The 56,003-nt window shown below is 69.8% G+C and carries 59 protein-coding genes (1 of these 59 running past the window's edge); 18 read left to right on the top strand and 41 right to left on the bottom strand.

Going from position 1 to position 56,003, the window contains the following annotated elements:
- Positions 1-405: 405 nt before the first annotated feature.
- On the bottom strand, positions 406-750 hold the full coding sequence (locus DNK54_RS15475; protein WP_338036280.1) for an MGMT family protein: 345 nt from the start codon (positions 748-750) through the stop codon (positions 406-408).
- Between the two features lie 66 nt (positions 751-816).
- Between DNK54_RS15475 and DNK54_RS15480 the strand changes: the two genes are divergently transcribed.
- Positions 817-2,352 carry a sulfatase family protein gene (locus tag DNK54_RS15480; protein ID WP_162602488.1) on the top strand — a complete coding sequence of 512 codons (1,536 nt, stop codon included), beginning with the start codon at positions 817-819 and terminating at the stop codon, positions 2,350-2,352.
- 16 nt (positions 2,353-2,368) lie between these two features.
- Here DNK54_RS15480 and DNK54_RS15485 read toward each other — a convergent pair whose 3' ends face one another.
- Positions 2,369-3,178 carry a formylglycine-generating enzyme family protein gene (locus DNK54_RS15485; RefSeq protein WP_476739117.1) on the bottom strand — a complete coding sequence of 270 codons (810 nt, stop codon included), beginning with the start codon at positions 3,176-3,178 and terminating at the stop codon, positions 2,369-2,371.
- 141 nt (positions 3,179-3,319) lie between these two features.
- Positions 3,320-4,537: an adenylyltransferase/sulfurtransferase MoeZ gene (gene moeZ, locus DNK54_RS15490; protein ID WP_110207919.1), complete on the bottom strand. Its 1,218-nt coding sequence runs from the start codon at positions 4,535-4,537 to the stop codon at positions 3,320-3,322.
- A gap of 181 nt (positions 4,538-4,718) precedes the next feature.
- Between moeZ and DNK54_RS15495 the strand changes: the two genes are divergently transcribed.
- From DNK54_RS15495 to DNK54_RS15505, 3 genes are read left to right on the top strand one after another with little or no spacing between them, the layout of a single operon-like run.
- Positions 4,719-5,348, top strand: coding sequence for a TetR/AcrR family transcriptional regulator (locus DNK54_RS15495; protein ID WP_239460128.1), 630 nt, complete (start codon positions 4,719-4,721; stop codon positions 5,346-5,348).
- Between the two features lie 42 nt (positions 5,349-5,390).
- Complete coding sequence (locus DNK54_RS15500) at positions 5,391-5,612, top strand: DUF3107 domain-containing protein (protein WP_110207921.1); 222 nt, start codon at positions 5,391-5,393, stop codon at positions 5,610-5,612.
- Positions 5,613-5,628: 16 nt separating this feature from the next.
- Positions 5,629-5,901 (top strand): hypothetical protein, encoded by a 273-nt coding sequence (locus DNK54_RS15505; protein WP_110207922.1) that lies wholly within the window; start codon positions 5,629-5,631, stop codon positions 5,899-5,901.
- Positions 5,902-5,930: 29 nt separating this feature from the next.
- Here the strand turns inward: DNK54_RS15505 and DNK54_RS15510 are convergent, their stop codons facing one another.
- From DNK54_RS15510 to DNK54_RS15520, 3 genes are all read right to left on the bottom strand, one after another.
- A complete protein-coding gene (locus DNK54_RS15510) occupies positions 5,931-7,505 on the bottom strand; it encodes an MDR family MFS transporter (protein ID WP_110207923.1) in 1,575 nt (524 codons plus the stop codon).
- Positions 7,502-7,975, bottom strand: coding sequence for a MarR family winged helix-turn-helix transcriptional regulator (locus tag DNK54_RS15515; protein ID WP_162602489.1), 474 nt, complete (start codon positions 7,973-7,975; stop codon positions 7,502-7,504). The genes DNK54_RS15510 and DNK54_RS15515 overlap by 4 nt, the downstream gene beginning before the upstream one ends.
- 89 nt (positions 7,976-8,064) lie before the next feature.
- Complete coding sequence (locus DNK54_RS15520) at positions 8,065-8,778, bottom strand: ferritin-like fold-containing protein (protein ID WP_110207925.1); 714 nt, start codon at positions 8,776-8,778, stop codon at positions 8,065-8,067.
- Between the two features lie 63 nt (positions 8,779-8,841).
- On the opposite strand from DNK54_RS15520, the gene DNK54_RS15525 reads away from it, so the two are divergent.
- On the top strand, positions 8,842-10,401 hold the full coding sequence (locus DNK54_RS15525) for a DEAD/DEAH box helicase (protein ID WP_420846385.1): 1,560 nt from the start codon (positions 8,842-8,844) through the stop codon (positions 10,399-10,401).
- 93 nt (positions 10,402-10,494) lie between these two features.
- Here the strand turns inward: DNK54_RS15525 and DNK54_RS15530 are convergent, their stop codons facing one another.
- Positions 10,495-11,121, bottom strand: a complete 627-nt coding sequence (locus DNK54_RS15530; protein WP_110207926.1) for a L,D-transpeptidase — start codon at positions 11,119-11,121, stop codon at positions 10,495-10,497.
- A 5-nt stretch (positions 11,122-11,126) separates the two neighbouring features.
- The gene (locus DNK54_RS15535) at positions 11,127-11,909 is read right to left on the bottom strand and encodes a ParA family protein (RefSeq protein ID WP_110207927.1); all 783 of its coding nucleotides are present in this window, start codon (positions 11,907-11,909) and stop codon (positions 11,127-11,129) included.
- A gap of 125 nt (positions 11,910-12,034) precedes the next feature.
- On the opposite strand from DNK54_RS15535, the gene DNK54_RS15540 reads away from it, so the two are divergent.
- Complete coding sequence (locus DNK54_RS15540; RefSeq protein WP_110207928.1) at positions 12,035-12,811, top strand: SDR family NAD(P)-dependent oxidoreductase; 777 nt, start codon at positions 12,035-12,037, stop codon at positions 12,809-12,811.
- 30 nt (positions 12,812-12,841) lie between these two features.
- On the opposite strand, the gene DNK54_RS15545 is transcribed toward DNK54_RS15540, so the two are convergent.
- The 3 genes from DNK54_RS15545 to DNK54_RS15555 are packed head-to-tail and all read right to left on the bottom strand — an operon-like array spanning position 12,842 to position 14,569.
- On the bottom strand, positions 12,842-13,459 hold the full coding sequence (locus DNK54_RS15545) for a MarC family protein (RefSeq protein WP_239460130.1): 618 nt from the start codon (positions 13,457-13,459) through the stop codon (positions 12,842-12,844).
- Positions 13,447-14,334, bottom strand: coding sequence for a PHP domain-containing protein (locus DNK54_RS15550; RefSeq protein WP_110207929.1), 888 nt, complete (start codon positions 14,332-14,334; stop codon positions 13,447-13,449). The genes DNK54_RS15545 and DNK54_RS15550 overlap by 13 nt, the downstream gene beginning before the upstream one ends.
- 52 nt (positions 14,335-14,386) lie before the next feature.
- Positions 14,387-14,569 (bottom strand): DUF5302 domain-containing protein, encoded by a 183-nt coding sequence (locus DNK54_RS15555; RefSeq protein ID WP_239460131.1) that lies wholly within the window; start codon positions 14,567-14,569, stop codon positions 14,387-14,389.
- 133 nt (positions 14,570-14,702) lie between these two features.
- On the opposite strand from DNK54_RS15555, the gene DNK54_RS15560 reads away from it, so the two are divergent.
- On the top strand, positions 14,703-15,356 hold the full coding sequence (locus tag DNK54_RS15560; protein WP_110207931.1) for a hypothetical protein: 654 nt from the start codon (positions 14,703-14,705) through the stop codon (positions 15,354-15,356).
- A 100-nt stretch (positions 15,357-15,456) separates the two neighbouring features.
- On the opposite strand, the gene DNK54_RS15565 is transcribed toward DNK54_RS15560, so the two are convergent.
- From DNK54_RS15565 to DNK54_RS15580, 4 genes are all read right to left on the bottom strand, one after another.
- Complete coding sequence (locus DNK54_RS15565; protein WP_110207932.1) at positions 15,457-16,656, bottom strand: acyl-CoA dehydrogenase family protein; 1,200 nt, start codon at positions 16,654-16,656, stop codon at positions 15,457-15,459.
- Positions 16,657-16,784: 128 nt separating this feature from the next.
- Positions 16,785-18,011: a phospholipase D-like domain-containing protein gene (locus tag DNK54_RS15570; RefSeq protein ID WP_110207933.1), complete on the bottom strand. Its 1,227-nt coding sequence runs from the start codon at positions 18,009-18,011 to the stop codon at positions 16,785-16,787.
- Positions 18,012-18,100: 89 nt separating this feature from the next.
- On the bottom strand, positions 18,101-19,219 hold the full coding sequence (locus tag DNK54_RS15575; RefSeq protein ID WP_110207934.1) for a hypothetical protein: 1,119 nt from the start codon (positions 19,217-19,219) through the stop codon (positions 18,101-18,103).
- A gap of 4 nt (positions 19,220-19,223) precedes the next feature.
- Entirely contained in the window at positions 19,224-20,330 is a 1,107-nt protein-coding gene (locus tag DNK54_RS15580) for a hypothetical protein (RefSeq protein WP_162602490.1), read from the bottom strand.
- A gap of 197 nt (positions 20,331-20,527) precedes the next feature.
- On the opposite strand from DNK54_RS15580, the gene DNK54_RS15585 reads away from it, so the two are divergent.
- Positions 20,528-22,456, top strand: coding sequence for an alkaline phosphatase family protein (locus DNK54_RS15585; RefSeq protein ID WP_110207936.1), 1,929 nt, complete (start codon positions 20,528-20,530; stop codon positions 22,454-22,456).
- 110 nt (positions 22,457-22,566) lie between these two features.
- On the opposite strand, the gene DNK54_RS15590 is transcribed toward DNK54_RS15585, so the two are convergent.
- Entirely contained in the window at positions 22,567-22,830 is a 264-nt protein-coding gene (locus DNK54_RS15590; RefSeq protein ID WP_239460132.1) for a DUF6752 domain-containing protein, read from the bottom strand.
- On the bottom strand, positions 22,821-24,419 hold the full coding sequence (locus DNK54_RS15595; RefSeq protein ID WP_110207937.1) for a class I SAM-dependent methyltransferase: 1,599 nt from the start codon (positions 24,417-24,419) through the stop codon (positions 22,821-22,823). The genes DNK54_RS15590 and DNK54_RS15595 overlap by 10 nt, the downstream gene beginning before the upstream one ends.
- 103 nt (positions 24,420-24,522) lie before the next feature.
- Here DNK54_RS15595 and DNK54_RS15600 point away from each other — a divergent pair, with 103 nt between their 5' ends.
- Genes DNK54_RS15600 through DNK54_RS15615 form a run of 4 tightly spaced genes read left to right on the top strand, consistent with a single transcriptional unit; the run spans position 24,523 to position 27,829 of the window.
- Positions 24,523-25,782, top strand: coding sequence for a magnesium transporter MgtE N-terminal domain-containing protein (locus DNK54_RS15600; protein WP_110207938.1), 1,260 nt, complete (start codon positions 24,523-24,525; stop codon positions 25,780-25,782).
- Positions 25,775-26,305 carry a DUF1003 domain-containing protein gene (locus tag DNK54_RS15605; RefSeq protein ID WP_110207939.1) on the top strand — a complete coding sequence of 177 codons (531 nt, stop codon included), beginning with the start codon at positions 25,775-25,777 and terminating at the stop codon, positions 26,303-26,305. Before DNK54_RS15600 ends, DNK54_RS15605 begins: the two co-directional genes overlap by 8 nt.
- Positions 26,306-26,316: 11 nt before the next feature.
- Positions 26,317-27,480, top strand: coding sequence for an Mrp/NBP35 family ATP-binding protein (locus DNK54_RS15610; protein WP_204164633.1), 1,164 nt, complete (start codon positions 26,317-26,319; stop codon positions 27,478-27,480).
- Between the two features lie 7 nt (positions 27,481-27,487).
- Positions 27,488-27,829 (top strand): sec-independent translocase, encoded by a 342-nt coding sequence (locus DNK54_RS15615; RefSeq protein ID WP_110207940.1) that lies wholly within the window; start codon positions 27,488-27,490, stop codon positions 27,827-27,829.
- Positions 27,830-27,848: 19 nt separating this feature from the next.
- On the opposite strand, the gene DNK54_RS15620 is transcribed toward DNK54_RS15615, so the two are convergent.
- Entirely contained in the window at positions 27,849-28,403 is a 555-nt protein-coding gene (locus DNK54_RS15620; RefSeq protein ID WP_110207941.1) for a hypothetical protein, read from the bottom strand.
- 195 nt (positions 28,404-28,598) lie between these two features.
- Here DNK54_RS15620 and DNK54_RS15625 point away from each other — a divergent pair, with 195 nt between their 5' ends.
- Both DNK54_RS15625 and DNK54_RS15630 read left to right on the top strand, forming a co-directional pair.
- Entirely contained in the window at positions 28,599-29,183 is a 585-nt protein-coding gene (locus DNK54_RS15625; protein ID WP_110207942.1) for a LysM peptidoglycan-binding domain-containing protein, read from the top strand.
- Positions 29,180-29,701 (top strand): Rv3235 family protein, encoded by a 522-nt coding sequence (locus DNK54_RS15630; RefSeq protein ID WP_110207943.1) that lies wholly within the window; start codon positions 29,180-29,182, stop codon positions 29,699-29,701. Before DNK54_RS15625 ends, DNK54_RS15630 begins: the two co-directional genes overlap by 4 nt.
- A gap of 72 nt (positions 29,702-29,773) precedes the next feature.
- Here the strand turns inward: DNK54_RS15630 and secA are convergent, their stop codons facing one another.
- From secA to DNK54_RS15705, 15 genes are all read right to left on the bottom strand, one after another.
- Positions 29,774-32,536, bottom strand: a complete 2,763-nt coding sequence (gene secA, locus DNK54_RS15635; protein WP_110208166.1) for a preprotein translocase subunit SecA — start codon at positions 32,534-32,536, stop codon at positions 29,774-29,776.
- A gap of 122 nt (positions 32,537-32,658) precedes the next feature.
- On the bottom strand, positions 32,659-33,915 hold the full coding sequence (locus DNK54_RS15640) for a DUF1214 domain-containing protein (RefSeq protein ID WP_110207944.1): 1,257 nt from the start codon (positions 33,913-33,915) through the stop codon (positions 32,659-32,661).
- A 113-nt stretch (positions 33,916-34,028) separates the two neighbouring features.
- Positions 34,029-35,276 carry a winged helix-turn-helix domain-containing protein gene (locus DNK54_RS15645; RefSeq protein ID WP_110207945.1) on the bottom strand — a complete coding sequence of 416 codons (1,248 nt, stop codon included), beginning with the start codon at positions 35,274-35,276 and terminating at the stop codon, positions 34,029-34,031.
- Positions 35,273-35,944: a response regulator gene (locus tag DNK54_RS15650; protein WP_239460133.1), complete on the bottom strand. Its 672-nt coding sequence runs from the start codon at positions 35,942-35,944 to the stop codon at positions 35,273-35,275. Before DNK54_RS15650 ends, DNK54_RS15645 begins: the two co-directional genes overlap by 4 nt.
- 73 nt (positions 35,945-36,017) lie before the next feature.
- Positions 36,018-36,632, bottom strand: a complete 615-nt coding sequence (gene hpf, locus DNK54_RS15655) for a ribosome hibernation-promoting factor, HPF/YfiA family (protein ID WP_110207947.1) — start codon at positions 36,630-36,632, stop codon at positions 36,018-36,020.
- A 380-nt stretch (positions 36,633-37,012) separates the two neighbouring features.
- Positions 37,013-37,825 carry a ComF family protein gene (locus DNK54_RS15660; protein WP_162602491.1) on the bottom strand — a complete coding sequence of 271 codons (813 nt, stop codon included), beginning with the start codon at positions 37,823-37,825 and terminating at the stop codon, positions 37,013-37,015.
- Positions 37,826-37,901: 76 nt separating this feature from the next.
- The gene (locus tag DNK54_RS15665; protein ID WP_110207949.1) at positions 37,902-39,638 is read right to left on the bottom strand and encodes an LpqB family beta-propeller domain-containing protein; all 1,737 of its coding nucleotides are present in this window, start codon (positions 39,636-39,638) and stop codon (positions 37,902-37,904) included.
- Positions 39,635-41,236 carry an MtrAB system histidine kinase MtrB gene (gene mtrB / locus DNK54_RS15670; protein WP_110207950.1) on the bottom strand — a complete coding sequence of 534 codons (1,602 nt, stop codon included), beginning with the start codon at positions 41,234-41,236 and terminating at the stop codon, positions 39,635-39,637. Before mtrB ends, DNK54_RS15665 begins: the two co-directional genes overlap by 4 nt.
- 4 nt (positions 41,237-41,240) lie before the next feature.
- Positions 41,241-41,948, bottom strand: coding sequence for an MtrAB system response regulator MtrA (gene mtrA, locus DNK54_RS15675; RefSeq protein ID WP_110207951.1), 708 nt, complete (start codon positions 41,946-41,948; stop codon positions 41,241-41,243).
- Positions 41,949-41,958: 10 nt separating this feature from the next.
- On the bottom strand, positions 41,959-43,398 hold the full coding sequence (gene ahcY, locus DNK54_RS15680; protein ID WP_239460134.1) for an adenosylhomocysteinase: 1,440 nt from the start codon (positions 43,396-43,398) through the stop codon (positions 41,959-41,961).
- A 129-nt stretch (positions 43,399-43,527) separates the two neighbouring features.
- On the bottom strand, positions 43,528-44,484 hold the full coding sequence (locus tag DNK54_RS15685; protein WP_110207952.1) for a DUF808 domain-containing protein: 957 nt from the start codon (positions 44,482-44,484) through the stop codon (positions 43,528-43,530).
- Between the two features lie 22 nt (positions 44,485-44,506).
- On the bottom strand, positions 44,507-45,541 hold the full coding sequence (locus DNK54_RS15690; protein ID WP_110207953.1) for an SIS domain-containing protein: 1,035 nt from the start codon (positions 45,539-45,541) through the stop codon (positions 44,507-44,509).
- Complete coding sequence (locus tag DNK54_RS15695) at positions 45,538-45,702, bottom strand: Trm112 family protein (protein ID WP_110207954.1); 165 nt, start codon at positions 45,700-45,702, stop codon at positions 45,538-45,540. Before DNK54_RS15695 ends, DNK54_RS15690 begins: the two co-directional genes overlap by 4 nt.
- 3 nt (positions 45,703-45,705) lie before the next feature.
- Complete coding sequence (locus tag DNK54_RS15700) at positions 45,706-47,064, bottom strand: phosphomannomutase/phosphoglucomutase (RefSeq protein WP_110207955.1); 1,359 nt, start codon at positions 47,062-47,064, stop codon at positions 45,706-45,708.
- Positions 47,065-47,090: 26 nt separating this feature from the next.
- Positions 47,091-47,450, bottom strand: coding sequence for a DUF3499 domain-containing protein (locus DNK54_RS15705; protein WP_110207956.1), 360 nt, complete (start codon positions 47,448-47,450; stop codon positions 47,091-47,093).
- Positions 47,451-47,499: 49 nt separating this feature from the next.
- Here DNK54_RS15705 and DNK54_RS15710 point away from each other — a divergent pair, with 49 nt between their 5' ends.
- Complete coding sequence (locus DNK54_RS15710) at positions 47,500-47,928, top strand: metallopeptidase family protein (protein ID WP_239460135.1); 429 nt, start codon at positions 47,500-47,502, stop codon at positions 47,926-47,928.
- 24 nt (positions 47,929-47,952) lie between these two features.
- Here DNK54_RS15710 and DNK54_RS15715 read toward each other — a convergent pair whose 3' ends face one another.
- The 3 genes from DNK54_RS15715 to sigE are packed head-to-tail and all read right to left on the bottom strand — an operon-like array spanning position 47,953 to position 50,371.
- Positions 47,953-49,266: a S1C family serine protease gene (locus tag DNK54_RS15715; protein WP_162602492.1), complete on the bottom strand. Its 1,314-nt coding sequence runs from the start codon at positions 49,264-49,266 to the stop codon at positions 47,953-47,955.
- Positions 49,263-49,793 (bottom strand): hypothetical protein, encoded by a 531-nt coding sequence (locus DNK54_RS15720; RefSeq protein WP_110207959.1) that lies wholly within the window; start codon positions 49,791-49,793, stop codon positions 49,263-49,265. Before DNK54_RS15720 ends, DNK54_RS15715 begins: the two co-directional genes overlap by 4 nt.
- The gene (gene sigE / locus DNK54_RS15725) at positions 49,793-50,371 is read right to left on the bottom strand and encodes an RNA polymerase sigma factor SigE (protein WP_239460136.1); all 579 of its coding nucleotides are present in this window, start codon (positions 50,369-50,371) and stop codon (positions 49,793-49,795) included. The genes DNK54_RS15720 and sigE overlap by 1 nt, the downstream gene beginning before the upstream one ends.
- Before the next feature lie 217 nt (positions 50,372-50,588).
- Here sigE and DNK54_RS15730 point away from each other — a divergent pair, with 217 nt between their 5' ends.
- Positions 50,589-51,263, top strand: a complete 675-nt coding sequence (locus DNK54_RS15730; protein WP_275426274.1) for an O-methyltransferase — start codon at positions 50,589-50,591, stop codon at positions 51,261-51,263.
- A 24-nt stretch (positions 51,264-51,287) separates the two neighbouring features.
- Here the strand turns inward: DNK54_RS15730 and DNK54_RS15735 are convergent, their stop codons facing one another.
- The 3 genes from DNK54_RS15735 to DNK54_RS15745 are packed head-to-tail and all read right to left on the bottom strand — an operon-like array spanning position 51,288 to position 53,301.
- Complete coding sequence (locus tag DNK54_RS15735) at positions 51,288-51,626, bottom strand: hypothetical protein (protein WP_110207961.1); 339 nt, start codon at positions 51,624-51,626, stop codon at positions 51,288-51,290.
- Positions 51,623-53,128: a leucyl aminopeptidase family protein gene (locus DNK54_RS15740; protein WP_239460137.1), complete on the bottom strand. Its 1,506-nt coding sequence runs from the start codon at positions 53,126-53,128 to the stop codon at positions 51,623-51,625. Before DNK54_RS15740 ends, DNK54_RS15735 begins: the two co-directional genes overlap by 4 nt.
- Before the next feature lie 5 nt (positions 53,129-53,133).
- Positions 53,134-53,301 carry a DUF3117 domain-containing protein gene (locus DNK54_RS15745; RefSeq protein WP_110207962.1) on the bottom strand — a complete coding sequence of 56 codons (168 nt, stop codon included), beginning with the start codon at positions 53,299-53,301 and terminating at the stop codon, positions 53,134-53,136.
- 151 nt (positions 53,302-53,452) lie between these two features.
- On the opposite strand from DNK54_RS15745, the gene DNK54_RS15750 reads away from it, so the two are divergent.
- Together DNK54_RS15750 and DNK54_RS15755 are read left to right on the top strand one after the other, a co-directional pair.
- The gene (locus DNK54_RS15750; protein WP_110207963.1) at positions 53,453-54,262 is read left to right on the top strand and encodes an enoyl-CoA hydratase/isomerase family protein; all 810 of its coding nucleotides are present in this window, start codon (positions 53,453-53,455) and stop codon (positions 54,260-54,262) included.
- Positions 54,263-54,370: 108 nt separating this feature from the next.
- Positions 54,371-55,309: a sensor domain-containing diguanylate cyclase gene (locus tag DNK54_RS15755; protein ID WP_162602493.1), complete on the top strand. Its 939-nt coding sequence runs from the start codon at positions 54,371-54,373 to the stop codon at positions 55,307-55,309.
- 52 nt (positions 55,310-55,361) lie between these two features.
- Here DNK54_RS15755 and DNK54_RS15760 read toward each other — a convergent pair whose 3' ends face one another.
- Positions 55,362-55,856 (bottom strand): hypothetical protein, encoded by a 495-nt coding sequence (locus DNK54_RS15760; protein ID WP_239460138.1) that lies wholly within the window; start codon positions 55,854-55,856, stop codon positions 55,362-55,364.
- A gap of 16 nt (positions 55,857-55,872) precedes the next feature.
- Positions 55,873-56,003, bottom strand: partial view of a DivIVA domain-containing protein gene (locus DNK54_RS15765; protein WP_239460139.1) — the 3' portion only. 175 nt of this gene lie beyond the right edge of the window; only the last 131 of its 306 coding nucleotides appear in the window; its start codon lies beyond the right edge, outside the window — the gene reads right to left on this strand; it ends in the stop codon at positions 55,873-55,875.

The following is a 56,003-nucleotide window of genomic DNA, read 5'->3' on the forward strand; positions in this document are numbered from 1 at the left end:
AAACAAACTAATTCGTCGACTATATATTGACACACTGTTGAGTTCTCAAGAATCACACACACCCACACCAACCAACCGCAAACCCGCGACCAGCGGCCCGTGAGGCAACCCGACCAAACTTACCCGAACCGATCAACCCAGTCAAACTGAGCCTCACGACCGACCAAGCCAGCCGAAACCTCCGCCAGATACCCGACCCACACAGGAGCCAGCCACCCAACAGAAGAAGAATGTCATCTAGAGCCGGGCGACCCGCCCTTCTGGGCGTTCCTCCCCGCCGCTCTCGGCGACAGGTGAAACATTAGGCGAACTTCGGGGAGAGTGCCAAATCGAACCGGCGTGACGGCGGCCACAGTGCTCGTCGCAGCCGCCTCCCTTGGCCTGCCTTCAGCACAAAGTGCCTGGTCAGAGGTGCTTTGAGGGTCTCTGGACGCTCGGCTCATGACCGGACTTCCGCAGGTCCACACGACCGCTGACGGTCAGCACCGTGCCTTCGTCGAGGTGGTGCAGGCGCGCCTCGTCCTCATGTCCGCGAGGAAGGCCGCCGTCCGCACGCACCACGCGCCACCAGGCGACCGCGGCGCCGTACTGCGCCATGACCCGTCCGACCTGGCGCGCTCCGCCGATGCCGGTCACCTCCCGCGCGACCGCCGCGAGGTCGCCGTACGTCGTCGCGTGGCCCGGAGGGATCGACTCGACAAGGGAGAGGACCGTCTCGACGTACTCCTCGTGGCTCGCCTTCACCGTCACCGTCGCAACCCCTCCGTATGCTGGCAAGTCCTAGTCAGTGTCCCCGATCGAACCAGAGGAACCCGCGTGCCGCAGCCCGTACTCCCCCGTCGTCGGTACCGGAGCCTCGGAGTGTGGGCGGTCAGCACCTTGATGCTCGCCGCGGGTCTCCAGGGATGCAGCGACGACCCACTGCCCGGCGACCTCGGAGAGCGTCCGTCCGCCACCGCCGAGCTGCCGACGCCCCGCGCGGGTGCCGCCAACGTCGTGCTCATCACCGCCGACGACATGGACGTCGACGACGTCGCGCACATGCCCCATCTCCAACGGCTCGTCGCCGACCAGGGAGTCACCCTCAGCGACGGCCTCGCGCCCACGCCGATCTGCGTACCGGCCCGGGCCTCACTGCTCTCCGGGCAGTACGCCCACAACCACGGCGCGCTCACCATCGAAGGACGCAACGGCGGATTCAAGTCCTTCCGCGACGACGAGACGCTGCCTGTCTGGCTGCAGAGCGCCGGTTACGACACCCTCTTCGTAGGCAAGTACCTCAACGGGTACGGCGTTAAGCGGAAGACCTACGTGCCTCCGGGCTGGTCGGACTTCCGGGCGAGCATCGACTTCACGACGTACAGCTTCACGGACACCGAGTTCAACGCGAACGGACGCGTCGTCAAGCCGGAGGGCTACAGCTCCGATCTCATCGGAGAGATGACCGGCGAGATGCTGGCCGAGCGTCCCGACAAGGAGCGGCCCTTCTACCTCTGGGCCAACTACGTAGCACCCCACACCGGCGGCCCCGACGAGTCCGACGACCCCAAGGTGGTCTTCGGCGACGATCCCGACGCGCAGCTGTCGACGACGTATCCAGCGGAGCGCCATCGCAACAGCTTCAGCGACGAGGAACTGCCCGACGTGCCGGAGATGTGGCAGGGGCCTGACGACAGCAGGTGGTCGAGCGAACCTCATTCGGAGAACTACCACGCGGCGATGCGCGAGGTGAACCAGCAGCGCATCGAGTCCCTGCAGGCTGTCGACGAGGCCATCCGGGACACCGTCCGGTCACTCCGCGAGGAGGGAGAGCTCGACGACACCTACATCATCGTCACCTCCGACAACGGCTTCATGACCGGGCACAACAACAAGATGGGCAAGCTGCTCCCCTTCGACAACTCACTGCGCATCCCCATCTTCATGCGCGGCCCCGGCCTTCCGAAGGGCGTGACGACCGACCTGGCCGTCACCAACCCCGACCTGGCCGTCACCATTGCCGCGATCGCAGGAGCGAAGCCCGCCCGGGCCGTCGACGGTGTCGACGTGCTCCCCTGGTTGGAGAAGGGTGAGACCGGACGGCGCGTGATCCCGATCGAAGGATGGCCGGTCGGCGGTGCCCGAGCCAAGGCCCGGATGTACTCGGGCATCCGCTACGGCGACCTCACCTATGTGAAGCCGCGCGGCGGCGACGCCGAGCTCTACGACCGACGGGTCGACCCGGGCGAGCTTCACAACGTCGCCGGCGACCCGGCGTACGCCGAGATCCTCGATCGGCTCGCCCAGTGGGACAAGCGCTACCGCGACTGTGCAGGCGACAGCTGCCCCCGGGAGCTCGAACCCGCAGAGTGAGGGGCCGCGGGGAACGTCAGGCGTCGGAGGCGCAGCGGAAGCCGATGTTGGCGGCCGAGGAGTCCGGGGTGTTGTGCGAGCGGGCAGCCACGCGGTAGCGGTGACAGTAGGAGTCGTGGCAGAGGAACGAGCCACCCCGCAGCACCCGGCTCTCGCCCGTCTCCGGTCCGATCGGGTCCGCCTCCGGCGACCGGGTGTAGTAGTCGGCCGCGAACCAGTCGCTGCACCACTCCCAGACGTTGCCCGCCATCTGGAAGAGCCCATAGCCGTTGGGCAGGAAGCTCTTCACCGGCGCGGTGGTGAGCCAGCCGTCGTCCTCGGTGTTGCGCGCCGGGAACTCGCCCTGCCAGATGTTGCACCGGTGCCGGCCGCCAGGCATCAGCTCGTCTCCCCACACGAAGCGGCTACCGACAAGACCACCGCGGGCGGCGTACTCCCACTCGGCCTCGGTAGGGAGCCTTCTCCCCGCCCAGGTGGCGTAGGCGGTCGCGTCCTCGTGGGAGAGGTGCACGACCGGGTGGTTGGAGCGAGCGCTCACGTCGCTGCTCGGCCCCTCGGGATGGCGCCAGTCGGCGCCGTCGACCATCAGCCACCACGGTGCGCCGGCCACAGCGCCGCGTACGGCACCGGGGTCGGCGAGCGCCAGGTGGAAGACCGCCGAGAAGCCCTCGCGCTCGGCGACGGTCCGGTATCCGGTCTCCTTGACGAAGGTCGAGAAGGCCGCGTTCGTCACGGCGACCGGGTCGATCCGGAAGGGGCGCAGCTCGACGTCGTGCACGGGCGTCTCGCCATCGGCCGGGTAGCCCTCGTCGAGGTGGTCCCCCATCGCGAAGCGACCGCCGGGTACGAGCACCTGCGCAGGACCGCGCCGCCGACGTCGTGACGACACCGGCGGCGCGGCCACAGCCGAGCCAGCGGGACGGGAGGGCGAGCAGCACCCACCGCTCTCGTTGCCAGACATCGTGAGTCAGTAGGAAGGCTGGCTCGGGTCGATCTGGTTCACCCATGCCACCACGCCGCCGCCAACGTGCACGGCGTTGTCGTAGCCGGCGCCCTTGACGATCGCCAGGCACTCAGCCGAGCGCACGCCCGACTTGCAGTGCAGCACGATCTGCTTGTCCGAAGGAAGCTGCTCCAGCGCACTGCCGTTGAGGAAGTCGCCCTTCGGGATCAGCACGGCACCCGGGATCCGGTTGATCTCGAACTCGTTGGGCTCGCGCACGTCGACCAGCAGGAAGTCGGACTCGCCGTCCTCGCGCTGCTTGAGCATGGCTGCCAGGTCGTGCACCGAGATGGTCGAGCCGGCTGCCGCGTCGGCGGCCTCGGTCGACACCGCACCACAGAAGGAGTCGTAGTCGATCAGACCGGTGACCGTCGGGTTGTCACCGCACAACGCGCAGTTGGGGTCCTTGCGGACCTTGAGCTTGCGGTACTCCATCTCGAGTGCGTCATAGATCATCAGCTTCCCGACGAGCGGGTCGCCGATGCCGGCGAGCAGCTTGATGCCCTCATTGACCTGGATCGAGCCGATGGCCGCACAGAGCACACCGAGCACACCGCCCTCGGCGCAGGAGGGGACCATCCCCGGCGGCGGCGGCTCCGGGTAGAGGCAGCGGTAGCACGGCGCCTCGGCGGAGTTGCCCTCCGTGTCGACAGCGTGCGGCCAGAAGACGGAGGCCTGGCCATCGAAGCGATAGATCGAGCCCCACACGTAGGGGATCTTCAGGAAGTAGGCAGCGTCGTTGACCATGTAGCGGGTCGCGAAGTTGTCGGTGCCGTCGAGGATCAGGTCGTAGCCCTCGAAGACCGAGAGGACGTTGTCGTTGTCGAGGCGTCCTTCGTGCAGCACGACGTTGACCAGCGGGTTGATCTCCAGGATCGAGTCACGCGCCGACTCCGCCTTGGAGCGCCCGATGTCGGACTGCCCGTGGATCACCTGGCGCTGCAGGTTCGACTCGTCGACCTCGTCGAACTCCGCGATGCCGATCGTTCCGACGCCTGCGGCCGCCAGGTAGAGGAGGGCGGGTGAGCCGAGGCCGCCGGCCCCGATCACCAGGACCTTGGCGTTCTTCAGCCGCTTCTGGCCGGCCATCCCCACGTCGGGGATGATCAGGTGGCGGCTGTAGCGACGCACCTCGTCGATGGTCAGCTCGTCCGCGGGCTCCACGAGCGCTGGGAAAGACACGGGGGATCTCCTCGATCGGTTCCTTCAGGGACGTCCCGTACAACACGGGGGTCGTCCTCCATGTTCCCCAGCCCGCCAAGGCGTGCCGACACCATCCCGTCATGCGGACGCTGCCGGCCTCCGGCAGCCTTGTAGGCTGCGGTGCGGCCGACAGATGATCGGCGCGGAGAGGGGCAGACGCGTGAGCGAGGAACCGGGACTGGTGGCGCCACGACCACGGGGCGGCCGGCTACCTCGACGTGCGCGCCGCGCCCAGTTGCTCGAGTCCGCGCTCGAGGTCTTCGTCGCGAACGGCTACCACGCCACCGGCATGGACGACATCGCCGACCGAGCGGGCGTCTCGAAGCCGGTGCTCTACCAGCACTTCCCCGGCAAGCAGGAGCTGTACCTCGCGCTGCTGGAGACCTCCTGCGACGCGATCATCGCCAGCTGTCGGCGTGCCCTGGAGTCCACCGAGGACAACAAACAGCGCGTGGCCGCCACGATGAGCGCCTTCTACGAGTACGTCGGCTCGGAGTCGGGCGCCTTCCGTCTGGTCTTCGAGTCGGACCTGACGAACGAGCCTGCCGTCCGTGCCCAGATCGACCGGGTGACGATCGACTGCGCGGAGATGATCACCGACGTCATCCGCGACGACACCGGGCTGCCGACCACCGCTGCCAACCTGCTGGCCGTCTCCCTGGTGGGAATGGCCCAGGTCAGCGCTCGGTTCTGGACCGATGACCCGGGCGGACTGGGCCGCGACGAGGCGAGCGCCTTGGTCGCCGGCCTCGCCTGGCGCGGGATCGCCGGCTACCCCAAGCACGACTGACGCATCCCGGAACGGGAGCGCCACGACAGGAAAGGAAGGCCCATGGAGGTCAAGATCGGAATCCAGCAGGCGGCACGCGAGCTGGTCCTCGACGTGGACGAGAAGGCTGCCGATGTTCAGCGCCTGGTCGCCGAGGCGGTCGGCTCCGACGGCGTGCTGACCCTCACCGACGCCAAGGGGCGCACCGTCCTGGTGCCGGCCGGCCGTATCGCCTACGTGGAGATCGGCTCCGGCTCCGTGGGCCAGGTCGGCTTCCGCTCCTGAGGTAGCGGCCCCGGCCATGAAGCTGGACGACCTGCTCTTCGCGCTCGTCGGCGGCGTGCTCATCGGATGCGCTGCCCGGGCGCTGTGGCCGACGCTGGCGCTCTGGGCGGGGATCCTGCTCGCGACCGTGGGAATGATCGGCGGGACGATGATCTATCTCGACGTCCTCCAGTTCGCCGCGGAGACCCCGAACGTCGACTGGTGGCGGCACTTCTGGCAGCTCGGCACCGGCATCGCGCTGGTCAGCGCCGTTGCGGCGCTGACCAGACGCCTCCCGTTCCCCCGCTGATCGCCCCGGAACGTGTTGAATACGCGTTCTCAGGCGTCCTGCGGTGCCTCGGCCTGGTCCACCTTCGCGACCGTGGTGCGTAGTTCGGTGCGGGGCATCCGCCAGATCGCCAGGAACGTCACCACCGAGAAGACCGCGGCGATCACGAAGATCACCCCGATGTCGTCGCCGTAGGCGTGCCGGATCGCCTCCGCAGCCAACGCAGGCATGTGCTCCAGGTCGAGGCCGCCTCCCTGGGCCACCTTGGCGGCCTCCTCGGGGCTGAGCCGTCCACTCACCACGAGCTCCTTGATGGAGGCCGACGAGGTGTCGGCCACCCGGTTGGTGAGCACGGCGCCCAGGGCGGCGATGCCGATCGTGCCGCCGAGCGACCGGAAGAAGCTGACCACGCCGCTCGCGGCACCGATGTCGGTCACGTCGACGGTGTTCTGCACGACCAGGACCAGGTTCTGCATCAGCGCCCCCTGCCCCAGCCCCATCAGCACCATGAAGAGGCTCAGGTGCCACATCGGGGTGGTGTGGGTGGTCGGGCCCATCAGCACGAGGCCGGCGAACAGCGCCACCGTGCCGACCAGCATGACCGGCTTCCAGTGGCCGGTGCGCGTGATGATCTGGCCAGATGCCGTCGCGCCGACGAGGGAGCCGAAGATCAACGGCAGCATGAGCAGCCCGGCCTCGGTCGGCGAGTAGGCCTGCGCGGTCTGGAAGAACTGGCTCAGGAAGACCGAGCTGCCGAACTGGGCGATGCCGACGGCGATGCTCGCGACGATCGCGAGCATGGTCGTGGTCTCCAGCAGGATCCGCGGCGGCACCAGCGGCTCGGGGTGCTTGCGCTCCACCAGGACCGCGGCCACCAGCGCCACCAGGCTGCCCCCCAGGAAGAGCGCGGTCTCGGTGGAGAGCCAGTCGTAGTTCTGACCGGCGAACGAGACCCAGACCAGCGGGAGCGAGGCGGCGACCGAGATGAAGACCGCGCCCCACCAGTCGATCTGCACACGGCGGCGTACGGTCTCGAGGTGCAGGAACTTCTGCAGCACGGCCAGGCCCGCGATCGAGATCGGCACCGCGGCGAAGAAGCACCAGCGCCAGCCGGCGAGGTCCACCAGGACGCCACCGAGCAACGGGCCGGAGACCGTCGCGACCGCCATCACCCCGGCCATGTAGCCGGAGTACCGACCGCGTTGACGCGGCGGGATGATCGTGCCGAGGATCGCCTGGCTCAACGCCATGAGGCCGCCCACGCCGAGGCCCTGGAGGGCACGTGCGGCGAGAAGCTGCGGAACGCTGTGCACCAGTCCGGCGGCGAGCGAGCCGAGCAGGAAGATCAGGCCGGAGAGCTGGACCAGCAGCTTCTTGTCGAACAGGTCTGCCAGCTTCGACCAGATCGGGCTGGAGACCGTCATGGCGAGCAGGGTGGCGGTGACCACCCAGGTGTACTGGGTCTGCGAGCCGTCGAGGTCGGCGATGATCGTCGGCAGCGCGGTGCTCACGATCGTGGAGCTGAGCATGGCGACGAAGAGCATCGCCAGCAGGCCGGCGAGCACTTCGAGGATCTCCCGATGGCTCAGCGCGTTGGGTTCGGTGGACGAGGAGGTCTGTGTCATGAAGCGGTGCCTTCGAGCTCAGTGCTGGGAGTACAGGGGTTCAGGGAGCCGTGCAGCTCCTCGAGGATCCGGGCGGTTTCCGCGATGTGCGCGTCGTCCCAGCCCTCGAGGCGGTCGGCCAGGAAGGCCACGAATCCGGCGAGCAGCTCGGCCAGCCGAGCGCGACCGGCCTCGGTGATGTCGAGCAGGTCCGCACGCCCGTCGGCCGGATCCGTACGCCGGGTCACCAGCCCCTCGGCCACCAGGGACGTGAGCTGCCGGCTCACCACGGACGGCCCGACCCCGAGCCGGTCGGCGACCGCGCCCGGGCGCTGCGCGCCGTGCTCGACGAGCTGACGCAGGAGGGCGACGTCGGAGCGACGCAACCCCTCGACCCGGACCACCTCGCGATGGGCGAGGGAGCGGATCCCTCGCGTCAGGGAGAAGAGTGCAGTGGTCAGCTCCTCGATCGCGGCATCACGCGTCGACAATTGATTGACCATGGCAATGATTTCATCACGCAATCATTGCCTATGTCAAAGAGATGCCGGGCGATGCTGATCACATCGCCTCACGGCGCTCAGTGCGCGAGACCGAGCTCCGCCATCCGCGCCGCGTGACGCTCGGTCAGCCGGCTGAACATCCGCCCGAGCGCGGCCAGGTCCATCCCCGGGCGGTCCACCCCGCCGGCCAGCAGCGCCGAGAGCGCGTCCCGCTCCGCCGCCACGCCCTGCGCCTGGGTGAGGGCCTCCCCCATCAGCCGGCGACCCCACAGTGCCAACCGTCCCGACACTCGCGGATCGGCTTCGATGGCCGCGCGCACCTTCTCGACCACGAACGCACTGTGCTGCGTCCGCTCGAGGGAGCTGAGGATCAGCTCCCTGGTGTCGACATCCACGAACGCGGCGATCTCCCGGTAGAAGTCGCGGGCGAGCCCATCGCCGACGTACGCCTTGATCAGGGACTCGAGCCAGTCCGACGGCGCAGTGTGGCGGTGGAACCGGTCGAGGGGCTCACGGAACGGCGTCATCGCCTCGAAGGGGTCAGCGTCCATCTCGACAAGCCGGTCGCGCAGCCGCAGCACATCGGCGAACTCCGCGGTCGCCATGGTCGCCAGCGCGACCTTGTCCTCCAGGCTGGGCGCCATCCGGGAGTCCTCGGCAAGCCGCTCGAAGGCCGACAGCTCGCCGTAGGCGATGACCGCAAGCAGATCGACGACCGCCGCTCGGTACCCCGGATCGGAGAACGCGATGGACGTCGTGGCGGGCACCTCACCGGATGACGATTCAGTCATGGATGCAGGGTACCGATAGGCTCGGGGTGTGCGTGCCACGTGGTGGCACCCCCCGGCGACGCCCTGCGTCACATCGCGGCCGACGCCGGCGCATGTGCGCGGTCGCCCGTTGAGTCGGCCGCCAGACCTACTCAAGGAAGCGAACTTCATACCGTGACCACCTTCAGAGAGCTCGGGGTGCTCCCCGAGATCGCCGATGCGCTGGAACGCGCCGGCATCACCACTCCGTTCCCGATCCAGGAGATGACCCTGTCGGTCGCGCTGATGGGCACCGACCTGATCGGCCAGGCCCGCACCGGCACCGGCAAGACCCTGGCGTTCGGCATCCCGGTCCTCCAGCGCACCGTCGTCCAGCACGACCCCGACTACGTCGAGCTCGCCCAGGGCAAGCCCCAGGCACTCGTCGTCGCCCCGACGCGCGAGCTCGCTCTCCAGGTCTCCTCCGACCTGGAGCTGGCCGGCAAAGACCGCGGCGTACGCGTCCTCACCGTCTACGGCGGCGTCGGCTACGAGCCGCAGCTCGAGGCACTGGAGACCGGTGTCGACGTGGTCGTCGGCACGCCGGGCCGGTTGATCGACCTCGCCCAGCGCAAGGCGCTCGACCTCAGCCACGTGAAGAGCGTCGTACTGGACGAGGCCGACGAGATGCTCGACCTGGGCTTCCTCCCCGACGTGGAGAAGCTCCTGTCGAAGACCCCCGAGACCCGGCAGACGATGCTCTTCTCGGCCACCATGCCGGCCGCGATCATCGCGCTGGCCCGCAGCCACATGCGGCACCCGATGAACATCCGCGCCGAGTCGCAGGACGAGAACCAGACCGTCCCGGCCACCGCCCAGTTCATCTACCAGGCCCACGACCTCGACAAGCCGGAGATCATCGGCCGGGTCCTGCAGGCCGACGACGCGGAGAAGATCATCGTCTTCACCCGCACCAAGCGTCAGGCGCAGCGGGTCGCCGACGATCTCGCCGAGCGCGGGTTCAAGGCTGCCCCCCTGCACGGCGACATGGCTCAGGTCGCACGCGAGAAGGCCCTGAGCCGGTTCCGCGAGGACAAGCTGCGCGTGCTGGTCGCCACCGACGTCGCAGCCCGGGGCATCGACGTGGCGGGGGTCTCCCACGTCATCAACTACACGTGCCCCGAGGATGACAAGACCTACGTGCACCGCATCGGCCGGACCGGTCGCGCCGGCGCGACCGGTGTCGCGATCACCTTCGTCGACTGGGCGGACGTGACGCGCTGGAAGGTCATCAACAAGGCGCTCGACCTGCCCTTCGACGAGCCGCAGGAGACCTACTCGACCTCTGAGCACCTCTTCACCGACATCGGCATCGCCCCCGGCACGAAGGGCCGGATCGCTGCCCCGGCCGCACCCCAGGAGCGCGAGCCCCGGGAGCGCAAGGAGCGTCCGAAGCGGGAGCGGAGTCGCACCCGCACGCGCTCGGGTCGTCCCGTCGACGACCACGCCCCGACCGCCACCCCCGCGAGCGGACCGGAGAGCTCCACCGAGGACGCCGAGGGTGCCGCTGCCGACGCTCCGAAGCGCCGGCGCCGCCGTCGTCGCAAGCCTGCCGGCGCTGCCGAGGCCGGTGGCGCGCCGGAGGCCGTCACTGCCGACGCCTGAGGCTCAGCCGAGGCTCTGAGCGATAGTCCCTGATGCTCTGCAGGTGAAAGTCGACTTTCACCTGCAGACGTCAGGGACTGTCCCGTTGTGGGGTCAGGGGACGACGACGACGGTGGTGCCGAGAGGAGCGAAGTCCCAGAGGGCGACAGCGTCCTCGGGACTCTGCCGGATGCAGCCGTGGGACTGCGGGGTGCCGAGCTCTGCCTCCGTCTGCAGGGGGCGGCCGCCGCTGACCGGGATGTCGTGGAAGCCGATGGCCGCCCGGGCCCCGCGGGTGAAGCGCACGAAGTGCCGCATCGTGCCCGAGTCGTCAATGCCCCAGGCCTGTTCGGAGCGCGAGTAGACCGCATACGTACCGGGCTGCAGATTGTCGGTGAGGCTCCCGGAGACCAGGTAGGTGCGCTCGACGCGGTCGCCCTCGCCGACCAGCCACACCCGCTGGCTCTCCTCACTGAAGACGACCCGTCGTCCTTCGCCGGAGTCCTCAGGCAGGGCATCGGTGGGCAACGGCTCCAGCACCGTCACCGGCGCCCGCGCGCTGCCCTGGGTGCGGGCGGGCACATCCGCCGGCGCAGGAGCCGTGATCGCCGCCGTCACCGGCGGGGTCGCCTGCGGCGGGACCAGCCCCACGCCGGCACCCACGACCGCCCCCGTGACCAGGACGGAGGCGACCCCGATCCAGAGCCGGGAACGACCTCGAGCAGCACGGTGTCGAGCCATCGACCTCAGCGACCCTGGGTACGGCGGGCAAGCAGCGCGGTGGCAACCTCGCGGTAGGCCGCCGCTCCCTTGCTGTTGCGACTCATGGCCAAGATGGAGCGGCCCGCGGCCGGCGCTTCGGCGAACTTGATGGTCTTGGGGATCGGCGGCTCGATCACCTGCAGGTCGTAGGTCTCCGAGATCGTCTCCAGGACCCGGCGGGCATGGTTGGTCCGCCCGTCGAAGAGCGTCGGCAGGACGCCCCAGACCTCGAGCCCGCGGTTGGTGAACCGGCGCACGTCATGGACGGTGTCGAGCAGCTGTCCGACACCGCGATGCGACAAGGTCTCGCACTGCAGCGGGATCAGCACACCGTCGGCAGCAGTCAGCGCGGCAACCGTCAGCACGCCGAGTGACGGCGGGCAGTCGAGGAGCACCCAGTCGTAGCTCTCGCCGGCCTCGGCCAACTGCTCGAGGGCGCCGCGGATCACGTGCTCGCGGCCGGTCCGGGTAAGCAGATCCGCCTCGGCCCGAGCCAGCTCGATCGTCGCCGACAGCAGGTCGACCCCGTCATCGGTCGTGACGATGACCTCGCGTGGGTCCAGCCCCTTGGTCAGCACGTGATGGACCGAGAGCTCCAGATCCTCGGGGTCGATCCCGAGGGAGAAGGTCAGGCACGCCTGCGGATCCAGGTCGATCAGCAGCACCCGCTGGCCCAGCTCGGCCAGGGCAGCACCGAGGGAGGCCACGGTGGTGGTCTTCGCGACCCCACCCTTCTGGTTGGCGATCGCCAGCGTTGTCCCGGTCATCACGCCCCATCATGCCCGACTCGACCACGTTTCGACCATGTGGCCTGCGGCTTGGGACTCCTCGACGGTCCCTACGCCGACACCCCCATTTGCACATCGCCGTGACCCCGCTGAATGCTGATGGCATGACCACCTCACTCCACCCCGGCACCGCACTGGTGACCGGCGCCACCGCCGGGATCGGCCACGAGTTCGCCCTGCAGCTGGCGCGTGGCGGCCACGACCTCGTCCTCGTAGCCCGCGACCAGGACCGTCTGGAGCGCGTCGCAGCAGAGTTGCGCGAGCGACACGGTGTCGCCGTGGAGGTGCTCGCGGCCGATCTGGTCGACCGCGAGCAGCTGACTCGCGTGGCCGACCGCCTCCGCGACGCCGAGCACCCGGTCGACCTGCTGGTGAACAACGCCGGCTTCGGCCTCAAGCAGCGCTTCCTCGACAACGACATCGAGGCCGAGCAGCAGATGCACGACATCCTGGTCACGGCCGTGCTCCGCCTCTCGCACGCCGCGCTCGGCGCCATGGTCCAGCGAGGCCGCGGCAGCATCGTCAACGTCTCGAGCGTGGCCGCCTTCCTCCCCCGTGGCACCTACAGCGCCGCCAAGGCGTGGGTGAACAGCTTCAGCGAGTGGGCGCACAACGAGTACGCCGCTGACGGCGTCCAGGTGATGGCTCTGTGCCCCGGGTTCGTGAAGACCGAGTTCCACGCGCGGATGGAGGTGAGCCGCGACTCGGCCCCGGGCTTCCTGTGGCTGGAGGCCGAGCAGCTCGTGAGCGAGGCGCTGAGCGACCTCGAACGCGGCCGCGCCCTCTCGGTGCCCAGCAAGCGCTACAAGGCGATCGTCACCGCCACACGCGCCGTCCCGCGCGGACTGCTGCAGCGCGCACAGTCCCTCGGCAGGCGGTAGGGACCGCCGGCCCCTCGCCCACGAGCCTTCTCAACCCTCGCCGGAGATGAACGCGCGGACGGCGTCGGCGACCATCTGCACCGCGATCGCGGAGAGCAGTAGGCCGGCGATCCGGGTGATCAGCATGACGCCACCGTCGCGGATGAGCTTCAGGATGCGCAGTGAGAACCGCATCGTCAGCCACAGCACGACGTGGACGGCGACGATGCCGATCACCAGAGCGGAGACCGACGCGAAGTCATCGGCACGCTGGACGAACAGCATGGTCGCGACGATCGCCCCCGGCCCGGCCAGCAGCGGTGTGCCCAGCGGCACCAGCGCCACGTTGGTCTCACCGGCCCCCACCGGATCCTTGTCGTAGCCCATCAGGAGCTCGAGCGCCACCAAGAGCAGTAGCAGCCCGCCGGCAGCCTGTAGCGCCGGGATCGAGATGTGCATGTAGCGCAGGATCCCGTGGCCGAAGAGGGCGAAGAGGGTGATCACCAGGAAGGAGACGACCACCGCCTGCCAGGCGGCACGCTTGACGGTCGCAGGCGCACGCCCCGCCGTCAGGGAGAGGAAGACCGGGATGGTGCCGGGCGGGTCCATGATGACGAAGAGCGTCACGAAGACCTCGGTCAGCATGACCACGTTGATCACAGCGTCCACGCGTACTCCTCCTGCACCGGCCGCCCGGTCGCCCTCCGGGCCGCGGCGGCCCGCTCCATCAGTCGCTCGAACTCTGTTGGTGCCGTGGTGTTGCACCCGAGGCCGTGACCCTCCTTGCCGGCTCCGTGGTGGTCGCTGGAGCCGGTGATCACCAGGCCCAGGTCACCGGCGATCCCGCGCAGGGTGCGGCGTACGTCGGGGGTGTGGTCCTCGTGGTCGACCTCGATCCCGGCCAGACCGGCCTCGGCAAGCGCCGCGATCCGCTCCGCCGTCAGGTACGGCGTCCGGGTCCGTCCCCACGGGTGGGCCACGACCGTGACTCCACCGGCATCGCGCACCACGCCGATCATGGTGGTCAGATCCGCTGCGTACCGGCGCACATATCCCGGCCGGCCGGCGGAGAGCCACCGGTCGAAGGCCTCGCTCCGGTCCGCGACCACCCCGCGCGCGACCAGGGCATCCGCCACGTGGGGCCGTCCGAGCGCGGCCGGCACCCCGGCAACGGCGGCGAGCACGTCGTCGATCTCGATCTCGACCCCCTCCGCCTGGAGCTTGGCGATGGTGGCGGGCAGGCGCGCATTGCGGCCCTCGAGGACAGCCGCAAGCTCAGCAGCCAACGCCGGGTGCCGTGGATCGGGCAGGTAGGCGAGCAGATGCACCCCGTGCCCGTCGAGCTCGGTGCTGATCTCCATCCCGGGCACCACCCGGATGCCGACCTCGGCGGCGGTGGCGACAGCCTCGGCCCAGCCCGCGGCCGTGTCGTGATCGGTCAGTGCCATCACGTCGAGGCCCGCATCGGCGGCTGCTCGGACGAGCCCGGCCGGAGGCTGAGTACCGTCGCTCACGTCGGAATGCGTGTGCAGATCGATCCTCACCCGCAAAGATTACGGCCTCCGGCCGGGAGACAGAAACTCTTGCGGCCCCTCCTCAGGAGCCGCCGCCACCTGCCTTGCGGCGATGCATCCGGGGACCACCGCCGGAGACCTCGGAGCCGTGCGCCTTCTCCCGCGCCGGACCGTCCTTGTGCACCCCCTGCTCGTGATCGTTCTTGCGTTCGAGCGCCTCGCGCATCTTGGCCTTGAGATCCTCGTTGTTGCCGGGGCCGGTCACGGCATGCTCCCTTCGACGACGGGTTGTCCCTCCCACCATGGCATCGCTGCCACACCGGTGCCAACCGAATTCACCGCGTGCAGCCGCCGAGGCGGGGTGCCCCTGGGAGCCGGGCAACAGGTACCTTGCGGGCATGAACCGTTCTCGCCCGACCGCCGTGCTTCTCGCTGCAGCGCTGACGTGCACCTCACTGCTCGCCGCCTGCGGAGGCGACGACAAGGAGGAGCCGGAGGCGAAGCCGAGCGAGTCCGTCTCGGTCGAGCCGACGCCGACCGCCGTCACGGAGGAGGCCACCGCGACGCCGACCGAGGTCGAGTTCGGCAAGCCCGCCAAGGGCGTGCGGATCAAGGGCAACAGCTACGTCTACGTCGTACCGGTCGGCTGGATCGACAACACCGCCGGGGCGCGGGAGGTCAACAGCGAGATCGACACCTCGGGCGCCGAAGCCGACGGCGCCGACGGCTTCCGCAACAACGTGACGGTGACCAGCATCGTCGCGACGGGTGGCAACCTCGACGACCTCGAAGCGGATCTGACCGTGCAACTCGGCGATGTGGCGAAGAACCTCGAGCAGTTGCCGCGGATCCTGCTCGACGGACGCGAGATGGCGCACCACGAGGGGCTGATGAGGGCGAAGCCGGTCAACTACCTCCTGGACCAGTACGCCGGGATCGACGACGAGGGCCAGGTCACGGTGATCGCCTTCGCCTACGCCCGCAACGTTCCCGTCAAGGTGCGCACCCGCACCACCCACTCCATCCTGGCCAGCTGGACCTGGCAGCCCTGACCCGACCGGGCGGCGTACGCCGCGGAGCACAGCAACGGGGGTGGGTCCCGTCGGAACCCACCCCCGTTGCTGTGTCGGCGTCCGTGTGGCGCCGTGGGCGTCAGCCCTTGAGCTTGTAGTCCTTGAGCAGCGAGCGGCCGATGATCATCTTCTGGATGTCGGAGGTGCCCTCACCGATCAGCATGAACTTGACCTCGCGCATGATCCGCTCGATCTCGTACTCCTTGGAGTAGCCGTAGCCGCCGTGGATGCGGAAGGAGTCCTCCACGACCTCGTTGGCGTACTCCGAGGCGAGCATCTTGGCCATGCCGGCCTCGACGTCCATGCGACGGCCGGTGTCCTTCAGCCGGGCCGCCCGCACCATCATGTTGTGCGCGGTCTCGACCTTGGTCGCCATCTCGGCAAGGCGGAAGAGCACGGCCTGGTGCTCGGCGATGGGCTTGCCGAACGTGTGCCGCTGCTGGGCATAGGCGATGCCGAGCTCGAAACCCCGCCAGGCCAGGCCGCAGGCCCGCGCCGCGACGTTGACACGGCCGACCTCGACACCGTCCATCATCTGGAAGAAGCCCTTGCCGGACTCGCCACCGAGGATCTGCTCCGCAGCGATCTGGTGGCCCTCGAACACCATCTCGGTGGTGTCGATGCCCTTGTAGCCCATCTTGTCGATCTTGCCGGGCACCGTGATGCCCTGCGCGACCTCACCGAAGCCAGGGGTCTTCTCGACCAGGAAGGTCGTCATGTTCTTGTAGACCGAGTCGGCACCCTCGTCGGTCTTGGTGAGCACGGCCACCAGGGTCGAGGAGCCACCATTGGTCAGCCACATCTTCTGACCGGTGATCGCATACGAACCGTCGGCGTTCTTGACCGCCTTGGTCGCCACCGCGGAGACGTCCGAACCCAGGCCGGGCTCCGACATCGAGAACGCACCGCGCACCTCGCCGGTGGCCATCCGGGGCAGGTACTTCTGCTTCTGCTCCTCGGTGCCGTGCTTCATCAGCATGTAGGCGACGATGAAGTGGGTGTTGATGACCCCCGAGACACTCATCCAACCGCGCGCGATCTCCTCGACGCAGAGCGCGTAGGTCAGCAGCGACTCACCGAGACCGCCGTACTCCTCGGGAATCATGATCCCGAAGATGCCGAGCTCCTTGAGCCCCTCGACGATCTCGGTCGGATACTCGTCGGCGTGCTCCAGCTCCTGAGCGACCGGAATGATCTTCTCGTCGACGAACTGGCGCACCGTCTTCAGGATCTCCTCCTGAATGTCGGTCAGCCCCTCCGTCTGGCACAACTGGCCCATCTGTCCACCTTCCACGTCGTTGCCGCGCACAGAGGGCGCAGGCCCGCGATGATGTTAATGACCTCTCACCTCTGGCAGAACCCCGAAGCCAGGGTGAGACGGGCCACAACGTCTGTCAGGGGGCCGGATCAGTCGTTCTCCCACGCCGGTCCGCCGGGCTTCGGCGGCGGCGCCAGCCGGGCCGGAATGCCGCGGCCGTAGTCGATGTACTTCGCGAGGTGCGAGCGGTTGCGCCAGATGTAGTTGAAGTTGGCGTGGTAGTCGCGGAGCACTCCGTTGCCCTTGATCCGGAAGATGATCTCGTCGCCGCGGAGGCCGGAGTTGCCCCAGTTGCTGGAGCCCGTCCACGTGTAGCGGGCGTCGCGCTGCTTGCCCCAGTGTCCAGCGACGGTCAGCACCTTGAGGTGACCGTAGAGGTCGATCAGGCCGTCCTCGTTGGTGTCGTAGCCGTCGATGTGCACCGGCAGCGCCCCGCGCTTGGTCTTGCGCGCGAAGACGTCACGCACCGGCTTGCTCGCCATCCCGTACATCACCTTGACGTCGCAGCCCTTGGCGTAGAGCGAGCGGACCTTCTCGGCCAGCCAGACGCCGCGGGCGGTGTTCCACGCGTGCATGTTGACCCGCACCATCGTGCGGCCCTTGACTCCGCCGGGCGATCCCTGGGCAGTGGTGCACTTCACCTTGTTGAGCGCCGTCATCATCGGGTCGTTCTTGGCGCTGAAGTTGGGGTAGGGCAGCACCTGGAGCTCGTACTTCTTGCCGAGCTTGCGCTTGTAGTACTGCGGCTTGGCCTTCTTGTCCTTGCGCAGCTGGTTGAAGAGCTCGACGAAGGCGTCGTAGACCTTCTTCTTGTCCTTCATGACGTAGAGGTCGTTCCACTGGTTGACGGCCGCGTTGGCGGTCAGGTTGGTGGAGCCGACCATGACCACGTTCTTCACACCGGCGGTCTTGGAGAAGAGGAAGAACTTCGAGTGCAGGTTCTCGTAGCCGGTACGGCAGCCGTGCTTGCAGCGGTAGGCGAAGTTCCGCTTCTTGGGGTTCTGCCCGAGCCGCTTGTAGAGCCGACGTGCCGCGAGGCTGAAGTTGTGGTCGTGGTCGTTGAGCAGGATCTGGACACGCACGCCTCGGTTGCGGGCCGCGATCAGGGCGTCGGTGACCGGCTGGCGGTCGTAGGAGAAGAGGGAGAAGCGGATCTTCTCGCCCTTCTTGGTGGCCTTGATCGCCTGCAGGATCTGGTTCTCGACCACCCACTGCTGCGCCAGCACCGGGCCCTGCGGCACGTTGAAGAACGCACCCTGCTTGGGCGCCCACTTCTTGTTGTTGGCCAGATTGTTGGTCTGGGCCGGCGGATCCATGGGGTTGGAGTTCGGACCAGCGGCCAGCGCTGGTGCCGCAAGCGTCCCGAGAACAAGCGCTAAGGCGCTCCCCCAAGCGGCGATGAGCTTCACGACGGTCCCTTCCCCCGGCCGAACAAAATCTTTGGGAACCCTACACGCGGGGGTTGTGCATTCACGACTTCCAACTCCTGCTGGAGCGCTTTGTAGGCGCGATTCCGAGAGCGCACGTCTGTGAGCATTGCGGCGATTGTCTGCGTGCTGACGTGCAGCAGCTCCGCATCTGCAACGTCATCGGGGTGGCGCAGCTCCGGCAGTTCCACCGGCGGGCGAAGGGCGTCGAGGTCGCCCCGCACGTCGTACGCCGACGCCTCGAGGAGACGCACCGCCTCCTGGGCTCGCGCGACGAGCTCGGCCCACCGCTCCGGTCCCGGGCGGAACCGTTCCCGGCTGTTCGGCATCACGCCGCTGTGTGCCAGATAGCTGCGGATCCAGTGACTGCGATCACCGGCACTGTTGAAGTCGACCAACTCCGCGTTGATCCGCCGGAGCGCCTCGACCTCGACCACGCCGAGGCTGACGTTGGCCGCTTCCTCCGGCGCAGCCAGATGCAGGGGCGAGACCTCGAGCAGGGTCAGGAACCGCTCCCAGATCTCCTCGCGGCGGGTGTGGTCGACCCGCATCGGCAGCACGTGCACCCGTTCGCTCGGCACCACCGAGCCCCAGCGGCGCAGGACGTCGGCGAGGTCGTACGCCGACCATCCCCACTCGTCGTGCGGATCCGGGTCGCGCGGAGCCAGGAACGAGTCGATGGCACGCTGGCCGCCGTTCTTCACCCACTCCTGCCACAGCGACGGCGCCAGCTCGGTGAGCACGCGGGCGGTGATGACCACGTGCAGCTCCACGTCGGCCAGCGACTCGACGGCACGCCGGATGTGGTCCTCGGTCGCCGGCGCGAAGAACTCGTGGCTGATCACGGCCGTGCCGCCAGCCCAGGCCCGCACCTCGTCGACGAGATCCTGCCAAGGGTGGGCGACGTCACCCGAGCGACGGGCGAGCTTCGGGTCCTCACGAAGGTCGAGCGAGGCGATCAGGTGTCGCCGACGGTGCCGTCCCGGCACCAGGAGTCCACGCCTGCCGAGCTCCTCCTTGTGCGCCCAGAGCCCGTCCTGGAGGAACGTGGTGGCCGTCTTCAGGAGTCCGATGTGGAGGAACACGCGCTCGGTCATGCGATCAACCCCAGCCGTGTGCCCGGCGCAGTCGGCCAGCGACCTCGGCCACCGCCGCCGTTCGCTCCTGGGGCAGCGGAGAAGCGCCCGTCTCGGGGGCCAGGTGGTCTCCAAGTGCACGCAGCGCACGCTCGATCTCGGCCTCCGCCGGCGGCGGGCTCACACGCGGCAACGCGCCGGCGTCGGCCTCGACCGGAAGCTCGGCGAGCTCGCCGACGAAGCGATGCCCGCGCTCGGTGATCAGGCTGTGCAGCTGAGCGTTGCGAGCGGAGGCGAACTCGGCCGTACGGCGGTCGAGCTGCGGCTTGCTCTCCTGGGCACGCAGCGGCGCCAGCACCTCGTTGATCAACGGCCTCATCACGGACCGATAGGCGCGGGGGCGCACGTCGTCGAGATGCTCGTTGAGCAGGCGCAGCACCTCACAGCTGCCATAGCCGACCGATGCATTGTCGCGGGTCTCCTCGAAGGAGACGCGGGTCTCCGGCAGGCCGGCTGCGGCGACGAAGCGGCGCCAGAGCAGGTCCCGGGGTGCGTCCGGCCCGGGGACGGTCACCAAGGTGATCCGATCGGCGGGCACCACGCTCGACCAGCGGCCGAGGATTCTCTCGAAGTTCTGGGCGCGCTCGAAGGTATGCCGTGCCCGGTTCTGCGTGAGGGGACGCCAGCGGCGCTTGGCCCTGATGTGGGCCTGGTAGTCGGACCACGAGTCGGTACCGAAGTTGCGGGTGTAGGTCTGCCACTGCGCCGGCACCACCCGGTGCAGGTCGCGCACGGTGAGGACCACCTCGACCTCGATCCCCTGCAGCGGTTCGAAGAGCGCCTCCAGATGGCGCGGGGCGGCGAAGCTCAAGAACTCCATCGACACGACGCCGGTCTGCTCCGGGTGCTGGCGCAGCTCCTTGACCAGCGCCCCCCACTTGCGCCGGTTGCGCTTGGGGCGACGCGGCAGGTCGAGCACGTCTCGGACCGCTCGCGACTGCGCACCGAAGCGGCCCCCGAGGAAGCGCACGCCGTCCTCCTCGAGTGCCTCCACGTGGGCGTTGAAGACGGACTGCAGAAAGCTCGTTCCGGTCTTCATCGCGCCGATGTGCAACACCAGACGCTGCGCCATGTCCACCCCTGAACGTCTCGACCGTTGAGCGCCGGAAGTCTATCCGGGCGGGGCCGCCGGGCTGCGGGAGGCCGTGAGGCGAGGCAATCGGAAGAACATCTGTCACTCCTGTCACATCTGTGACACACTCGCTCCGACCTGATGAATTGCCGGAACCTCGGCGCGTCGCCGAGGACTTCCCAGCTTGGAGCACTAACATGTCGCGTTTCCTGAAGCGATCTTCCCGGTCCCTCCGGAGCCCCCGACGTACCCGGGCAGGCGTCACGGCAGCCGCCGCGCTGGCGGTCCTCGCCCCGCTCTCCCTCACCGCCCTGCCGGCGTCGGCGGCTCCCGGCAACAACGGCAACACCGGTGAGCAGACGGCTCCGGAGCAGTCGACGAGCTTCCGCATCGCCAGCTTCAACCTGCTGGGCGCCGGCCACACCGACAAGAAGAACCCCGACCGTCCGAAGTTCGCGAAGTCCACGGTGCGCATGGGCCACTCGGTGCGCCTGCTCCAGGAGCAGAACCTGAGCATCGTCGGCTTCCAGGAGTTCCAGGCTCCCCAGTTCCAGGAGTTCCTGCGCCTGACCGGTGATGCCTACGGCGTCTATCCGGGCAACACGTTCGGCGCTCTCTCGGCACCGATGCACAACTCGATCGTGTGGCGCAAGAGCGACTGGACGCTGCTCCAGGCCGACACGCTCTCGATCCCCTACGGCTTCAAGACGGTCAACGGCAAGAAGGTCGTCTCCCGGATCCAGATGCCGGTGCTGCTGCTCCAGTCCAACGCCACCGGTCAGCCGATCTGGGTGAGCAACTTCCACAACGCCGCCAAGGTCGTCGGTCCACAGGCCCACCGCGACGAGGCTCGCGCCCTGGAGATCGCGATGGTCAAGCGGCTGCGCGCGGAACGTCCGACCACCCCGGTCTTCGTGCTCGGCGACCTCAACGAGACCAGCAAGGTCTTCTGCCAGTTCCAGCGCAAGGCTCCCCTTCAGGCCGCCGGCCCGGGCGGCGTCACTGCCGCGAACAAGTGCGTGACGCCGAAGCCCCTCGGGGTGGACTGGATCTTCGGCTCCACCGACGTCACCTTCAGCAACCACCAATGGCTCCGCACCCCGCTCGTGCAGAAGGCGACCGACCACCCGCTGGTCACCAGCGACGTTCACGTGCCCCCGGCCCGCGTCCAGACCACGTCGGTACGTCGAGTCGTCGCCGTCTCGGTCGACGGCCTCCGCCCCGGGTACGTGAAGAAGAAGCTCGGCTCCCTGCCGGCACTCCGCAGCATGGTGGGCGAGGGCGTCTCCACGATGCGGGCACACACGGTCGCCGACTCGACCAAGACCCTGCCCAACCAGCTCTCGATGATCACCGGCCGGCCCGCCAAGGCGCCCGCCGGAGGGCACGGCGTGACGAAGGAGTCGGTCTCCGGCACCGTGCACGCCAAGGCAGGACGGTACGTTCCGACGATCTTCGACGTAGCGCACGACAACGGCCGGAGCACCGCCGTCTACACCACCGACAAGCGGTTCGCAGCCGCCCTCGGCTCCTGGTCGAGCCGGCACGGTGGTCGCGACGCCCAGGGACTGGACAACGGCACCGACAAGTTCACGGTCCGCACGGAGAACGCCGAGGCGGCCAAGCTCGTCAAGCAGGTGAAGCGCCGCCTGAACTCCGCGCCCGCCCAGCTGACCTATGTCCATCTCTCCGGTCCCGACGCCGCCGGACACGCCAAGGGATTCGGCTCCGCTGCCTACAAGAAGGCGGTGGCGGACGCCGACAAGCAGGTCGGCCGCATCCTCAAGGCCGTACGCCGCAACGCCGCCCTGCGCGGCAGCACGCTGGTGGTGCTCACCTCCTCGAACGGCGGCTCCAAGCGCACCCACAACGACGCATCGGACCGGAAGAACAACACCGTTCCGTTCGTGATCTGGGGTCCGGAGACCGGTCTTCCGGCCGGCACCGACCTCTTCTCCCTCAACCCGCACCTGACCGAGTCGGCCGACCAGGTGGGCAACGACGTGGCCACGGTGCGCAACGCCTCGCTACCGAACGTCGTCCTGACCGCGCTCCGGCTGCCCTCGGTGCCCGGCAGCGCGTTCGGCTGGAGCCAGCACATCACCTGGCAGGCGCCTGCCTCCTGACGGGCTCGCCGGCTCGATCCGGCGTACGTCCTGCTTAGTGGCGTCCCCGGCAACCACAACGCAGGACGTTGCTCCCAGCGTCCTGCCTGCGGCCATTCAGCAGAGGCAGGTCAGCCGAGCTGGGACGAGTACCTGTCGACCAGCTCGGCCAGCTTCTCCTCGTCGCGCTGCGCGACCGGAAGCAGCAGCTCCTGCACCAGGTCGGTCAGCTCGGCCAGGCGCAGGTTGAGCTGACGACACTCCTGGACCTCGGCCTCGAGCTCGGCCACGCGCGCCGCCAGCCGGACCATGTCGACGCGGACCCCGCCCGCCTGGCGCACCTTCGCACGCCCCTTGGCCACCACCGACCGCAGCTCCTGCATCTTCATTGCCATGTGACCACCCATCGAGCGATTCGGTATGTGCCCTCCGTGCCGGAGGAGCCGGACGGCGCCGCGGGCGCCACGAGGTCGTGCTGGGACTCGGCGACGACCGTGCCGCCGCGAGCGGCGAGCTCTCGCCGGATCCGTGGGACGCGCAGCGGGTGCTGCAGGCGGACCCGAGCGGTCGGCCCCTCGGTCGCCTCGACCTGGAACTCGAGCAGGAGCCGCCCGCCGTCACGGACCAGCAGCTGCGCCATCCGCCAGAGATGGTCGCGCCCGGTCGGCGTGGTGCTGTCGGCGAGATGGCGGGCGACCACGACGCGGGGGCCGGGCACGCGCGCCAACGCGGCTGCCGTGGCAAGACTCTGCCGCAGCTCCAGCAGGTTGAAACGGCGATAGGTCGCCGGCAGCTGCTCGGCCGCAGCCACCTCGGCTAGGTGCGCGAAGCCGCGCGGAGAGAAGTCCAGCCCGACGCCAGGGATGCCGCGCCGCGCCGCGGCGTCCACCAGCTCGCCGCGACCGCATCCGATGTCGACCAGGTGCACCGGAGCCGGCCCGGAGCCGACGACCCACTCCAGGGCGTCGGTCACGTCCTGGAGATCAGCGTGCTCGCGATCGGCTCGCGACCACACGCGGTCCCAGCCGTCGCGCCCGACCCGGGTGCCGCGGAACCAGCCGTTGAGCCGGCGGTGCGTGGTCTCCGGCGTCTCGAAGTGGAAGGCAGGGTCCGGCGTACGCCAGTGTGGACCGTAGGTGGCGCTCAGGAACCTGTCGGTGTCGGCAGGTGCAGGCAGGGTCCGGCCCTCGAGTGTCGTGGTGCCGAGCGGAAAGATCCACTCCCGCCGGAACGGCGTGCGGATCTCCCCCATCAGCACCAGATGGGAGTCCTCTGTCAGGAAGCCGCCGAAGACGTCGAGCCCCCGCACGGAGCCGTCGGCCTCCGCCACGTCGACCTTGAAGGCCGCGCCGCTGTAGCGGGTGATCTCGTAGCCCATCTCAGCCAGTCGCCGCTGGATCCGGTAGGACTCGCGGATCACGTCGACGGGGTGGGTGTGGCTGCTCACATAGCCGATGTCGGCGTCGGAGTCGTGACCGATCAGCTTGCCGCCGCGGACCGCGCCGAGCAGCGTTCCGTAGGCGGGGAACGCCTGGATCCCGGCCCGCTCCAGTGCCGCCAGGACCTCCTCGATCGAGTCGAGCAGCGGTGCCACGTGCTCCGCGCTGCGCGTGTCGAAGGTCTGCGCGAGGCGATTGGACTTGTCGAGGCCCAGCGGCTTCCCGTCCTCGGTCTCGACCCGGATCCGCCGGTCGCTGCCGGATCCCAGCCGCACCTCCGCCTCGTGGTGCACCTGACCGGTGGCGTGCTCGACCAGCGCGAGGGTCGCCGTACCGTCGAGGAAGCGGTGCAGCGCCGGGGGCCAGGCGACGAAGCTCGCCGCGCCACGGGGCTCCCCGTCGCGGTGCAGCCAGAACGACCACACCCGTCGGCCGTCGACCAGCAGATCGAGCACCAGCTCCTCGCGCGAGGAGGCGAGGATGCCCTGGTCGTCGATGCGCACCCCGGTCAGGGAGCCACCCGCTGGGCGGTGCGGCACGGCCATGGGGGCTCCTCGGCGATCGGTCGGCGGGTCGCCGCGAGACTACCCGAGTACCCGTGCCGTGCCGTGCCCCTGCCTCGTCACGGCAGACCGCTACCGTTGCCTCGTGAGCGCCACTCCCACCCGTGTCTACGTGGCCCGCCTGGTCGGGCTGCCCCTCTTCGACCCCCAGGGCGATCAGGTGGGCAAGGTGCGCGATTTCGTGGTCTCGCTCTGGCCGGGGGTCAGCCAACCTCGCGTCCTCGGCATGGTCGTGGAGGTCTTCGGGCGTCGACGGATCTTCGTGCCGATGACCCGCGTCACCCACATCGACAGCGGTCAGGTCGCCACCACGGGACTGCTCAACATGCGCCGTTTCGAGCAGCGGCCCACCGAGGCGTTGGTGATGGGCGAACTGCTCGACCGCGAGGTTCGGGTGCGTGGCTCCGAGGTGACCGGGCACATCTACGACGTGGCGATGGAGCAGGCACGCAACCGCGACTGGGTGCTCAGTCGGGTCGCCTTGGTCGAGCCCGCCCGCGGCTTCCGCCGGCGCAACGGACAGACCCACGTCGTGGAGTGGAACGAGGTGATCGGCCTGACCGGGTCCGCGCCCGACCAGGGCGCTACCCAGCTGCTCGGCACCATCTCGGGCATGCGCCCGGCCGACGCGGCGAACCTGATCCACGACCTGCCCCGGGACCGCCGGATCGCGGTCGCCTCGGCGCTCGACGACGAGCGGCTCGCCGAGGTGCTCGAGGAGCTCCCCGAGGAGGACCAGGTGGAGATCCTCGGCGTGCTCGACTCCGAGCGGGCGGCCGACGTGCTCGAGGAGATGTCACGCGACGACGCCGCCGACCTGATCGCCGAGCTCCCGCCCGAGACCGCCGCGCAGCTGCTGGAGCTGATGGAGCCCGAGGACGCCGAGGACGTCAAGCGGCTGCTCTCCTACGCCGACCACACCGCCGGCGCGATGATGACCATCGAGCCGGTGATCCTCTCCCCCGACGCCACGATCGCCGACGCACTCGCACGGGTCCGCAACCCCGATCTGACCACCTCCCTGGCCGCGCTGGTCTACGTGTGCCGCGCACCTTTGGAGCCGCCCACCGGCAAGCTGCTCGGGGTGGCGCACATCCAGCGCCTGCTCCGCGAGCCTCCGTCGACGCTGGTCGCCGGGGCGCTGGACGACTCGCTCGACCCGCTCCGCCCCGACATGGGCATCGACCAGGTCGCCTCCCACTTGGCGCGCTACAACCTGGTCGCCGCGCCCGTCGTCGACCCCGACGGCCGCCTGCTCGGGGCGGTCACGGTCGACGACCTGCTCGACCACATGCTGCCGGAGAACTGGCGCGACGCCCAGCCGGACGGGGCCCTCCATGGCTGAGCCGCGCCGTACCCGCCTGGACACGCCGAAGGAGGTACGCCGCAAGCTGCTGCGGCGCCCGAGCTACGACTCCGAGACCATCGGCGTCTTCGCCGAGGAGTTCGCCCGCTTCATGGGCACCGCTCGGTTCCTGCTGTACATGACGCTGTTCGTCGTCGTGTGGGTCGCGTGGAACTGGCTGGCACCCGACGGACAGAAGTACGACCAGTACCCCTTCATCTTCCTGACCCTGATGCTCAGCCTCCAGGCGTCGTACGCCGCCCCGCTGATCCTGCTCGCCCAGAACCGGCAGGAGATGCGCGACAAGGTGATCGCCGAGCAGGACCGCCAGGCCAACGCTCGCGCCCATGCCGACATGGAGTTCCTCGCCCGGGAGGTGGCCTCGCTGCGGATGGCGGTGGGCGAGGTCGCCACCCGTGACTTCGTGCGCTCCGAGCTGCGCTCGCTGCTTGCCGAACTCGACGAGCGAGCGGGGGCCGAGGAGGAGCAGCCCGAATCGGGGAGCAGCACCGCAGCACCGTAGAATCGCGCATCATGAGCACTCCCACCCTCGAGCAGATCAACGCCGCCCTGGCCGGTGTCAACGACCCGGAAATCAAGCGGCCGATCACCGAACTCAACATGGTGGAGCGGGTCGAGATCGGCGACGACGGCACGGTGGCGGTGACGGTGCTCCTCACCGTGGCCGGCTGTCCGCTCAAGGACACCATCAATCGCGACGTGACCGCGGCGGTCTCCCGGGTGCCGGGCGTCACCGGAGTGGACCTCACTCTCGGCGTGATGACCGCCGAGCAGCGGGCCGGCCTGCGCGAGGTGTTGCAGGGCGGCCAGGCCCAGCGGGAGATCCCGTTCGCCCAGCCCGGCTCCCTGACCAAGGTCTATGCGATCGCCAGCGGCAAGGGCGGCGTCGGCAAGTCGTCGGTCACCGTCAACCTCGCCCTCGCCCTGGCCGGCCAGGGTCTGAAGGTCGGCATCGTCGATGCCGACATCTACGGCCACTCGGTGCCCGCGATGCTGGGCGTCGGCGATGCTCGTCCCACCCAGGTCGAGGACCTGATCATGCCGGTGCCGACCGAGTCCGGCGTCTCGGTGATCTCGATCGGCATGCTCAAGCCTCGCCGCGACCAGGTCGTCGCCTGGCGCGGCCCCATGCTCGACCGGGCACTCGTCCAGATGCTCTCCGACGTCTACTGGGGCGACCTCGACGCGCTCCTGCTCGACCTTCCGCCGGGCACCGGCGACGTGGCCATCTCGTTGGGCCAGCACCTGCCCAACGCCGAGGTCATCGTCGTCACCACGCCACAGGAGGCGGCCGCCGAGGTCGCCGAGCGCGCCGGCACGATGGCCTCGATGATGCACCAGCGCGTCATCGGCGTCGTCGAGAACATGAGCTATCTGCCCTGCCCGCACTGCACGGCCGAAGGCAGGGAGCACCGTCTGGAGATCTTCGGCAGCGGAGGCGGCGAGCGGGTCGCTGCGACCCTGTCGCAGCGCTTCGGGTACGACGTTCCGGTGCTCGCGCAGATCCCCCTCGAGGTGGCGCTGCGCGAGGGTGGGGACGCCGGCACGCCGATCGTGACGGCAGACCCCGCTTCGGCGGCGGCGCAGGCGTTCACCGCGATCGCGACCACGCTCTCGGGCCGTGGTCGTGGACTGGCCGGTATGCAGCTCGGCCTGACTCCCGCCAACCGGTTCTGAGCCCGGCGTGTTCGGCATCGGCCTGCCCGAACTGGCGGTGATCGCGTTCGTCGCGGTCGTCGTCTTCGGGCCGGACCGGCTGCCGGAGCTCGCCAAGCAGGCGGCCGGCATCATCAAGCAGCTGCGCGCCTTCAGCAACACCGCTCGCGACAATCTGCGCGAGGAGCTCGGCCCGGAGTTCGCCGACCTCGAGCTCCGCGACCTCGACCCGCGCGAGCTGGTGCGCAAGCACCTGCTCGAGGCGATGGACGACGAGGAGAAGGAGAACGCGGGCGAGACGCCGGCCGCGCCGGTCTCGCGCCCGCTGGCCGAGGGCGAGCTGCCGCCGTACGACCCCGAGGCGACGTAGCACTCGAGGCGCGGCAGGCCTAGCGCGCCGGACGGTGGCAGAGCGCGGCGATCGCCGAGAACGGTACGAGGCTCGACCGCGCGAGCGCTCCCGGCTCGCCCGAGGTCTGCAACTCGGCGAAGTCGCGGCCGACCCGTGCCCATGTCCCCTGCAGGCCGGCGCCGTCCGCAAGCACCACCCGCACCGGAGCGCGTTCGTCGGCGAGCCGACGAACCGCTGACCCGAGACCGACGCGCGCGCTCGCCGGCCATGCCTCGCGTGGCACCGCGCGTTCGCTCGCCCCGGTGACCGCAAGCAGACTCGCGTGGGCGACCACCCATTCCTGGCCGGCACCCTCCAGCAACCCCCAGGTCTCGGTGCATCGGCGCAGCGATCCCGAGACGCGGCCGGCGCCACGGACCAGGAGTGCGAGGTCGTTGCCGACGCTGGCCATGAGCCGCGCGACCAGTTCGACCGAGGCGTACTCCGCCCGTGCCTGCTCCGCAACCTCCCAGGCCCGCTCTCTGCCCAGGATGTCCTCGGCCCGGCCCTCCCAGTCATCGAGCGCATCGAAGAGCTCGGCCTCCCCTGCCATGTGCTGACCCTCGCCAGGTCGTCGCGAGCTGTCAAGCGAGCCTGTGGATGGAACGTTGACAGGCATCTCAAGCAGGCGTTCACTAAAGCAAACGTAGGCAAACGCATGAATTGAGGTCTCGGGATGATGCGATGCCGGCTTGGCCGAGCGGTACTGGCGTGGTGTGGGGCAGCAGGTGCGACGGGCACCCTGGCGGTGCTGTTGCGGCCCGAGCTCGAGGAGCTGAGCAGGCTGATGGACGGCCGCAGACCGCCGAGCCTGGCCCACCTGCTCGTCGGGACCAGCGCGGCCGCCCTGGTCGGCTGCGCGGCGTGGGCCTGGCTGGCGTTGAGCGTCGCGCTGGCGACAAGCCTGGCCGGTCGGCGCACCCGGTGGGCAGGAGCGCCGAGATGGGTACGGCGCCTTGTCGTCGCCGGCTGCGGCCTCACCGTCATCGCGCTCCCGACCGCCGTCCAGGCCGCGCCTACCAGCAGCCAACCGCCCGGGGTGCTCCTGGCGCCGTCGGTGGAGGGGCTCAGCGTGCCGACCCTGCCCGAGACGGCACCCCCTCGCCCTCGGGGCGACCGCGCCGCTCCTCCCGCTGCCCGGAGCAGCGTCGTGGTGGCCCCCGGCGACACCCTCTGGTCGCTGGCCCGCGATCTGCTCCCCTCCGGCGCCGACGAGCAGCAGATCGAGCAGCGCTGGCGCGCCCTGTGGCAGACCAACCGGAACGCCATCGGCGCCGACCCCGATCTCATCCGGCCGGGCCTGCGTCTCGAGACCGGCGAGGAGGAGCGATGAAGCCGATCCGGGCGCTCCACGACACCGCGTCCCGACGCGGCACCGGTCGACGCCCGAGCGTGCAGGGCACGCTCGCCCTCGACCTGACGCCGGAGACCGCACCGCCCTGCCCCGAGTCGCAGGCGCTGAACGAGGGGGCCGACGTGGTGCTGATCAACCCGCGAACGGCAGCCGATGCGCAACGCTGGTCGCTCGCCTTCGCCCAGGCAGTGGTGGAGGTGATCTGCGGGGATCGCCCCGCCAGCCAACTGGTCCGCTGGTGCACCCCGGAGGTGCATCACGAGATCGGCTATCGGGCAGCGGTCGTCGCTCGCGCCGGCGCACATCGACCCGGGCAGGGCCGGGTCCGCGTCTCCTCGATCCGCCCCCAGGTGGCAAGCATCCGCACCTGCTTCCTCACCGCGGCGACCGTCGAGCTCTGTGCGGTGGTCCGGCACGGCGAACGTAGCCGCTTCCTGGCCGGCCGGATCGAACGCCGCGACGACCGCTGGCTCTGCACGGAGCTGGAGTTCGGTTGAACGCTGCTGGCGGCCGGAGAACGACGGACCGCCCTGCTCCCGTCGGGAGCAGGGCGGTCCGGTGATCTCAGGTCAGCCGTTGACGCGGGTGGTCAGCCCGGTCGGACCGCCGGCAGCGCCGTGGCACTTCTTGTACTTCTTGCCGGAGCCGCACGGGCAGTCCTCGTTCCGGCCGACGTTGGCGTAGGGATCGTCGGCGTTCGTCACCGTGGTGCTGCCCTGGGGCTCGGGCTCGCCGTCCTCCGACGGGCCCGAGTAGGTCAGACCAGTCGGCTCCTCGGACTCCAGGCCGCGCGCGGAGAGGTGCGCGTGCTCCTCGACGCCCTCCTCGTCATCCTCGTCGACGATCTCGACCTCGAGGTTGAAGAGGTAGCCGACAGCCTCTTCCTTGATGCCGTCCATCATGGCGCCGAACATGTCGAAGCCCTCACGCTGGTACTCGACCAGCGGGTCGCGCTGCGAGTAGGCGCGCAGGTAGATGCCCTCGCGCAGGTAGTCCATCTCGTAGAGGTGGTCGCGCCACTTGCGGTCGAGCACCGAGAGGATCACGCGGCGCTCCAGGTCACGCATGTTCTCCGCGCCGATCTGGGCCTCGCGCTGCTCGTAGGCGGCGTGCGCGTCCTTGGTGATCCGCTCGATCAGGTCCTGCCGGCTCAGTGCCGCCACCCCGCCGGCGTCGTCGGCTGCCTGGGCGTGGGTGAAGGAGATCGGGTAGAGCTGCTTGAGCGCGGCCCAGAGCGCGTCGAGGTCCCACTCCTCGGAGAAGCCCTCGGTGGCCCCGGTGACGTAGCCCTCGATCACGTCGTCGACGAACGTGCTGATCTGCTCCTGCAGGTCGGCGCCCTCGAGGACCCGGCGGCGCTCGTCGTAGATGACCTTGCGCTGACGGTCCATCACGTCGTCGTACTTGAGGACGTTCTTGCGGGACTCGAAGTTCTGCGACTCGATCTGGCCCTGCGCGTTGGCGATCGCGCCGGTGACCCGCTTGTTCTCGATCGGCACGTCGTCCGGAACCTTCAGCACCTGCAGCACGCGGTCGACCCAGTCGGACTTGAAGAGACGCATCAGCTCGTCCTGCAGCGACAGGTAGAACCGGGACTCGCCCGGGTCGCCCTGACGGCCGGAACGACCACGCAGCTGGTTGTCGATACGGCGGGACTCATGACGCTCGGTGCCGACGACATAGAGGCCGCCCAGCGCCTTGACCTCTTCGTGCTCGGCCTTGACCTGCTCCTTGAAGCGCTCCACGGTGGGAGCCCAGGCGGCGTCGTACTCCTCGGGGGTCTCGACCGGGTCGAGTCCCTTCTTGCGCAGCTCCTCGTCGGCGAGGAACTCCACGGAGCCACCGAGCATGATGTCGGTGCCTCGACCGGCCATGTTCGTCGCCACGGTGACCGCGCCCTTGTGACCGGCGAGCGCGACGACCTTGGCCTCCGACTCGTGCTGCTTCGCGTTGAGCACGGTGTGCGGGACGCCGCGCTTGCGCAGCAGGGTGGAGAGCAGCTCCGACTTCTCGACGGAGACGGTGCCGATGAGCACCGGCTGCCCCAGCTTGTTGCGCTCCGCGATGTCGGCGACGACCGCCTCGTACTTCGCCTCCTCGGTGCGGTAGACGAGGTCGGGCTGGTCGATGCGCAGCAGCGGCTTGTTGGTCGGGATCGGCACCACGCCGAGGTTGTAGATCTTGTCGAACTCCGAGGCCTCGGTCATGGCGGTACCCGTCATGCCGCCGAGCTTCTTGTAGAGCCGGAAGTAGTTCTGCAGGGTGACGGTGGCGAGGGTCTGGTACTCCTCGCGGACGGTCACGCCCTCCTTCGCCTCGATCGCCTGGTGCAGGCCGTCGTTGTAGCGGCGGCCGTCGAGGATGCGGCCGGTGTGCTCGTCGACGATCTTCACCTCGCCGCCCATCACGACGTACTCCTTGTCGCGGCGGAACAGCTCCTTGGCCTTGATCGAGTTGTTCATGAACGAGATCAGCGAGGTGTTCACCGAGTCGTAGAGGTTGTCGATCCCGAGGTAGTCCTCGACCTTGGTGATCGCGCCCTCGAGCGCGGAGACGGTCCGCTTCTTCTCGTCGACCTCGTAGTCGACGTCGCGCTCCATGGTGCGCGCGATCTTGGCGAACTCGGCGTACCACTTCACCTCGTCCTGGGTCGGCCCCGAGATGATCAGCGGGGTCCGGGCCTCGTCGATCAGGATGGAGTCGACCTCGTCGACGATGGCGAAGCCGTGGCCGCGCTGCACGCAGCGGTCCAGCGAGGAGGCCATGTTGTCGCGCAGGTAGTCGAAGCCGAGCTCGTTGTTGGTCGCGTAGGTGATGTCGCAGGCGTAGGCCTCGCGTCGCTCCTCAGGACTCATGCTCGGCAGGATCACGCCAGTGGTCAGGCCCAGGAAGTGGAAGACCCGGCCCATCATCTCGGACTGGAACTTCGCCAGGTAGTCGTTGACCGTGACCACGTGCACGCCCTCGCCCGCGAGCGCGTTGAGGTACGACGGGAGGGTGGCGACGAGCGTCTTTCCCTCACCGGTCTTCATCTCGGCGATGTTGCCCCGGTGAAGGGCGGCGCCGCCCATGATCTGCACGTCGTAGTGGCGCTGACCCAGCACGCGCTTGGCCGCTTCGCGCACCGTCGCGAACGCCTCGGGCAGGAGGTCTTCAAGGGTCTCGCCCTTGGTCAGTCGATCCTTGAACTCGGCCGTCATCGCCTGCAGCTCGGAGTCGGACATCGCGACGAAGTCGTCCTCGATCGCATTGACGGCCTTGGCGATCACCTGGAGTTCACGGACGATCTTGCCCTCGCCGATGCGGAGGATCTTGTCGAGGATGGCAGGCACAGCGAACACTCTCTGGTCGAGGACTCGCCACTGGCGTCAGAAGGCGAGGATGGCGGGCGGGCGCCCACAACCTCGGCAATGCTACCCGCGGCGCCCAGCCGGCCCGAACTGCCGCTCCCGGCTCAGCGCCGGTAGCGGCGCAGCACCGCTTCACGGCGGACCCGCAGCGCCTCCGCACGCTCCGCAGGCGTGATTCGCGGCGTCCGGGGATCGAGCTCGCGCTCCAGGTCGAGGAGCTTCACGATCCGCAGCGTGGGCTGCACATCCTGCGGCGTCGGCATCAGCCACCACCGGTAGGTGACGTGCACCTGCCGGTTGCCGGCGGTGTCGAACCAGTTGGCCACCCCCGGGTCGACGTGGCTGACCACACCGCGGAACACGCCCTCCTCGTCGAGCGTGGCGAGGTGGCCGTTGAGGTGCGTCTGCCGCCAGGTGTAGTCCAGCGACTGGCTCCAGAGGTCTCCGAGATGGAGGTTCCAGAAGTGACACGCGGGCGGGGTGAACTCGACGATCGCGGCCTCGTCGTCCGCGATCTCGAGGAACCCTCCGCCGTACGCGATGTGACCGCCCCCGCCACCTGCGTAGTGCTGGGCGAGCGGCGGCTCGGTGCTGAGCAGGTTGCGCTTGGTGCGTGCCTTGGTGTTGTAGAGAAGCCTCCAGAAGAGCGCCATCCCCTCCATCAGCTCCCCGGCGCCGGTGAGACACCGCGCGACGTGCTCGGGCGTGTCCACCGGCCCGGGGCCGGGGGCATCCAGCCGCTCGACCCGGATGTGGTGGGCCTCCTCGTGCTCCCAGTCGTAGAAGTACTGCCGGGTGAGCACGTGGAAGACGTCGCTGGGAAGCTCCAGCCAGTCCCCCGCCCAGTCCCCGGGCCGACTCGCCGACAGCAGCACCTCGAACGACCCGTCCTCCGCACGGCTGAGATCGCCGGGGCTGGCCAGCGCGCCGAGCGTCGAGCCGGTCGCCGCCGCGAAGATCGCCCGGTAGTCACCGTCCGGCGCGTCGTTCACCGCGTGGTACATGTCCATGTCGCGGTAGAGGGTCAGGCCCACGTAGTGCGCCGAGCCCGGGCCTCCGGTCAGTCGGTAGGTCCCGCCCGGGTCGAGCTGGCTGACGCCGAAGAGGCAGTCGGGCGACTCTGTCGCGTAGCGCTTCGTGTTGTCCTGGAGGTGCCCGTGCTCCGGAAAGTCCCGGTCGGCGGAGAAGACGTGCTGTTCGAGCGAGGCGTTGGCCAGGTTGAGCAGGTACTTGTATCCCTGGGCGCGCAGCTGCGGATCCGCCGCCCGCGGATCGTCGCGGACGACGTCGGCGGCGGCGGCCAGGTGGGCCACGAAACGGTCCCAGGCCTGGTCCAGGGAGTGGATCTGCTGCTCTGACACGGGGTCTCCTCAGGGTCGCGCTCTCGCCGCGACGGTACGGCGACACCCCCAGACGGCCCGGCGCAGTCCCAGTGAGTCGGAAGAGGGCGCCAACGGCCGGAGGCCGACCGGTGTCAGAGACGCGAGAGCGCGGGTGCGAGATCGCCGTTGGCGGCCACGGACACCTCCGTGAGCCCCAGCCAGCCGGCCAGTCGATCCAGCTCTGCGCGCAGCTCCACCGCCACCTCGTCGACGCGGACTCCGGGCTCGGCGAACGCCCCCAGGACCAGGAGCCGACCGGTGCGGCGATCGGCCTTGAGGTCGACCCGGCCGACGAGCCGGTCTCCCAGCAGGAAGGGCAGCACGTAGTAGCCGTGCACCCGCTGCGCGGCCGGGGTGTAGATCTCGATCCGGTAGGTGAAGTCGAACAGGCGCTCCGTGCGCTCCCGCTGCCACACCACCGGGTCGAAGGGACTGAGCAGCGTGCGAGCGCGGACCCGCCGCGGCAAGGGGGCGTCGCGGTGCAGGTAGGCCGGCCGCGACCAGCCCTCCACCTCGACCGGCAGCAGCTCGCCGGCCTCGACCAGCTGCTCGACGGCGGGCCGGGCCGGGCCGATGCCGGCACCGGTCCGCCAGCCCATCCGGTAGTAGTCGCTGAGACAGGCGCCGGTCGCCACGCCGTGGGCGATCGCGGCGCGGCGGACGAGGGCGACCGCGGCGTCGTGCGGCGACGGGACCGGTGCAGCCAGGACCTCGGCCGGGAGGACCCGCTCAGGGAGGTCGTAGCGGACCTCGAAGGCGGAGTTGCGCCCGGCGACTGCCACCTGACCGGAGGCAAAGAGGTGATCGAGCATCTTGCGCGACTCCGACCAGTTCCAGCCCCAGTGCTCCTTGCTCCGTTCTCCGGCACCGAAGTCGGCGTCCAGCTGGCGCGCCGTCACCGGTCCCCGCTCGGCGACCGCAGCCAGCACCTCCTGCTCCCATCCCGCGCGAGCCTCCGCCACCGACCACCACTTCCCCTGCTGGGCGCGATAGTGCTCCATCCGATGACGCATGAGGGGCCAGAGCTCCACCGGCATGAACGCCTGGACGTGCGCCCAGTACTCGACCACCCGGCGTGGACGAGCCGCCGTCTGGGTGTTGGCCCGGTCGAGCAGGGCCGTGTCGTAGGGACCCATCCGGGAGTAGAGCGGCATCAGGTGAGCCCGGGCAAGCACGTTCACGCTGTCGACCTGGAGTACGCCGGTGCGCGCCAAGGTGCGATCGAAGGTGCGCAGCGTCGGGGTCGCGTGGGGCGGGTCGTTGAAGCCTTGAGCAGCCAGGGCGATGCGGCGCGCCTGCGCAGTCGACAGCTGCCGGCACCGCCGAGGGGAGGAGGTCACGGAATCTCGAGCAGCTTCTCGCGGACGGCGTACATGACCGCCTCCATGCGCGAGTGCAGCTGCAGCTTCTCCAAGATGTTGCGCACGTGGTTCTTCACCGTGTTCTCGCTGATGAAGAGCTCACGGGCGATCTCGCGGTTGTTCATGCCCCGGGCTACCAGCCGGAGCACCTCGAGCTCGCGCTCGGTAAGTCGGAAGCCGGGCAGCTGCTCCTTCTCGGGCTTGGACATCTGCTTGAACTCGTCGATGAGCTTCACGGCCATCGACGGACTGATCAGCGACTGACCGTCGGCGACCACCCGCACCGCCTGCGACACCTCGTCGATCGAGGAGTCCTTGAGCAGGTAGCCGGCGGCGCCGCTCTTCACGGCCTCGTAGAGATCGGCCTCCTCGTCGGAGACGGTGAGCATGATGATCTTGGTCGAGGGCACGGTCTCCTTGATCGCGGCACAGGCCTCGATCCCGGAGCGCTTGGGCATCCGTACGTCGAGCAGCACCACGTCGGGAACCGTCTCGGCGGCGAGCTGCGTGCCCTCCAGGCCGTCGCTGGCCTCGCCCACCACCTCGATACCGGACTCGACCCCCAGCAGCATGGTCAGGCCCCGGCGGAAGAGCTCCTGGTCGTCAACAACCAGGACCTTGATCGACTCATCCCGTGCCTCGCTCACCAGGCCATCATGGCACGATCGGGCCATCCCAGGCACCACCTGAGAGGCCCGATCGTGCCATGCGCCTCGACGATCAGCCGTCGACGTCGAGCGAGATCACGCCGTAGTCGTAGCCACGGCGGCGGTAGACGACCGAGGCCCGCTCACTCTCCTTGTCGACGAACAGGTAGAAGTCGTGGCCGACCAGCTCCATCTCGTAGAGCGCCTGGTCGAGGGTCATCGGAGCTGCCTGGTGGGTCTTCTCACGGACCACCAAGGGGCCGTCCCCGCTGACGGTGATCGGGCCGACCTTGCGCTCGAGCACCTCCTCCTCGGCCTTCACTTCGACGGCCGGCTCCATCTTGGCCAGTGCCTCACCTACCGAGACCGGCGTACGGCGGCCGCGGTGGACCCGGCGCCGGTCGGCTGCCTTGCGCATCTGAGCAGCCATCTTGTCGAGCGCCAGGTCGAGGGCGCCCATCTTGTCCTCGGCAGCGGCCTCGGCCCTGATCACCGGGCCACGGGAGAGGGCGGTCAGCTCCACGCGCACCGCTCGATCTGCCTGCCGGGGGTTCTTCTCCTCACTCACCTCCACCATGACGCGCATGATCCGTTGATCGTGCTTCTCCAGCTTCGCGAGCTTCTCCTCGACGTGACTCCTGAAACGGTCCGACACCTCGCAGTGCCGAGCGTTGACGACCACATCCATTGGGACCTCCCGTGCAATCAGTTGGGTACTCGCGCATGCCGCGGAACCGCCGAAGCGGCTCCCGGTAGAGATGGAGTCCGTCCGGCCGACCTGGTCTTCGACCCCACACCCGCCTGCTGAGGCTCTCGCAGCTCAGTGCCACTACCCACCTTCTCCCGCGACCCGGTCGTATCTGACGACCAGGACGGGGCAGGACTTACGTCTAAGCCGCACCGTGCTCGTCCGTTGCCGGACTTACGTGGACCGTTTCGCCTGCGACTGGCATCGGCTAGCCCACCGGAACATCTCGACGTATCGGGACCTGGACGGCCCCCGAATCCGGGCACCGCCGCACTCCGGTAAGCGCAACCACGGACCCGGACGGACTCCATAACGTGACGCTAGTCGGTCGGCGATTGCTTTGCCAGAGGAACTGCTGAGTTGTCGATAAGAGATCGCCCGGTCGGGTCCGTCGAGGCGGCCGGTGCCGTCCCGGTGCACCCCCGCGCCACGCCGACGGAGCCGGAGCGGAGCCGCGTCGCAGCGACGGTGGCGATGCCGAGCACGCCCCAACCGGCCGCGCGCAGCGCTCGCTGCGCCTCCCGTGCCGTCGCCCCCGTGGTCAACACGTCGTCACAGACCACCAGCCAGACACCGGCCTCCCCTCGCCGGGAGACGGACCGCTCCAGGCGGCCCGCGGGACCGGAGCGGACCCACATCGCCTGCTCCAGATTGGCCAACCGGCCGGCGCGGTCGAGCTCCCCCTGGTCCCGGACCCGGCGCACTCCCAGCAGCGGCGCTGCGCGGGCATCCAGCCGGTGGGCGGCCGCCCGGGTCAGCCGACGGGTCGGGTCATGGCCGCGGGAACGGGTCGACGCCGGCTGGCTCGGCGCCGGCACGAGCACGAGCTGGCGGCCGGGTACGACACCGCGCGCGGCGCAGAGACCGAGGACGGCATCGGCGAGCAGGTCTCCGAGCAGGGCGGCGAGCCCGAACTGGTGACGTTCCTTGTGGCCGAGCACCAGCGCCCGCAGCAGACCGTCGTACTCACCGGCGGCGTACGTCGGCGCGAGACCCGGCGGGGTCGGCGTCGGGACCACCCGGCGTACCTGACCGCGCAACCGCCGACCACAGGGCACGCAGGGAAGCTCGCCGGGGCGGCCGCATCCTGGACAGCGGGCACCGGTCACCAGGTCGAGCAGCGCCGTACGCATGCAGCCAGCACAGCAACCCCGCCGGCTCGGGGCAAGGAGCTCCGCACCACCTGTGGAGAAGCAAGCACCCCCACGCTCAGCCGGGATAGGTGAGCGCGCGGACCTCCTCCGGCGGCAGGTAGCCGGGCGAGGCGGAGGCGACCAGGTGGAAGGTGCCGTCCCGGCCGACCGCCCAGGCCGGCAGGCTCGAGACCGGGCTGGAGACCAGGTCGACGATCTGGTCGCGGACCAGCTCCGTGGAGACGTCGCCCCGGCCGATCGCCTCCGAGCCGTCCACGGAACGGCGGACCACCTGGCTCAGCCGGGCCCCCAGCTTGCGGACCACGAGCAGCTCGGTCGGGGTCCGCCAGGCCAGCCCGCGGAGGTCGAGCTCCTCGTCGGCTTCGGCCCAGACCACCGACGGCGCGACCGCGCGGATCCGGTTGTCGGTCCGTGCCAGTCGGCTGGCCACGACCCGGTCGCCGGCACGGGTGGCGACGATCGCGACGAACCGGGAGCCGTCCCGGGAGACGACGAAGTCCCGCACCCGCCGGCCCGAGACGCCCTCGATGCGCACCTCGTGGAGGCGACGACCGCGGCCCGCACGCACGACGGCACCCTGCGCCGTACGGTCGACGAGCCACAGCGTGTCGGTCTGGTCCCAGGCGGGCCGGAGCAGGTCGGTGCCGGTCAGCACACTCTCCGGGTCCAGCGACCCGTTGAGCGGCATCAGCGCGACGTCGCGGCCGTCGTCGCGCACTCCGGCGACCCGGGTGGCCGTGAGGTCGACGGCGATGCTGCGCCAGTCGTCGGTGTTGACCGGCAGCTCCTCGCCGACCGGGGTGGCACCTGCCTCCGAGACGCTCACCAGCCCGCCCTCGCGCAGCGCGAAGGCGTCCCGCCAGCCCTCGGGCACGGCCGGGTCGTAGGGCTCACCACGCGAGACGGGGATGTCGCTCCCCACCCCTGAGGCGCCCAGCGGCGTGCCGTTGAGCGTCAGCCGGAACCGGGTCAGCTCCGGCACCTGACGCAGCGTCCAGGCGAACTGGGCGACCAGGAGGTCGGTGGTCGCCGGGTCCAGCGCCGCTACCTCTCCGGTCAACGCGACCTCCGCAAAGCCGTCCGCCGGCTCCGGAACCAGGACGTCGAGACTCAGCCCCGGCGGTACGAAGGACTGCTCGACCCCACCCAGGCCCGGGCTCGGTCCGCGCAGCAGCCCTCGCACCAGGCTGGTCGCCGTCTGGCCTCCCCGGGGAACGAAGACCGGCTCGGGCACGAGCACCCTCCCCGTGGGGTCGAAGAAGAAGAGCGACCGCTGGGCGTAGCGGTCCTCGAACCAGTTGTCCGGCACGATCATGGCGTTCGGCAGACGGTCGATGCGCCACTCGCCGTCCTCCGTGGCCATCTCGAAGCTCAGCTGCGACGCGTCGTCGCTCAGCGCACCGGCCCACCGACCTCGCCCGTCGACCTGGTGCGCACCGACGAGCGTCACACTCACCCGACTGGCACCGATCGGCGTCAGCACGTCGGCGTAGGTGATCATGCCTTCGTCCGGCCGCCATGCACCGCGGGCCCGACTGGTCAGGAACTGGCGCGCCACCGAGGTCGTCACGGGTGTCGCGGTCATCGCATCGAGGAAGTGCCGCACGATGTCGGTCGGGGTCTCCCCCGGCTGCGGCGGACGCGGTTGATAGGGGAACGCCTCACCCGGCACCGGGCGCGAGAGCTCGGCATGCACCTCGACGTCGCCGTCCACCGGCAGGGACATGCAGCCCGTGATCAGGCAGAGCGCCGCCACAAGCAGGCTTCGCAGCGCGACCGACCGGCGCGTCATGACAGCCGCTCCACGTCGGCCGGCACCAGCGGGATCGGGCTGTGCCGGAGCGGCTTGCCGGCGCGCCGGGGCAACGTCAGCCGGAACTGCGAGCCCTCGCCACGTACGCCCCATGCCTGCAACCATCCTCCATGCAGGTGCGTGTCCTCCAGCGCGATGGAGAGCCCCAGGCCGGTGCCTCCGCTGGTCCGGGCCCGGGCCGGGTCGGCCCGCCAGAAGCGGTTGAAGACCAGCGCGGCCTCGCCGGGGGCCAGGCCGACGCCGTGGTCACGGACCGCGATCGCGGCAGCGTGGTCGTCGCCATGCACCAGCACCTCCACCGGGCGCCCGTCGGCATGGTCGATCGCGTTGTTGACCAGGTTGCGCACGATCCGCTCCACCCGCCGGGTGTCCGCCTCCGCCAGCACCGGCTCGCTCAGCGCCACCACGCGCACCTCGATGCCACGCTGCGCTGCCACCGGCCTGCTCATCTCGACCACCCGGTGGGCGACGTCGACCAGGTTCAGGTCGTCGACGTCGAGCACCGCTGCCCCGGCGTCGAAGCGACTGATCTCCAGGAGGTCGCTGAGCAGTCCCTCGAACCGGTCGAGCTCGGTCTGCAGTAGCTCTGCGGCCCGTGCGGTCGCCGGGTCGAACATGTCACGCGCGTCGTGAAGCACGTCTCCGGCCATCCGGACGGTGGTGAGCGGCGTGCGCAGCTCGTGGGAGACATCGGAGGTGAACCGGCGCTGCAACCGGGAGAGCTCCTCGAGCTGGCGGATCTGGCGCTGCAGACCCGACGCCATCTGGTTGAAGGAGGTGGCCAGACGGGCGAGGTCGTCGTGGCCGCGCACCCACATCCGCTCCTCCAGGTGCCCCGCGGCCAGTCGCTCCGCCGTACGGCGCGCCATCCGGATCGGTGAGACCACCTGGCGGGTGACCACCCAGGTGAGACCGGCCACCAGCACCAGGAGCAGCCCGGCGGCTGCGAAGAGCGCCCGCGTGACCAGGTCCAAGGTGGCCTGCTCCTGGTCCATCGGAAAGAGCAGGAAGATCACGTAGTACTCGCCGTCGGCAGGCAGCTGCACCGTGGAGCCGACCGCGATGCCCGCCACCGACGCGCGGCGATCGCCGGCGGCGTACCGGATCTCGGTGAAGCTCCAGGCCGGGTCGAGCGAGTCGCCGAAGTGCCGCACCAGCGCCTGCGGGACGCTGCGCAGGCGCAACCCGCTGGAGTACCGGACGCCCGCCAGGTCGAGGTCGAGGCCCTCGTCGCCGACCGGGCCGGCGAGCACGACCGACACGCCGCGGCTCTCCGCTCGGCTGATCATCGGCTCGACGAGCTGCTGGAGCTGCGCAGCGGCGTCGTCGTCGGTGCCGGGGATCGCCGCCAACCGCGACCGGGCGTCGCTCACGTCGTTGGCCGCCTCCGCGACCGAGCGGTCCACCTTGGCGTCGACCAGGCCGTCGCGGGTCTGCTGGATCAGGAACCAGCCCACCCCGCCCACCACGATGGCGGAGAGGAGCACGGTGCTCGCCACCACGCGAGCCTGGACCGAGCGCCGCCAGAAGGTCAGCCCGCGGCGGAGCGTGCCGGAGAGGCTGCGACCGCCGGGCACCGCATCACGCCGGGTTCTTGGTGACGCCGGCCTTGTAGCCGACGCCGCGCACCGTCACCACGACCTCGGGGTTCTCGGGGTCGTGCTCGATCTTGGAGCGGAGTCGCTGCACGTGCACGTTGACCAGCCGGGTGTCGGCCGCATGGCGATAGCCCCACACCTGCTCCAGGAGCACCTCCCGGGTGAAGACCTGCCAGGGCTTGCGGGCCAGGCAGACGAGCAGGTCGAACTCGAGCGGAGTCAGGTTGATCTGCTCGCTGTCGCGGGTGACGGCGTGACCGGCGACGTCGATGACGAGGTCGCCGATCGTGAGGTTCTCGTGGGCCGGCTGCTCGAGGCGGCGTACCCGTGCCCGGATCCGCGCCACGAGCTCCTTGGGCTTGAACGGCTTGACGACGTAGTCGTCCGCCCCGGACTCGAGGCCGACGACCACGTCGACGGTGTCGCTCTTGGCCGTGAGCATCACGATCGGTACGCCGGAGGTGCTGCGGATCTCCTTGCAGACGTCGATACCGTCCTTGCCGGGCAGCATCAGGTCGAGCAGCACGAGGTCGGGCTTGTAGTCGCGGAACGCGGCCATCGCCTGGTCGCCGCGCGGGCAGACCTGGCTCTCGAAGCCCTCCTGGCGCAACACGATCGTGAGCATCTCGGCAAGGGGCGCGTCGTCGTCGATGACGAGGACCCGCCCCTTGCTGTCGATGCTCTGCGTCATGTGCTGAACCTCAGTAGCGGTAGTGCTCCGACTTGAACGGTCCCTCGACCGGCACACCGAGGTAGTCGGCCTGCGCCTGGTTGAGCACCGTCAGCTCGACGCCGATGGCGTCGAGGTGGAGGCGGGCGACCTCCTCGTCGAGGTGCTTCGGAAGCACGTAGACGCCGATCGGGTACTCCTCGAGCTTCGTGAAGAGCTCGATCTGGGCGAGCACCTGGTTGGTGAAGGAGTTCGACATGACGAACGACGGGTGGCCGGTGGCGTTGCCGAGGTTGAGGAGGCGGCCCTCGGAGAGGACGATGACCAACTTGCCGTCCGGGAAGATCCACTGGTGGACCTGCGGCTTGATCTCGTCCTTGACAATGCCCGGGATCTTGGCGAGGCCGGCCATGTCGATCTCGTTGTCGAAGTGGCCGATGTTGCCGACGATGGCCTGGTTCTTCATCCGCTCGAAGTGCTCCACGCGGATGATGTCGAAGTTGCCCGTCGTGGTGATGAAGATGTCGGCGAAGTCGACGACCGACTCGAGGCGCTTGACCTCGTAGCCGTCCATCGCGGCCTGCAGCGCGCAGATCGGGTCGATCTCGGTGACGATGACGCGGGCACCCTGGCCGCGCAGCGACTCCGCGGAGCCCTTGCCCACGTCGCCGTAGCCGCAGACCACCGCGGTCTTGCCGGCGATCATGACGTCGGTGCCGCGGTTGATGCCGTCGATCAACGAGTGGCGGCAGCCGTACTTGTTGTCGAACTTGGACTTGGTGACGGAGTCGTTGACGTTGATCGCCGGGAAGAGGAGCGAGCCCTCCTTGAAGCGGTCGTAGAGGCGGAGCACACCGGTTGTGGTCTCCTCGGTGACGCCCTTGATCCCGTTGGCGATGTTGGTCCAGCGCTGCGGGTCGTTCTCAAGCGAGCGCGCGAGGACCCGGAGGACCTCCTTGAACTCCTCGTTGTCGGTGGAGTCCTGGCCCGGCACGGCGCCGGCCTTCTCGAACTCGACACCCTTGTGGACGAGCAGGGTGATGTCGCCGCCGTCGTCGAGGAGCATGTTGGGACCGACCGGGTTGCCCTCGGCGTCCTCGAAGTCGAAGACGCGCTCGGCCTCGTCCCAGTACTCGGCGAGCGTCTCGCCCTTCCAGGCGAAGACCGGGGTGCCCTGCGGGTCCTCCGGCGTGCCCTTGCCGACGACGATCGCGGCCGCAGCGTGGTCCTGGGTCGAGAAGATGTTGCAGGTCGCCCACCGGACGTCCGCGCCGAGGGCGGTCAGCGTCTCGATGAGGACACCGGTCTGGATCGTCATGTGGAGCGAACCGGCGATCCGGGCGCCCTTGAGCGGCTGCGAGTCGGCGTAGCGGCGGCGCATCTCCATGAGACCGGGCATCTCGTGCTCGGCGAGCGTGAGCTCCTTGCGACCGAACTCGGCCAGGCTCAGGTCAGCAACATTGAAGTCCATCAGTTTGTCCACCTCGGGTGTCCAGCAGTTTGTCCTGCGGTGCATCTGCACGTCTTCGGGATCTCCCGCGCATGACCGGGCCCACACTACAAGCGCGGCGCCGTCGTGCAGGAATCAACGAGCGTCCGATCAGTCGGCGACCTCCGCGGCCCGCTCGCGGTGCCCGCCGAAGGGCACCAGGTGCAGGACCGCGACCACGACCGCCCCGACGAGAAGCCCGGCGACCGCTGAGGCTGCGGTGTTGGTCAGCCAGCCCAGCACCGCGCCCAGGCCGGAGACGGCCTCGTGCACCGACTCCTCGAGGTGGTGCACCAGCGAGTACGGCGCGTGCCACCCGAGGTCGTCGGCACCGACCAGCAGGATGTGACCGCCGACCCACAGCATCGCGGCGGTGCCGACGACGGCGATGACAGCCAACAGCTTCGGCATCCCAGCGACGAGGCCATGGCCGAACCGGCGGGCGGCACGCGAGGAGCGCAGGGTGAGCGCCAGGCCCACGTCGTCCATCTTCACGATCAGCGCGACCACGCCGTAGACGAGGAGGGTGATGCCGACCGCGACCACGGCGAGGATGACCGCCCGCGCCAGGAGAGCCTGGTCGGCGACCTCGTTGAGCGCGATCACCATGATCTCCGCGGAGAGGATGAAGTCGGTACGGATGGCACCCGCCACCATCGTCCGCTCCTGCTCCGGCCCCAGCTCGGTGGCCAACTGCTCCTCGGGATGGTGCCCGCTGAGCTTCTCCCACACCTTCTCCGCGCCCTCGAAGCAGAGGTAGGTGCCGCCCATCATGAGGATCGGGGTGAGCAGCCAGGGCACGAACTGACTGAGCAGCAGCGCAGCCGGCAGGATGAAGAGGAGCTTGTTGCGCAGCGAGCCGAGCGCGATCTTCTTGATGATCGGCAGCTCCCGCTCCGCCGCCACACCCTGCACGTACTGCGGAGTGACGGCAGTGTCGTCGACGACGACTCCGGCGGCCTTGACGCTGGCGCGTCCGGCCGCCGCACCGACGTCGTCGACCGAGGCCGCCGCGATCCGGGCCAGCGCCGCCACGTCGTCGAGCAGCGCGAACAGGCCGCCGCTCATCGGAGCGATCCCGTGGGGTGATTCATGGACCCTCCACCAGCCCGAGGCTGAGATAGCGGGCTGCATAGCGCCCGGTCAACGACAGTTCCGCGTAGCGGGCGACCTCACTGGTCGCCGAGGACCCGACCGTCTCGACCCGGACCCCCTGTCGCGTCGCGGCGGCCAGCAGCTGGCCGCGCTGCTCGCGGACGACCGGCTCCTCGTTGCCGTCGTCGAGCACCACCAGCACCGGACGCAGGTCGGCGGCCTCGTCGGCGAACGGGTCGTCGAAGACGTTCCGGGGCCGGGCGGCCTCGATCACCGGCAGCAGATGCTCGGCGTCGCCGGCGATCGCACCGCGGCCCGAGGCACGCCGGATCGACTCCGCCACCCGCCTGGCCGCCCGCGCAGCCAGCACCGAGCCACCCCAGACCAGCGGGTTCGCCTCGGCCAACGCGATCGCCAGCATCTTCGCCGGGTTCACTGCCAGGTCGCGATGGGGGGAGCAGGCGATCGCCACCTCGTCGAGTGCGCGCGCCACCTCCTCGGCCTCCCCCACCGGGCCGAGCTCCACCCGGTGCAGGTAGTCGAGCACCACGACCGCGGTCGCAAGCTGGTCGCCGCTCCCGGCGGGCAACACGCTGGTCCAACGGCCCGCCGCATGCTCGGCCACCATCGAGGCGGGGTCGCAGGCGACCACGACCTGGCAACCACGGCGTACGGCCTCGGCGACGGCGGAGGCCGCGGCGGCGTCGGAGGGGTCCGGCGCCAGCATCACCACGAGGTCGAGGCTCCCTGCCCAGCCGGGGAGACCCGGGCCGGGCCAGGCGACGAACGGCACCGGGCACCATGGCTCGAGCACGGCGCGCAGCAACCGGGAGTCCGGACCGGCCGCGATCACCGCTCGGGGGCGGCTCCCCTGCGACCTGGCGAGCGCCTCCTGCACCGCCTCGGCCGACTCGCCGGCGGCGCGACGTACCCGGGCACCGGACTCGGCCAGGTGGCGCAGGTCCTGGTCGACCCGCGCCAGCACGTCCGCGTCGTCGAGACGGGACTCGTCGAACCACACGGCGGTCACCGGGTGGGACGGGCCTCGTCGACCAGCAGCACGGGGATGTCGTCGCGGACCGGGTAGGCCAGTCCGCAGCCGGCGCACACCAGCTCCTCCGCCACCGGCTCCAGGGCGCCGTGGCAGTCGGGGCAGACGATGATCTCCAGCAGGGTGCGGTCGATGTTCACTTCTCAGCTCCTGATCTCGGAGAGGACGGCGTCGCGTACGCCGGCCATCGTGGTCTCGTCCTTGCCCTCGGCGTTGAGCCGGAGCAGGGGCTCGGTGTTGGAGGCCCGGACGTTGAACCACCAGTCCGGGTGGGCGACGCTAAGGCCGTCGAGGTGATCGATCTCCACGTCGGCGCGACCGCCCCACTCCTCCTCCAGGCGGCGCAGGACGGCCTGCTGGTCCGCGACCGTGGAGTTGATCTCACCGGAGGCCGCGAAGCGGACGTAGTCGGCCAGCAGCTCCGAGAGCGGACGCTCGGTCTCGGAGAGGGCGGCCAGCGCGTGCAGCGCCGCCAGCATCCCCGAGTCGGCGCGCCAGAAGTCGCGGAAGTAGAAGTGGCCACTGTGCTCGCCGCCGAAGATCGCGTCGGTCTCGGCCATTGTGGCCTTGATGTAGCTGTGGCCGACCCGAGTGCGCACCGGCGTGCCCCCGAGCTCGGTGACCACCTCGGGCACCGAGCGGGAGGTGATGAGGTTGTGGATGATCGTCGCGCCGGGCTCCCGGGCGAGCTCGCGGGCGGCGATCAGCCCGGTCAGGGTGGAGGGCGAGACGACCTCACCCCGCTCGTCGACCAGGAAGCAGCGATCGGCGTCGCCGTCGAAGGCGAGCCCGATGTCGGCGCCTTCGACGAGCACCCGCTTCTGCAGGTCGACCAGGTTCTCCGCCTCGATCGGGTTGGCCTCGTGGTTGGGGAACGTGCCGTCGAGCTCGAAGTAGAGCTCGGTGACGGCGATGCTGGGAAGCTGCTCGAAGACAGCCGGCGCTGTCAGCCCGGCCATGCCGTTGCCGGCGTCGACGACGACCTTCAGCGGTCGGCCGGCGAGCGGAGCCAGGGAGCGGAGGTGGGCGGCGTACTCCTGCAGGACGTCACGCGTGCTGATCGTCCCCGTGACGGCACCGGTGTGCTCCGCGGCCACCGCGTCCCGGATGTCGGCGAGGCCGGTGTCGAGACCGATCGGCGCCGCACCCGCACGGCACATCTTGATGCCGTTGTACTGCGCCGGGTTGTGGCTCGCGGTGAACATCACGCCGGCCTGGCCGAGGTGGCCGGAGGCGAAGTAGAGCTGGTCGGTCGACGCCAGGCCGATCATCACCACGTCGGCGCCGGCCGCTGCCGCGCCGCGCGCGAACGCCTGCGCGAGCTCCGGTGACGACGGTCGCATGTCGTAACCCACGACGACCGTGGGAGCGCCGATCACGGAGACGAACGCGCCACCGATCCGCTCGGCGAGCAGCGCGTCGAGCTGCTCCCCCACCAGACCGCGGATGTCATAGGCCTTGAAGATCGCCCGGAGGTTCTCCGGATCGAGGGTGCTGGGCATGGACGGAGCCTATCGGCTGCGCAGGGTCAGTCGGTGGTGAGGACGCGCAGGTGACCGCGCCGGGTCGAGACCCGGGCCCCCTCCTCGCGCGGGTCGACCCGCGCCGGCTCGACCGGGCGGGCCGCCTCGCGTACGGCGTCGGCGAGGGCGAGCAGGTCGTCCGAGGTGGGCGCGGCGGCGCTCGGGTCGGGTGCCAGCCGCATGACCTCCCAGCCCCGCGGTGCGCTCAACCGCTCGCTGTGCATCTCGCACAGGTCGTAGGCGTGCGGCTCGGCGAAGGTGGCAAGCGGACCCAGCACCGCGATCTGGTCGGCGTACACGTAGGTGAGCGTGTTCATGGCCGGGCGGCCGCACGCTGTCCTCGAGCATCGACGGGCGGGGTTCACAGGCACAAGGTACCCCCGACCTCTCGCCTCCGGGACTAGGCTCGCAGGCGTGGGTGCACAGCGGCGGGACCGGCGAGGTCGAGGCATGCGAGGTCCGGCGATCCTGCCGCCGGTGCGCGGCGGACGCCGCGCACCGGCACGACGTACGTCGAGGCAGCGGTTCGACGACCTTGCCCTGGGGATCGTCACCGAGCTCGACGGCCGGTGGCAGCATCGGCTCGGGCTGGTCGAGTACGCCGTCGAGGACACGCCGCTGGTGCCTGACGACTGGGACATGCCGACTGTCCCGCTGTCGTCCCTGGTCCGCGGGACCGCTACCCAGCCGACCCGCCTGGTGCTCTTCCGGCGGCCGATCGAACAGCGCTGCGAGACGCGCGAGGAACTGGAGGCGCTGGTGCTCACCGTCGTCGTGGAGCAGCTCGCCGAGCTGTTGGGCGTCGACGCCGAGGACGTCGATCCTCGCTACACAGCGGAGTGACCCAGCGGGTGGTGCCGCGCTGCGTCACCCGACCTTGGCGTCGAGGGTGACCTTGATGTCGCGCTCCTTGCCGTCACGGGTGACGGTCAAGGTGACCGTGTCGCCGGGGACGTGGGCACGAATCGCGACGATGAGGCTCGGGCTGTCGACGACGACCCGGTCGTTGAGCTCCCGGACGACGTCGCCCTTCTTCAGGCCGGCCTTCTCCGCGGCGCCGCCCTTGGTCACCTCGTCGATGAGGACACCCTCCCCGGACTTGTCGGTGATCACCTGGGCACCGATGACCGGGTACTGCGCCTCGCCGTCGCGGAGGATCTGGTCGGCCGTGATGCGCACCTGCTCGACCGGGATGGCGAAGCCGACACCGATGTTGCCGGCCTCTCCCGACGGCGCGCCGTTGGTGGCGATGGCGGAGTTCACGCCGACGACCTCGCCGCGCAGGTTGACCAGCGGTCCGCCGGAGTTGCCCGGGTTGATCGCCGCGTCGGTCTGGACGGCGTTGATGTAGGAGTTCAGGTCCTTCGCGTCGCCGCCGGTGGTGACAGGGCGGTTGAGCGCACTGACGATGCCGGAGGTCACGGTGGCAGACAGGCCGAGCGGCGACCCGATCGCCACCACCGGCTCACCGACGCGCAGCGTGGTGGACCGGCCCAGCGCGGCGGGCTGCAGCTTGTCTGCCGCGTCCTCGACATAGAGGACCGCGAGGTCGTAGACGGTGCTGCGGCCGACGATCGTGGCGTCGTAGCGGTGGTGGTCGACATCGACGACCTGGATCTTGCCGTCGCTCTTGGCCGCGTCCTCGATCACGTGGTTGTTGGTCACGACGTGGCCCTGCTTGTCGAGCAGGAATCCGGAGCCGGTCGCCCCGCCCTCTTCGCCCTGGTAGTCGGCGATGATCTGCACCGTGCTCGGCAGCAGCTCCTGCGCGACAGCAGCGACACTTCCGTTGTCGGCCTTCAGCGGCGGGAGGTCGACCAGGTCCACCCCGGCCAGGCCGTCACGGTTGCGACCCGGGTCGTCGTTCTGGTCCTGCCAGTAGTCGTAGCCGACGCTGGCGAGGCCGCCGCCGACAAGGCCGAGGAGCAGGGCCAGGAAGGCGACCGCCGCCAGGCCGGGGCCACGGCGGGGAGGTACGGCGACAGGCTGCGCCGCAACGAACCGACCGGGAGGGGGGAAGTGCGGACCGACCCGGTCCTCGGGTCGCGGCGCCGGGAAGCTCTGCAGATGCTCCTCGACGGACGGCTCCCGCGCCGCCGCGTACGGAGCGGTGTGTTGCAGGTCGTCAGGCTGCCCCGGCTGCTCGGGCGTGCTTGCGTCGTCGTGGCGCTCGTCGTTCACGGGTTGATTGTCACCCATCGGTCGGCGATGCCGACGCCGACGGTCGTCCCGGCGCCGCGCACCTGGGTCGAGGCGGACGGTGTCAGGCTCACCGGCTGGGCGGGACCGTTGGGGGTGGTGAAGCTGGCCACCGGCGCACGCCGCTCGGAGGGGACCGGGGTCTGGGCGGGACCGGCCAGGGCGACCACCCCGACCAGCGCAGCGCTCACCGAGCCGGCGCCGAGGACGACCGCGACCGCCGTACGACGACGAGCAGCTGCATCGTCGAGGTGGCGGTCGTGGGTGGTGGGCAGGGTCTCGAGGGCGGAGCCGAGGGTGAGCAGGCTCTGCAGGTAGTCAGGGGCAGGTCGCGACTGGTGGGAGAGGCCGGCGACCCTCGTCTTGACCCAGCCCTCGCGCTCGACGCGGTCGCGACAGAGGCAACAGGTGTGCACGTGGGCCCAGAGACGATCCGCCTGGTCGGACGGGAGCTGCCCGTCGACGAGAGCGGAGACCCGGCTGCCGACGTGCCCCAGCGTGGTGGCCATCAGCAGGCACCGCCCGGCAACGACTGCGCCACCGGTCCCGAGTACCTCTCTCGACCGTCCGCCGGAGCGCGGTGGGCCAGTGCGGTCCGCAGCATCGCGCGACCGCGGTGGATCCGGGAGCGCACGGTGCCGAGCTTGGCTCCGAGGATCTCCGCAATCTCCTCGTAGCTGAGTCCCTCGATGTCGCAGAGCACCACGGCCGCCCGGAAGTCGGGCGGCAGCTGCGCGAGCGCCTGCTCCACGTCGTCGTCGAACGTCTGGTCGGCGTACGCCTCGTGCGGCGCGCCGTGCGAGCTGTGCAACCGGGCGGCCCGCTCGTCGCTGAGCGCGTCGAAGCGGATCCGCTGCTTGCGGCGCGCGCCGTCGAGGAAGAGGTTGGTGGTGATCCGGTGCAGCCAGCCCTCGAAGGTCCCCGGCGTGTAGGTGGGCAGCGAGCGGAAGACCCGCACGAAGACGTCTTGGGTGAGGTCCTCGGCATCGGCGGCGTTGCCCGTCAGCCGGTAGGCGAGCCGGTAGACCCGGTCGGAGTGCTCGCTGACGATCTGCTCCCACGTGGGAACCTGCTCGGTCGTCGTCACAACACCCTCCTGGGACTTCCTGCGTAGCACGCTTGCTCCTTCACCGTAGGGATCCCTGCTGAGAGGAACCTGAACGAACCTGTCACGGACGCTGGGAATCCTCATCTCCGCTCAACGAACCGGGGCGCGTCCGTGTTCCCCTCTGCTGTTCCCGCCCGCACGCCGCACGGCAACAGCAGAGCTGTCGGCTCGCGCGATAAGGTCGGGTGCCTTAGACGTGTCGCGGCCTGAGGAGGCAGCCATCACCACTCCGATCAAGCCCTCGAGTTGGACCTGGGCCGAGCAGTTCGTGCCCGAAGACGAGATCCTCGCCTCCGCCCGGGCACGCGCTCAGGAGGTCGGTGTGGTGCCGATCGGCTCCGGTGTCGGCGCCACCCTCCAGTTCCTCGCCTCCGTGCTCGACGCCCGTGCCGTCGTCGAGATCGGCACCGGGACGGGCGTCTCCGGTCTGTGGCTGCTGCGCGGGATGCGCGCCGACGGCGTCCTCACCACCGTCGACGTCGAAGCCGAGCACCAGCGGCTCGCCAAGGAGAGCTTCGCTGAGGCGGGCATCCCCGCCCAGCGGGCGCGCGCGATCCCCGGCGCCGCGCTCGACGTGCTGCCCCGACTGACCGACGGCCACTACGACCTCGTCTTCTGCGACGGCGACAAGCGCGAGTACGCCGACTACCTGGCCGAGGCGCTGCGGCTCCTCCGCCCAGGTGGCGTGGTCTGCTTCGACAACGCGCTCTGGCACGACCGGGTCGCCGACCCGGCTCAGCGCGACCCGGAGACCGTCGCTATCCGTGAACTCGGCCGGACCGTGATCGAGCACGAGGGCCTGGTGCCGGTGCTGCTGCCCGTCGGCGACGGCTTGCTGGCCGCGAAGAAGGTGTGGATCCCGGAGAGCTGACCGGCCCCGGGCCGCTCGGCGAGCTCAGGCGCGCGGCGTGGAGGCGAAGCCGGCGGCGCCCTGGGCGACCGCGAGGATGTCGCACTCCTCGATCAGGATCGGGGCGCTGCCGATGAGCAGCGAGCCCGCCGACTCGGCCGCACCAGCGGTGAACGTCTCCTGGAACGCCGTCCGCTCCTCGTCGGACTCGAAGACGTAGCAGCCCTCGAACCACTCCCCTGCGCGCATCCGCCAGGTCTTGAAGGCCAGCCCCGGCTTGCCTTCGAACCGCTCGTGCGAGGCGTCGGCGACGTAGTCGGCAAGGCGGTCGTTGACCTCCGGTGCCGCATCGACGAGAGACCAGCGGACGGTGAGGCCCTTCATCGGATTCCCTCCAGGGGGTCGGGCTGCTCCAGCCAGCTGAGCAGCGTGCGGGCACCGAAACCGGTCGGCCCGGCGGTCCATTCGTCCCACTCCTCCAGCGCATCGCCCACGGAGGCGATGTCGAGGTGCGCCCAGGGCAGGCCGCCGGCGAAGTGCTGGAGGAAGAGGGCGGCAGTGATGGCGCCCGGCCTGCCCGCACCGTTGTCGCCGTCGGCGACCTTGGAGGCGACCTTCTCCTCGTAGACATCGGCCAGCGGCATCCGCCACAGGTCTTCGCCGGAGCGGCTGCTCGCGGCAGCCATCTGGCCGGCGAGCGCGTCGTGGTTGGCGAAGAAGCCACCGGTGCGCAGGCCGAGTGCCACCTTCATGGCACCGGTCAGGGTGGCAACGTCGACGATCGCGTCGGGAGCGAGCTCCTGCGCCGCCCAGGCCATCGCATCGGCAAGCACCAGACGCCCCTCGGCATCGGTGTTGGTGACCTCGGTGGTGCGCCCGCCGACATGGCGGATCACGTCGCCGGGGCGGAACGCCGAGGCGCCGATGGCGTTCTCGGCGCTGGCCACCAGGCCGGTCACCCGCACCGGGCAGCCCAGCTCGGCGAGCGCAGCGAGCGTGGCGATCACGACCGCCGCACCCGTCATGTCGCGCTTCATGTTGACCATCGCCTCGCCCGGCTTGATCGAGAGCCCGCCGGTGTCGAAGGTGATCCCCTTGCCGACCAGCGCGATGTGGCCCGGCCGGGCGATCCGCTTCGGCGGCGTGTAGCTCAGCTCGATCAGCCGCGGCGGCGTGGCCGAGGCGGCCCCCACGGCGAGGATGCCTCCGAATCCGTGCTCGGCCAGCCACGCCTCATCCCGTACGACGACGGCGACGCCTCGGTCGGCGGCGGCAGCCACCGCCTGGTCGGCGAGCCACTGCGGGTTCTTGAGGTTGGAGGGTGTGGTGGACAGGAAGCGTGCCAGCCAGCCGGCGCGGGCTACCGCCTCCGCCCGGGCCACCACGTCGCTGCGGGAGGGGTCTGCGTCGAGGAGGAAGCGGCGTACCGGCTGGGTGCGCGGGCCCTCCTTGCGCCAGTGGAACTCGAAGGAGCCGAGCGTCGTGCCGACGACGAGGTCCCGCAGCTGCGCATCGTCGAGGTCGCCGGCGAAGGTGACCACGACCTCTTCGCGCCCCTTCGCCGACCGGGCCAGCGCGGCACCGGCACGGCGGGCGGCACCCGGCCCGTCGCCCATGCCTACCAACAGCACCAGCGGGAAGCGCGGGTCGCCGGTGGCGTGCCTGACCACCGCTGCCTCGGAGAGCTCGTGGAGCGCCACCAGCTCGGACAGGTCGAGAGCAAGGGCGGTGCAGAGATCCGCGCCGGCTCCGATCGCCTCAGCGTCCGTGAGGCGGACGCCGACGGCCACGGCCGGAGCCGCGTCGAGGTCGAGCGCCGACACCCCGAGCGAGTGTGTGGGCGGCTCGACCTGCTGCGGCAGGCCGTGGCCGACGGCGGGGGCCACGGAGGTCAGCCCACTACTTCCTTGAGCGCGTCACCGAGGGCTGTCGCCTCGTCGGCGTTCAGCTCGACAACGAGCCGGCCACCACCCTCCAAGGGAACGCGCATGACAATGCCACGGCCTTCCTTGGTGACCTCGAGCGGACCATCACCGGTCCGCGGCTTCATTGCCGCCATCCGCACACCTCTTCCACAGGGGTTCGATCGGTGCCGACCACCCGGGATCGACACCTCTGGCCACCATTATCCCCTATCGGCCCGCCAACGTGACACCGACCACCTCGACGGCTGGCAGACTCGTCCTCGACCTACGACTCCGGGAGTTCCCATGACAGCTGGATCCGGCTCCGACCTGCCGGTGCTGCTCGACGTCGACGGCGGCGTCGCCACCATCACGCTGAACCGGCCCGATGCGATGAACAGCCTCGACATCGCTACCAAGAACGCCCTGCTCGAGGCCGTGACGTCGGTCGCCGAGGATCCGGAGGTGCGGTGCGTCGTCCTCACCGGCACCGGGCGCGGCTTCTGCGTCGGTCAGGATCTCAAGGAGCACGTCGAGCTGCTCGCCTCCGGCAGCAGCGACGCGCTCTTCACCACGGTCGCCGAGCACTACAACCCGATCGTCACCGCGGTGGCGACGATGCCGAAGCCGGTCATCGCCGCAGTCCAAGGCGTGGCGGCCGGAGCCGGAGCCAGCCTCGCCTTCGCCTGCGACTTCCGCTTGGCCGCCGAGACCGGCGGCTTCAACCTGGCCTTCGCCGGGATCGGCCTCTCCTGCGACACCGGCTCGTCCTGGAGCCTGCCGCGCCTCGTCGGCCAGGCGAAGGCCCTGGAGCTGCTGCTCCTCCCCCGCACCCTCGGCGCCGCCGAGGCGCTGGAGCTCGGCCTGGTCAACCAGGTGCTGCCGGCCGCGGAGCTCGATGACGCCGTCGCCGCCCTGGCCACCCGGCTCGCGGCCGGGCCCACCGTGGCGTACGGCGCGATTCGGCGCTCGGTACGTCACGCAGCGGGCACCGACCTCGCCCGGGCGCTCACGTTCGAGGACGAGATGATGACCCTCACCGGCGCAACCGAGGACCACCGCGCCGCGGTGGCCTCGTTCGTCGCGAAGGAGAAGCCGGTCTTCCACGGACGCTGAGGCTGTTCCCCGGGCCCAGCCCGGCCCTGGGGGTCATCCGGCTGACCGATCGGTCGGCTTTCAGCACGCATCGCCCACCGATGGGGTCGCTTGGGCACAATCGGCACCGTGACGTCCGAGAGCTTTGAGGGAGCGCGTCTCTTCACCGAGTCCGCGCGGCACATCGTCGACTACCTGACCCAGCACACCCCGCTGAGTACCTGGTCGGTGAGCCGGATCAGCGGCGGCGAGCAGGTGCACGTGCACGTCGCGGGAGGGTCGTTGATCACGACCGGGCAACGGGTGCCCTGGGACGTCACCTTCTGCAAGCAGATGTCGGAAGGGGCGGCCAGCATCGTGCCGGACTCGCACCACGACCGGTCCTACTGCCGGCTGCCGGCATCGGCCGAGGTGCGTTCCTATGCGGGAGTCCCGCTCACCGATGACGACGGTGACCTCTTCGGCACGCTCTGCGGCGTAGGTCCGCAGCCGCTGGCCGATGCGAGCCTCGTCGAGCCGGAGCTGATCGAGCTCTTCGGTCGCCTCCTGTCCGCACAGCTGATCTCCTCCCGCGAGCAGGATCGCGACGACCACGAGGCCGCACTCGCCCGCGCGGAGGCGCAGTCCGACGCCCTCACCGGACTGCTCAACCGGCGCGGCTGGGATCTGGTCGCTGGCGAGGCCCAAGACCGTGTCGACGCCTACGCCGATCCGGTCGCGGTCATCGTGATCGACCTCGACGGCCTCAAGCAGATCAATGATCGCGAGGGCCACGTGCACGGCGATGCCCTGCTCCGCCGGGCCGCGACGACACTGCGCGCCGCAGCAGGACCGGAGGACCAGGTTGCCCGCTACGGCGGCGACGAGTTCTCGGTGCTCTGCAACGGCCTCACCACCGCCGACAGTGCCGGGCGCCTGGCCGACCTGCTCGGCGCGCTGCACACCGCCGGTGTCGCCGCTTCGGGCGGGATCGCCCTCACCACGCCGGGCCCGGAGAGTGTGCTGCGCGCCTTCGAACAGGCCGACCGGGCGATGTACGCCGACAAGCAGGAGCGCCGCTCGAGTTGAGGTTCCGCGAGTAGCGCCCCGCACCGTCAGGCGCTGGCTGTGCCGGGAGGGGTCAGATCTTGGAGAGCACGTACGCCCACGTGAAGATGCACACCCCGACCAGCATGCCCAGATGGGCGAGGATCGAGAGCCCCGGACCACTGCTCCACGAGTCGCCGATGGCGGCCGAGGAGTGTCGGCCACGCGAAGGCATCCAGCGCACCAGGATCATCAGGCCCGCCACCGTGGTCAGCCAGAAGAGGCCGAGCGCCGCGACACCGATCTGCGAGTCGCCCGTGCCGTCGCCGAACCCGGTCACCAGGAAGACGGTCCAGGTGGCGACGGCGGCCAGGCCGGCGATCGTGTGCACGTTGAGCAGGAGCGAGGAGGTCTGCAGGCGGCCCGCCACGGGATCGTCTCCGCGCAGCCGGACCCGCGTCAGGACCACCACGACCAGCGCGAGCGCGGTGAGCACGTAGATGCCGAGTGTCAGCTTCTCCGACGTGACCCAGTCCAACGCATCACTGGCGGCATAGCCCAGGGCCTGGGCGATCATCGGGAACTGCACGGTCGCCAAGTGTGCCTCATCCCTCGGCGTCGTCGCCACGGCCGGGCCCGTCCACCGGATCCGGGGCAGGCGCCTCGGATGCGGCGAGCTGTCGTTCGAGCCGGGTCAACAACTCGTCGACCTCGGTCATGGAGTAGCCACGGACGA

The organism is Nocardioides daejeonensis (assembly GCF_003194585.1).
Taxonomy (GTDB): domain Bacteria; phylum Actinomycetota; class Actinomycetes; order Propionibacteriales; family Nocardioidaceae; genus Nocardioides; species Nocardioides daejeonensis.

Coding starts and splice junctions, on each gene's coding strand:
- DNK54_RS15485 (WP_476739117.1), bottom strand. CDS start 3,178: ATGGGGGACCACCTCGACGAGGGCTACCCGGCCGATGGCGAGACGCCC.
- DNK54_RS15500 (WP_110207921.1), top strand. CDS start 5,391: ATGGAGGTCAAGATCGGAATCCAGCAGGCGGCACGCGAGCTGGTCCTC.
- DNK54_RS15505 (WP_110207922.1), top strand. CDS start 5,629: ATGAAGCTGGACGACCTGCTCTTCGCGCTCGTCGGCGGCGTGCTCATC.
- DNK54_RS15510 (WP_110207923.1), bottom strand. CDS start 7,505: ATGACACAGACCTCCTCGTCCACCGAACCCAACGCGCTGAGCCATCGG.
- DNK54_RS15520 (WP_110207925.1), bottom strand. CDS start 8,778: ATGACTGAATCGTCATCCGGTGAGGTGCCCGCCACGACGTCCATCGCG.
- DNK54_RS15530 (WP_110207926.1), bottom strand. CDS start 11,121: ATGGCTCGACACCGTGCTGCTCGAGGTCGTTCCCGGCTCTGGATCGGG.
- DNK54_RS15535 (WP_110207927.1), bottom strand. CDS start 11,909: ATGACCGGGACAACGCTGGCGATCGCCAACCAGAAGGGTGGGGTCGCG.
- DNK54_RS15540 (WP_110207928.1), top strand. CDS start 12,035: ATGACCACCTCACTCCACCCCGGCACCGCACTGGTGACCGGCGCCACC.
- DNK54_RS15560 (WP_110207931.1), top strand. CDS start 14,703: ATGAACCGTTCTCGCCCGACCGCCGTGCTTCTCGCTGCAGCGCTGACG.
- DNK54_RS15565 (WP_110207932.1), bottom strand. CDS start 16,656: ATGGGCCAGTTGTGCCAGACGGAGGGGCTGACCGACATTCAGGAGGAG.
- DNK54_RS15570 (WP_110207933.1), bottom strand. CDS start 18,011: ATGGATCCGCCGGCCCAGACCAACAATCTGGCCAACAACAAGAAGTGG.
- DNK54_RS15575 (WP_110207934.1), bottom strand. CDS start 19,219: ATGACCGAGCGCGTGTTCCTCCACATCGGACTCCTGAAGACGGCCACC.
- DNK54_RS15580 (WP_162602490.1), bottom strand. CDS start 20,330: ATGGCGCAGCGTCTGGTGTTGCACATCGGCGCGATGAAGACCGGAACG.
- DNK54_RS15585 (WP_110207936.1), top strand. CDS start 20,528: ATGTCGCGTTTCCTGAAGCGATCTTCCCGGTCCCTCCGGAGCCCCCGA.
- DNK54_RS15590 (WP_239460132.1), bottom strand. CDS start 22,830: ATGGCAATGAAGATGCAGGAGCTGCGGTCGGTGGTGGCCAAGGGGCGT.
- DNK54_RS15595 (WP_110207937.1), bottom strand. CDS start 24,419: ATGGCCGTGCCGCACCGCCCAGCGGGTGGCTCCCTGACCGGGGTGCGC.
- DNK54_RS15605 (WP_110207939.1), top strand. CDS start 25,775: ATGGCTGAGCCGCGCCGTACCCGCCTGGACACGCCGAAGGAGGTACGC.
- DNK54_RS15610 (WP_204164633.1), top strand. CDS start 26,317: ATGAGCACTCCCACCCTCGAGCAGATCAACGCCGCCCTGGCCGGTGTC.
- DNK54_RS15620 (WP_110207941.1), bottom strand. CDS start 28,403: ATGGCAGGGGAGGCCGAGCTCTTCGATGCGCTCGATGACTGGGAGGGC.
- DNK54_RS15630 (WP_110207943.1), top strand. CDS start 29,180: ATGAAGCCGATCCGGGCGCTCCACGACACCGCGTCCCGACGCGGCACC.
- hpf (WP_110207947.1), bottom strand. CDS start 36,632: ATGGATGTGGTCGTCAACGCTCGGCACTGCGAGGTGTCGGACCGTTTC.
- DNK54_RS15660 (WP_162602491.1), bottom strand. CDS start 37,825: ATGCGTACGGCGCTGCTCGACCTGGTGACCGGTGCCCGCTGTCCAGGA.
- DNK54_RS15665 (WP_110207949.1), bottom strand. CDS start 39,638: ATGACGCGCCGGTCGGTCGCGCTGCGAAGCCTGCTTGTGGCGGCGCTC.
- mtrA (WP_110207951.1), bottom strand. CDS start 41,948: ATGACGCAGAGCATCGACAGCAAGGGGCGGGTCCTCGTCATCGACGAC.
- ahcY (WP_239460134.1), bottom strand. CDS start 43,398: ATGGACTTCAATGTTGCTGACCTGAGCCTGGCCGAGTTCGGTCGCAAG.
- DNK54_RS15685 (WP_110207952.1), bottom strand. CDS start 44,484: ATGAGCGGCGGCCTGTTCGCGCTGCTCGACGACGTGGCGGCGCTGGCC.
- DNK54_RS15700 (WP_110207955.1), bottom strand. CDS start 47,064: ATGCCCAGCACCCTCGATCCGGAGAACCTCCGGGCGATCTTCAAGGCC.
- DNK54_RS15720 (WP_110207959.1), bottom strand. CDS start 49,793: ATGGCCACCACGCTGGGGCACGTCGGCAGCCGGGTCTCCGCTCTCGTC.
- DNK54_RS15735 (WP_110207961.1), bottom strand. CDS start 51,626: ATGAAGGGCCTCACCGTCCGCTGGTCTCTCGTCGATGCGGCACCGGAG.
- DNK54_RS15745 (WP_110207962.1), bottom strand. CDS start 53,301: ATGGCGGCAATGAAGCCGCGGACCGGTGATGGTCCGCTCGAGGTCACC.
- DNK54_RS15750 (WP_110207963.1), top strand. CDS start 53,453: ATGACAGCTGGATCCGGCTCCGACCTGCCGGTGCTGCTCGACGTCGAC.